The organism is Pedobacter sp. Leaf170 (assembly GCF_920984665.1).
Lineage (GTDB): Bacteria > Bacteroidota > Bacteroidia > Sphingobacteriales > Sphingobacteriaceae > Pedobacter.
In genome coordinates this window covers 57672-115342 of the sequence record NZ_CAKLBP010000008.1, presented here as the reverse complement: position 1 = coordinate 115342, position 57671 = coordinate 57672, and the positions used below count along the sequence as shown (strand labels likewise).

The window sequence follows — 57671 nt, the reverse complement described above, 5'->3', positions numbered from 1 at the left end:
CAACCAGCTAAGCCCAAGCAACAAATCTCCGTTCTACTTAAATCCGGCCTAACAAATTTTTGGGGATGCACTGACCGAGCCAATTCACAAACTTCAAAACAAAAATTTTCAGCCGGTGTTTTTTGTTTCTTTTTGACATCAAAAAGAAAAGAGCCTGTCTGGCTAAGACAAAAAAAAACAAAATTTTGAGAAATATAAAAACTTTGATTTAAAGCAACCTTACAACTAGGGGTTTGAATGACGAACGCTTTAAGATTGCTTCGTGCCTCGCAATGACGGAAAATTGCTAAAAAGCGGGGTTGCAAAAGCAAAAAGGGCAAAAACTTTCGTTTTCACCCTTTTAATAATTTCTATTATTGCTTAATAAGCTCTTTGATTGTTTCCTTCTTTCCAATTAATAAATGCTTTATTAACTACTTTATTCCCACCTGGCGTTGGATAGTTACCAGAAAAATACCAGTCGCCCTTGTTTTTCGGACAAGCCTCGTGTAAATTTTCTAAGCTTTGGTAAATTACCTCAACCTCGGCTACGGTTCCTTTAGGTGTAATTATCTGCGCAATTTTAGCAGAAATTTCTTCGGGTGTGAAAGGTTTATAAATCTCTTTAACGTGATTTATAATTTCCTCTTTAGGCAATAAAAGTGAGGCTTTACATTTTGCGTAAACATCTTCAATTACTTGCCACATGCCACGTTCGGTTAATAATTGTATTGCCGCATCAAAGGCAACAAACTGCCCCATCCTGCTCATATCGATACCATAACAATCAGGGTAACGAATTTGAGGTGCCGATGAAACAATAATTATTTTCTTAGGATGCAACCTATCAACGATTTTAATAATACTCTGCTTAAGCGTGGTTCCTCTAACGATAGAATCATCAAGTGCAACTAAGGTATCCTGGTGATTGTTTATAATGCCATAAGTGGTGTCATAAACATGCGCAACCATTTCGCTTCTATCAGCATCTTGTGTAATAAACGTACGAAGTTTTACATCTTTAACGGCAAGCTTTTCTACTCTTGGCGCCAATGATAATAATTCTTCCAGTTGTTCATCAGAAAGTTCTTCCTTTTTATGCAAAAGAATATCTTTTTGATGCCTGCGAACATATTGCTGAACACCATCAACCATGCCAAAGAAAGCAACTTCTGCGGTGTTTGGTATGAAAGAGAACACTGTATTTTTTAAATCGTAATTTACAGCTTGAAGAATTTTATCGCTCAATAAACGACCAAGTTGTTTACGTTCACGATAAATTTCTACATCGCTACCTTTTGAAAAGTAAATCCGCTCGAAAGAACAAGATAAACGTTCCGTAGGTTCACGGAATTGCTCCATGCTTACTTCACCGTTTTTCTTAATAATTAAAGCATGTCCCGGATCGATTTCCTTAACATCTTTAAACTGAATATTAAACGCAGTTTGTAAAGCTGGCCTTTCTGAAGCCGCTACAACAATCTCATCATCATAATAATAATAAGCCGGACGAATTCCTGCCGGATCTCTCATGATGAAAGAATCGCCGTTACCAACCATACCACAGATAGAATAGCCACCATCCCAGGTTTTTGCTGAGCGACGAAGGATATTCGCAACATCTAAATTATCAGAAATTTTATGTGTGATGGCTACATTATCGTGCCCTTCTTTTTTATATTTATCAAAAAGGTCCTGATTTTCATCATCTAAAAAGTGACCAATTTTCTCTAAAACGGTTACCGTATCTGCTTTTTCTTTTGGGTGTTGACCTAACTCGTACAATTGCTCTAGCAATTCATCAACATTCGTCATGTTAAAATTACCTGCAATAACAAGGTTACGTGTCATCCAGTTGTTTTGCCTTAAAAAAGGGTGGCAATTTTCGATGCTGTTTTTACCGTGTGTACCATAACGCAAATGGCCCAATAAAACCTCGCCAATAAAGCTAACGTTGTTTTTGAGCCACTCTGTATCCTGCATTAGTTCTGGTGTATTTTCCTGAATATCAACAAATTTGTTTTGTACATATTCAAAAATATCTGCAACCGCGTTCGAAGCCATACTCCGATATCGGCTGATGTACCTACTGCCTGGTTTCATATCCAATTTAATGGTTGCAATACCAGCGCCATCCTGGCCTCGGTTATGCTGTTTTTCCATTAAAAGGTATAATTTGTTAAGGCCGTAAAGTGCTGTACCGTACTTTTGCTGGTAGTAAGAAAGTGGTTTTAACAGGCGAATAAAAGCGATTCCGCATTCGTGTTTTATCTGATCACTCATTGTAAGGGTTTCAAGGCGCAAAGTTATCCTTTTAAATATTCACAACCTAAACAAAAATGTTTTCTTTTGTCACAATGGAGTTAATTTGGGATAAACCCGACGTTAACTTAATATAAATGGATTGTGTGAAATTAATGGAGAAGCCGTCCTTTTATTCAGCTTAACCGAGTATCTTAAAGCGAAAGGAAGGATTATCTACATTTTGGCAGACTTTAATTCATCTCCAAAAAATATTGAAGCATTTTTATCAAATACCTCACAATCGCCACTAGTATAAAATAGTTTTTGTTTGGTTTTTGCGAGCTTTTCTGCTATCTCAGGATGCCTGTCTAAATAATCTGCCAGGCTTTCTGCAACAATTTCGCCTTGCGTTAAAATATTGATGTAATCCGGAAAGGTAGTTCTCAACTTTGGCATTAATAAAGGATAATGTGTACAAGCCAATAATACACAGTCAATTTGTGGCGATTGAGCCATTAAGGCATCTTTATATTCTTTAATAAAAAAATCTGCTCCGGCTTGCAGGTGTTCATTATTCTCAATCAATGGCACCCACATTGGGCAAGCTTGCTGGTAAACTTTAACATCGGGGAAAAACTTATTAATCTCAAGCAGATAAGATTCTGAATTTATCGTTCCACGCGTACCCATAACACCAACATTTTTGCTTGTTGTAAATGTTCCAATAACTTCTGCTGTTGGGCGGATGACACCCAATACCCTCCTATCGGGATATCTTGAAGGTAAATCTTTTTGTTGAATGGTTCGCAATGCCTTCGCTGATGCGGTATTGCAGGCCAAGATAACAAGCTTACAGCCTTTCGCAAAGAGCCATTCAACACATTCTAATGTGTAACGATATATCGTATCAAAGGAATGGTCGCCGTATGGCGAACGGGCATTATCACCCAAATAAATATAGTCGTAATCCGGAAGCTTTTCTGCAATGGAACGAAAGACTGTTAATCCGCCATATCCTGAATCGAAAATACCTATTGGTGAGGATTGTTGCATGTATTGATTAATGTTGGAATGTTAAAGACATTGTAAAGTTGCAATATTTTTCTATCAAAGCAAATGTATGCTCAACCATTAATGCGAGATAAGAACCTATCTTTTTAGCATAAAGTAAATCTCTTATTGAGATTGCTTCGTACCTCGCAATGACGAAATCACAATTAATCTTGCATTACCGAACAAAAAAAAAAACGGAATTAAGTTAAACTTAATTCCGTTTTATAATTTACTTAGCAAGAGCATTAAACTCCCGGCTAATATTTTATTTTTTTGGTGCCGCTGGTTTTGCTGCAGTTGCAGAAATACCTAATTTAGTTTTCACAGCAGCAGTAATATCATCACCACCATCCCAGAAAATTAAATTGTTACCACCTTGTCCGTTTGCGGTATCAAAAACATAAGCTAAACCTTTTTCTTTAGCAACAGCATTTACTGCGCTAGCTACTTTAGTATTAATTGGCTGAATTAATTCAGCTTGTTTGTTACCTAAATCTTGTTGAGCTTTAGTTTGAGCATCGCCAATACGTTTTTGTAAATCTTGTAATTCAGTTGCAGCTGTTTGTAATTCTTTATCAACTGTTTCTTTATTTGCTTCGCTACGAGTTTTTTCTTTAGCTTGTGCTGCAGTTAATTTAGATTGATATTCTTTAATCATCACATCTATTTCAGCTTGCTTAGTTTTGCTTAAGTTTTCTAAAGTAGTTTGTGCTGTTTTAGATTCAGGTAAGTTTGCAAATACCTCTTCAGAATTTACGTGACCAATCTTTTGCTGTGCATTTGCCATATTCGCTGTAAACAATAAACCTGCTGCTACAAAGAATACGTTAATTAACTTTCTCATTTCTATTTTACTTTTTATTTTTTTAATTGTTTTTCCTAATTTTTCGAGGGCGAATATACTAATTTTTTGCAGCCCCTGGTTTGTAACCTAATTTTACAATAACATCATTACTAACATCATAACTGCTGCTGGCGTAAATCATCATGGTAGCTTCGCTGCTTTTATCAAAGATAAAATCTAAAAATTTCGCCTTTGCAATCTGCTTAATAGCATCAGCAACTTTATCCTGTACTGGTTTAATTAACTTAATTCTGCTCTGAAATAAATCTCCGTCTGGTCCAAATTTTTGGCGTTGAAATTCTTTTGCAGCTTTTTCCTTTTCGATAATTTCATTTTCACGGCGTTTGCGCATATCATCAGTTAATAAAACCTGATCAGCCTGATAAGCCTTATACATCTTATCAATTTCGCCGAAGTTTTGGTCAACTTGTTGTTGCCATTGTTTTGATGCCACTTCCAGTTGGCTCAAAGCCGATTTATATTCCGGCATGTGCTTAAGAATATACTCGGTATCTACATAAGCAAACTTTTGGGCAAAAGCGCCAAAAGTTGTGCAAAGTAAAAATGCGATTAAAAAATATTTTTTCATTTGTGTGTGGTGTTTTATTATTCTTTGCAAAAACTAGGCCATGTATAAACTCAACTTATAATGTTTTATTGCATAATTAATTATTTTTTTAATGATTATCAATTAAAATCCACCTAATTGTTGTGCGATACTAAAGTGGAACTGGCCTTTGTTTGATGAAGGTAAACCTGGGATATTATCAAAGCCATAACCATAATCAATACCTAACAAACCGAAAATAGGTAAGAATATACGAGCGCCAACACCAACTGACCTTCTGATGTTAAACGGATTAAAATCGCTAAATCTGTTCCAGGTATTACCACCTTCTGCAAATGCTAAAACAAAGGCTGTTGCTTGCTGGCTTTTAATTACCGGGTAACGTGCTTCTAATACATATTTAGTGTAAATCGGGCTACCAGACGATTGCGCAATACTTGGATTTGAACCTACCGGGATAACTGTATTATTTGCATAACCACGCATCGCGATTAATTCTGAACCTTGTAAAAAGTCGAAACCTTGCATACCATCGCCACCTAATTTGAAACGCTCAAATGCCGATTGACCAGTTGCCGCAGTATATTGACCTAAGAAACCAAATTGTGCCTGTGCTTTAATTACAAACTGACCACCTACACGCTGATACCATTGTGAATCAAACTTCCACTTATGGTATTCAGTAAATCTGTATTTTGTTTTATCAGATGCTGTAGCATAGTTAACGCCATTAAATAAAGAATATGGCGGTGTAGCCTGAACTGTAAAACGGATAAATGAACCAGACATGGGAAAGATTGGCGAATCTCTTGAATCTCGGCTTATCTCTTGCGATAAGTTTAAGTTGTAAGAAGTACCAGTGCTAAATAAAAATCCAGGATAATTTTGAAGAACGTATTGTTGCAAACTTACCGCATGACTTAACTGGAAATAGTTATCTGGCCAGTTTAATCTTCTACCCAAACTTACCGTAACACCATTTAAACGAATTTTAAAGTAGTTAGGATTACTCGAATCTCCGATACCGCTAGATTGCAATGAAGTAAATGCACTTACACCAAAACTAACAGGTTTCTCGCCACCGAACCATGGTTGAGAGAATGAGAAGCTGTACGATTGATAAAACTTACCATTGGTTTGTCCACGTAAACTTAATTTTTGGCCATCGCCCTTTGGTAGAGGTTTGTAAGCTTTTAAGTTAAATAAATTTCTTAATGAAAAGTTATTAAAGGTTAAACCTAAAGTACCAATGATACGGCCACCACCAAAACCACCTGATAACTCAATCTGATCTGAAGGTTTTTCTTCTACTGCATATTCAATATCTACTGTACCATCAGCAGGGTTAGGACGAGGTGTTGGAACTGTTTTTTGTTCATCAAAGTTTCCTAGCTGACCAATTTCACGTACGGTACGAATTAAATCACTTTTACTAAATTTTTGTCCGGGCTTGGTACGAATTTCACGTAAAACAACCTTATCATTAGTAATGGTATTTCCTTTTAAAGTTATACGATTGTTGGTGTACTGCGGACCTTCATAAATACGCATTTCAACATCAACAGTATCATTGTAAATTTTAGTTTGAACCGGGTCTATGTTGAAAGTTAAATAACCGTTATCGGTGTATAAGCTGTTAATATCTCCACCGTTTTCACCGCCACCATTAATTTTTTTATCTAATTTATCTTCGCTAAATACATCACCTTTGGTAATTGAAAGTACTCTGTTTAAAACATCGGTTGTGTAAATTGCATTACCAGCCCAGGTTACATTACCAAAATAGTATTTTTTACCTTCGTAAATATCCATTTTAATATTTACCTTTTTATTGTTGTACTGATAAATGCTATCCTTTAAAAGTTCAGCATCGCGATAGCCTTTTTCGTGCAATTTGGCTATCATTTTCACTTTATTCTCTTCGTATTTTTCTTTACTGAATTTACCCGAACCCCAAAAACGCCACCAGGCAAATTGCTTAGGGTTTTTCAAATATTTTCTAAGCTTAGCTGCTTTAAAATCTTTGTTGCCGGTAAAATCTATATGCTGCACTTTAACCCTGCTACCTTTATCAATATTGGCCACAAGTATTACGCTATTTTCAGTATTTGGGTCTTTACGTGTTGTATAATCTATTTTAGTAAAGAAATAACCCTTATCCAATAAATACTTTTTAGCAATTGCTGAGGTAGTATTGTATAAGTTATCGTTTACAATTTTACCCGTTTTATCATTTAATTTTTCCTGAATTGCAGTTTTTTCAGATTTACGAACACCTTTTAATTCAATAGAGCTTAAACGAGGGCGTTCTACTACTTCAATTTCGAAGAAAACAGAATCCTGAACAAACTTTTCGATATTTAATTTTACATCATCAAACAAACCTTGGGCCCAAAGCGTTTTAATTGCATCAGCCGTTGCCTCACCTGGTAAAACTATTTTATCACCTTTGGTTAATTTAGAAAGTGTAATTAGCACTTCTTTATCCAAATATTCGGTTCCGGTAATTTTTGTACCTCCAATAATAAACTCCTTTGGACTAAAGTAATCTAAATCCAGGTTACCAACTTTTAAAGTAGGGGTTACAGGAGCCTGGGTTTGCGGACGAATTTGGGCAAAGGCCGGAGCGGCTAAACATAACAGGAGTAAAACTTGAAATATTCTTTTCATTAAAATAATTTGTTCAGTAATGGCCACGAAGGTAACAATGTTTTGCTTAGCAAAATTGCTTTACTTTTTATGCCTTTTGCGTGGTTACATTTATCGTATAAAAGTGGGGCTAAGTTAGTTTAAACCCTTGTTAAAAAGTGTTAAAAGAAAAATTAGTTTAATTGTTCGCTAATTTTACCGAAACGACGTTCGCGTTTTTGATAGTCAACTATCGCCTCAAAAAGATTTTCTCTTCTGAAATCGGGCCATAAAACATCAGTGAAATAAAACTCTGTGTAGGCCATTTGCCAAAGCAGGTAATTGCTTATGCGATGTTCGCCGCTGGTTCTTATCATCAATTCCGGATCAGGGATAGATACAGTTGTTAATTGTGATGAGAAAAGATCTTCATTAATATCATTAATATCAAGCTCGCCATCTTTAACCGCTACAGCAATTTTCTTTGCCGCATTAACAATCTCCCATTTGGAGCTGTAACTTAATGCAAGCGTTAAAGTACATTTTTCGTTGTGAGCCGTTTTATCCATCGCCTCTTTCAAATCATTTATACATTCTTGCGGAAGTGATTCGATGTTACCGATGGCATTTAACTTTACGTTATTTTTGTTTAAGGTTTCGGTTTCCTTATTTATCGTAGAGATAAGAATTTGCATTAAAGCATCAACCTCCTCTTTCGGGCGGCTCCAGTTTTCTGTAGAAAAAGCATAAAGTGTTAAGTATTCGATACCAACTTCTACGCAACCTTCTACAATATCTTTTACAGATAATACACCTTGCTCGTGACCGAAAACCCGCATTTTACCCTGGCCTTTTGCCCAACGACCGTTACCATCCATGATTACGGCGATGTGTTTTGGCAGGCGATTATAATCTATTTGTTCTTTAAATCCCATTAATTATGTCAAAATCAGCTTAAAAGGAATAGCATTTTGAGGATACAAAGGTAAAAGATATGCCAACACTAACAAATAGATAAGTGTCCCTTTTTCTAAAATCTCCTCTTTGTGTACCCGGTGCACCTATTTGAGTGATTGATGGATCACTTAAATTGAGCGGTGGATTGCCTACATAAACCTGTTCAGATGGATAAACGCCGCTAACATCATCCAGATAATCGGTAAACGCAGTTCGATAACCAATCTCTGTAAATATGCTCCAGGTATCTTTATAATTGTATTTTATGCCGCCACCATAAGGAATAGTTAATACCGTGTTTCTATATCCGTTTGGCAGATTTTCTGTATTGATATAATCCAACCTATATTTTTCGCCGTTATATTTAACGCTTGGTTTAAAATTTACAAAACCGGCACCGGCAAATAAATAAGGCGTAAATCTCCTGTTTCCGCCATTTATAGCATAATCAAAGAAATTAAAATCGATTATTGCAGCGCCCTCGTTTAAAGTTGTATTAAATTTTAAATTACGTTCTACAAATTGTTGGTTGCTGGAATTAGCATCACTGGCGCCGATACGGCCATAAGTATACATCGCTCTAACACCTAAATATGCATTAAAATTACGTTTTACAAATAGCCCGCCATTGAAACCACTTAGCTGGAGCGGGTTGTTTTGATTCAGATCGCCCATGTAACCAGCGCCTCCTGCCTGCACGCCAACTTCCCAAGTGGCAAAATACTGTGCCTTTGCAAATTGAGTTATAATTGTGAATAGGATGATAAAGGGTAGTCGGTTCAGCGTCATACTTAATAGTTACGGGTATCAATGCCCCATAATAATTTATTCCTTAACGTGTTTAAATAAGTTTCATTGTTAAGTCGGATAAGATTAACGCAAAAATCAGCTTTTTTAATCGATATTTTTACCGAACGCTCAACAGTGACTGTCCTGCTATCACAAGAAACTAAAAATTTCGATTCTCTTGCTTCTACTTCAAATGATAAAGAACTACTATCAGGCAAAACCACAGGTCTTACATTAAGGTTATGCGGAGCAATCGGTGTAACCACAAAATTTCTTGAATCGGGATAAATAATGGGGCCACCGCAGCTTAGTGAATATGCCGTAGAACCAGTTGGCGTTGCTATGATTAATCCATCTGCCCAATATGAATTAATATATTCATTATTCATTTTTGCATGGATAATCATCATTGCCGAATTATCCCTACGGTGGATGGTGATGTCGTTTAAAGCAAAGTTCTCTTCACCAAATAAGCCATTCTCAGATTCTAAACGCAAAAGAGAACGCTCATCCAATGTGTATTCGCCGTTTATTAATGCCGTTAGCGCCGATTCTATTTCTGTTTTATTGATACTTGCTAAAAAACCCAACCTGCCAAAGTTGATACCAATAACCGGAATGCCTGAGTTGCGTATGAGCGAAAGCGTATCTAATAAGGTTCCATCTCCCCCCAAACTTAATAAAACATCTGCATGCTCTTTCAGTTCTTTATGGTTATGAAAAATGACGGTATTAGCTGGTAATTTAATTTTACCGTGAAGCGAGTTTTTGAATTTATGATGAAGAACCGGCTGAATATTATGACTTTTTAAATGGTTAAAAACCTCCTGAACATAAGGCAAAACGGTATCATTAAAGTCCCTGCCATAAATTGCAATTCTCATAAAATTAAACGTTTAAATAGTTCATGAAAGAATCATAACGTTCTTGAGAACCATCATCAACTTGTGTATTATTATAAACTTCTTTTACCTGGTAATCATATCTTTCGAAAGAAGCGACCAATGAAGTAATTTCTGTTTTGTTAACTTTTAAAGTAACTTCTAACCTTGTAGAATTTTCAAAGGAATTTACGTACGATGATAAAATCTGAGCATTATCGGCTTCCACAATTTGGGCAATGTGTGCCAGAGAGTTGTCTCTGTTGCTAATTTCGAGGACAATAATACCGCCAGGTTCAGCAACTGCATAAATCTCGGCAACTGCATCAACTATTTTTGTTATAGAAATTAAACCAATATAGTTTCTTTGAGCGTCTAAAACCGGGATAGATGTAAGTTTTAGTGTACTCAGTAGTTTAATTACATCGTACGTATGTGCATTCGTAGAAACGAAAGCATTTAATAAATCAAAAGATGCATCCTTTATTAAGGTTGAAGCATCTCTCAGTTCAAGCAAATCATCTTCTGCAAGCAAGCCTAAAAACTGATTATCGTTAACCACAGGCAAATGTTTAAGCTTAAACTCATTCATGCGGTTTAAAGCCTTCTGCACTGTATCTTCAGTTTTTAATGGAAGTATAGCATTCGATATGATTTCTTCGGCAAACATTACTTCAATAATATCCTATCTAAAAATTTTTGTAAATATGTATTAAATACTTCAGGATGCTCCATCATTGGGGCATGTCCGCATTTATCAACCCAATTTAATTCTGAGTTTGGTAATAGCTGATGAAATTCTTCTGCCACCTCTGGTGGAGTAACTTTATCATTTTTTCCCCAAATTAAAGATACCGGTATGGTTATTTTCGTTAATTCTTTAGCCATGTTGTGGCGTATCGCCGATTTAGCCATGGTTAATATCCTAATTACTCTCGACCTATCGTTAACAGTTTTGAAAACATCATCAACTAACTCCTTCGTAGCCGTTGCCGGATCGTAAAAAGTGAATTCTACTTTTTCTTTTATGTAATCGTAGCTTTCTCTTCTCGGGAAAGAACCTCCAAAAGCATTTTCGTAAAGGCCAGAACTACCTGTTAACACTAAAGCTTTCACAAACTCTTGATGAGCGGCAGTAAAAACTAAACCAACGTGACCGCCTAAAGAATTACCAATAAGCACTACCTGATTTAAATTTTTAAATTTTAAGAAACGGTGAAGATATCTTGATAAAGCTTTAACACCTAAAGTTAAAATTGGCAATTCATAAATCGGAAGAATAGGCACAACAACGTGGTATCTATCTTTAAAACGATCTAAAACAGGCTCCCAATTGCTTAATTCGCCCATCAAACCATGCAGCAACACCAATGTTTCACCCTTTCCGGCTTCTATGTATTTAAATCCTTCTTCTTCTATTACCTGGTAGTTCATATATTAATTTGATGGTATTGTGTTACTAAGTTAGTAGAGTAAATTCAAATTTTGGCATTTACACCGCATTTTTCTGAAATAAAATTAAAAACGGTATAAAAACAGTTCGCTTTATACCCATATCGTCGTTTTTAATTTAGTTTACTGCTTTCTGATGCTTGTTTGTTAGGTAATACATACAACTTTCTACTGCCTACAGTTAACATCCAGCTTTTTCACTAACGAATCTTAACTTTATGCGTTCAACTTCTCTTTAACCAATTCAGCAATTAATTTACCATCGGCTTTGCCGGCAAGTGCCTTGTTTGCTAAACCCATTACCTTGCCCATATCTTTAACTGATGTAGCACCAGATTGTTTGATAACATCTTCTATGATGGTTGCAACTTCTGCCCTATCCAATTGTTTTGGAAGAAATTGATTGATAACTTCTATCTCCTCTTCCTCTACTTTATATAAATCTTCTCTATTTTGCTGCTTATAAATATCTGCCGATTCACGACGTTGCTTAATCAGTTTCTGAAGTATTTTCAGTTCTGTTTCTTCTGTAATTTCTTCTGACGCACCTTTTTCGGTTTTAGCTAAAAGCAAAGCGGCTTTTATGGCTCTTAAACCTCTTAATTGTGCATCATTTTTAGCCAGCATGGCTTTTTTTATTTCTTGATCTATTGTATTTGATATCATATTATTGTTATCTGTTATAATTTACATGTTGTCGGGATTAAAAATTTAATGCCCAATCACATAACCATTAACCGGCAACCCGAAGCTGCAAATTTATTGTCTGTTTATTATCGTTCCGGTAGCTTGTGCGGTTGGCATTACCAGCATATCGTTAATGTTTACATGCTTTGGTCGGCTTACTGCATACCAAATGGCATCGGCAATGTCATCAGCAATTAAAGGCTCAAAGTTTTCGTAAACCTTTTTAGCTCTGTCTGCATCTCCCTTAAACCTAACTACAGAAAATTCTGTTTCAACTGCACCCGGATTTATTGATGTTACTTTAATTTTATGAGGCAATAAATCGATACGCATTGCCTTTGTTAAGGCATCTACAGCATGCTTACTGGCACAATAAACGTTTCCATTTGGATAAACTTCAAGTCCGGCGATGGAGCCTATATTAACGATATGACCCGATTGATTTGGTATCATCCAGTTAGAAACAACTCTGGTAACATATAATAAACCTTTAACATTGGTATCCATCATGGTATCCCAATCGTCAGTATTACCTTTATCAATGGGTTCTAACCCCTGACTTAAGCCTGCGTTATTTATTAAAACATCAACATTTTTCCAGTCTGCAGGTAATGCTTCAAACAAAGTTGTTATGTTGTTTTTATCGCGAACATCGGCAACAATTTGCTGAACGGTAATTGCATATTTATCTTCAAGATGATGTGCAATTTTCTTCAAACGCTCTTCACGACGAGCCACCAAAATTAGGTTGTAACCATTTTGCGCAAAAATATGTGCAGAAGCTTCGCCAATGCCAGAAGTTGCGCCCGTAATTAAAGCTATTTTAGACATTTTTTAATGAATTTTGAAAAAGCAACGTACTTAGTGTTACTTAAACTATGGCAACAAAGGTAAGTTTTTTTGGTTTGCCTAACTATTCAAAAAACAAGCTGAATGTAAAATGGCGTAACTTGGTTTTATCTAATGGATTTGCAAAAGCAGTGTTATCATGTTGTAGCAAATCGTTTATAGAATATGAAACTTTTATCTCGGGCGACATTTTGAAATATTCGAAATATAAGTCGAAGCCGATGCCAGTTTCATAAGATAAATAGTTCCTTTTATTTTTCAACAGCTTATTTAAAGGAATTTCACCTTCGTCAAAAGTTTTCTTTTTCGAGGCGATATCCATTGAATATTTTGCACCGCCTATCCAATATGCTCTAAAATTATTTAAACGGTTTGATTTAATTTTTAACGTTAAAGGAATTTCGAACATTGTAGCCTGAACCTTTTTTTCGATAACCGTTTGAAATGCCGGCGGTGTAATCGATGAGTTTACATCCTCAGCAACGGCTGGCCCAGGTTCGTATTCATATTTTATAATTCTATCGCTAAAAATTAATGAAGGTGTAGAACGCAAATCAAAGTTTTCGGAGATTCTTTTATTTACCACAAAGCCCAAACCAAATCCTACCTGAGGTGGACTGGAAATAGCTGTCATTGGTGTGGTTAGCTGTTTAGTATTATCTGCAGGATCATAATAAATATCACGCCAGTTTGCCTTTTTTAAAATTTTATATTCTGCAGAGATATATTGAAAGCTAAAGCCAAAATGTAAATCTTCATCATCCACACCTCCACCCCAATTTTGGGCAAAGGCAGTAAAGGTTATCAAAAAGAAGGAGATGATTAAACTTACTTTTTTTATCATTTAGTACCGGTGTAAATAGAACTTATTCCAAACGTTAAAATTGATTGTTTGGTACTTTTGAAACCTACTTTTTCCATTAAACCGGTAAAATCATTACCATCTGGAAATGCCGATACAGATTCTGGCAAATAGCTATAAGCACGATGATCTTTTGAAAACAGTTTTCCGAAGAAAGGTGTGATGTGTTTAAAATAAAAATTGTACAATTGCTTTACAGGGAAAACGCGTGGCTTTGAAAACTCTAAGACCACCATTTTGCCGCCAGGTTTTAAAACCCTAAACATATCAGATAATCCTTGCTCCAGGTTTTCAAAGTTACGTACACCATAGGCACAGGTAATGGCATCAAAAGTATCATCATTAAAATGCAAACCTTCCGAATCGCCAACCTGAACAGAAAACACCTCAGTTAAACTACGCTCATTAATTTTCTTTTTGGCAACACTTAACATACCTTCAGATATATCTACACCAATAACCTTTTCTGGCTGAAGTTTTTTAATTGCTTCAAAAGCAAAGTCGCCGGTTCCGGTTGCAACATCAAGCATAATTCTTGGATGCAAAGACACGAGTTCTTTAATTGCCTTTTTTCGCCATAAAACATCAATACCTAAGGATAGGAAATGATTTAAAAAATCGTAAGTACCTGAAATATTATTAAACATGGTTGCAACCTGTTCTTTTTTAGTTGCATCTGCTGCCTGATATGGAGTTATATTCTGATTCATGATATGTAGCAAAGATAGGGAAAAAGTCTGGAGTCAGAAGTCAGGAGTTGGAAGTCTAATCTCAAAATTTACATTCTTAAAGCATTAATAAGTTTGAACTACCGACTTGGGTCTTCCGACTTACGACTCAAAAGCCTACCTTTGCTATATGATTATTAAAACCGCAACTTTTGTTTGCAGCAATACCCAAATTTCGGCCTTGCCGGCTCCGCTAATGCCCGAATATGCTTTTATAGGGCGTTCGAATGTGGGTAAATCTTCATTAATTAATATGTTGGTTAACCATCATGGATTGGCAAAAACATCACAACGCCCAGGTAAAACACAGCTGATAAACCATTTCTTAATAAATGAAAACTGGTATATTGTAGATTTACCTGGCTATGGTTATGCTAAAGTTTCTAAAACAAGCCGAGAGAAATGGGAAAAATTTATCCGTGCTTACATTACCAAAAGAGAAAGCTTACAATGTGTTTTTGTATTAATTGACAGCAGATTGGAACCGCAACAAATTGATATTGAATTTTGTTATTGGTTGGGCGAAAAACAAATTCCATTCTCCCTAATTTTTACAAAGGCTGATAAACAAGGCATGACCATCACTCAAAAAAATGTTGCCGCCTTTAAGAAAAAGCTTGGTGATTTTTTTGAGGAAATTCCTGCAACATTTATTACATCAGCCGAAAAAGGAAATGGAAAAGATGATGTATTAAATTTCATCACGGAAGTAAATAAAGATTTTGTTGTACCAACTGATTATAAGCGGTTTTAATTAATTAATTCAATGGTTCATTAGGCATTGGTTCATTGGTTAGCGATTGTGTAATTAAACAATAACCAATTTAGCAATTATCAATTGAGCAATTAACCATTTTAACAACTTAATAATCTAAACAGTTAACCCTGTTCTTAATGAAAAAATACTTTTCACTCGTATTATTTGCACACTCAGTTTTTGCTTTGCCTTTCGCAATGATTGGTTTTTTTTTAGGCGTAACCACAACTGATAATCCATTTTCGTGGTACAAACTTATCTTAGTTTTACTATGTATGGTTTTTGCCCGTAATTCGGCAATGGCATTTAACCGATATCTGGATAGAAACATCGATGCTAAAAACCCACGTACCAAAATGCGTGATATTCCGGCAGGAAAGGTATCTGCCAGAGAGGCTTTGATTTTTGTAATCGCCAACTGTGTGTTATTTGCAGTAACAACTTATTTCATTAATCCCCTTTGCCTTTATTTGTCGCCGGTAGCACTGTTTGTGGTATTGTTTTACAGTTATACCAAAAGATTTACGGCACTTTGCCATTTGGTATTAGGCTTAGGTTTAGCACTCGCACCAATTGGCGCTTACATTGCTGTTACAGGTGAGTTTGCAATTGTACCCGTTTTGTATTCTTTTACCGTTCTTTTTTGGGTTAGTGGTTTTGATATTATTTATGCTTTACAGGATGAAGATTTCGACAGAGCTGAAAAGTTACATTCAATTCCGTCTGCTCTTGGCATAAAAAATGCGCTTAATGTATCAGTTCTACTGCATGTACTTTCTGCTGTTTGTGTAATTTTGCCGGTGTTTTTTACTTCATTTAGTTGGGTTTATTATGTAGGAATCGCATTTTTCTGTTCGATGCTTATTTACCAGCATCTATTGGTAAAACCTAACGACATTAGTAAGGTAAATCGTGCTTTTCAAACATTAAATGGTTATGCCTCGGTTGTATTTGCAATATGCTTTTTAATTGATGCCTACATAAGAACGAAGTAATAAGTAATGAAAGAATGAGTGAATTTTGAATGAATTAATAAATTTACGGCATCGTCATTGCGAGGCACGAAGCAATCTTAAAGCGATAGACAAATTCATTCAATCATTCATTCAAAATTTAATAATTCTCAATTCAATAATTAATACCGATGATTATAAATAAAAAACCTCGAAAATATATACCACAGGAACTAAACATCACTTGGGAAAGTTTAGAACCAATTTTCACCGAATTACAAAATCGTGAGCTAAATAGTGCTTCAGAATTAGAACAGTGGCTTAAAGACAGATCTGAAATTGAAGCAGCTTTAGAAGAAGATTTCGCATGGCGATATATAAAAATGAGTTGCGACACCGCCAACGAAGAACTGGTTAAGAATTTTCAATATTTCGCAACAGAGATTGAACCTAAAATTTCTCCATTATCTAACGAATTGAATAAAAAATTCAGCGATAGCCCTTATATGGATGAGCTGGATAAAGAGAAATACTACGTATATAGCAGAGCGATAAAAAAGGCTTTAGAATTATATCGTGATGAAAATATTGAACTTTTTACCGAATTACAGGTTAAGCAACAAAAATATCAGGGTATTACCGGTGCCATGAGTGTTGAAATTAACGGGCAGGAATACACGCTCGAACAGGCATCTATTTTTGTTAAAGATTTAAACCGTGAAGTACGTGAAAATGCATGGAAAACCATTCAGCAAAGAAGACTTGTAGATAAAGACGATTTAAATATTTTATTTGATGAGCTGATAAAACTTCGTAATCAGGTTGCGCTTAATGCAGGTTTTGAAAACTATCGCGATTACATGTTCCAGGCATTAGGTCGTTTTGATTATACCCCGCAGGATTGTTATGATTTCGCCAATGCAATTGAAAAAGAAATTGTTCCGATTTTAAAAGAACAAGCGGAAAAAAGACGCGAAGCTTTGGCTTTAGAAACTTTAAAACCGTGGGATTTAGAAGTAAGCATTAGTGGCAAACCGGCCTTAAAACCTTTCAATAATGGAAATGAGCTGATTGATAAAAGTATAGCTTGTTTTAATGCTATTGATGAAAAATTAGGCAATAAGCTTGCAACCATGAAAGCAAACAACCTTTTTGATGTAGAAAGCAGAAAAGGTAAAGCTCCGGGCGGCTACAATTATCCTTTGGCAGAAACTGGTGCTCCATTTATTTTTATGAATTCTGCTAATTCGCTTCGCGATTTAACCACAATGGTTCATGAAGGTGGGCACGCAATTCATACTTTCTTAACGGCTGATTTAGAACTAAATGATTTCAAGCATTGCCCTTCGGAGGTTGCAGAGCTAGCTTCTATGAGCATGGAATTAATTTCTATGGATAATTGGGATGTTTATTTTGATAATGCTGAAGATTTAAATCGTGCTAAAAAAGAACAGCTAGCCGATGTTTTAAAAACATTACCATGGGTTGCCGTTATCGATCAGTTTCAGCACTGGGTTTACACAAATCCAGATCATATTGCTGCTGATAGAGAAGAAACTTTTAAGCAAATCTATAACCGCTTTGGGGCAGGTTTTGCAGATTGGACAGATTTAGAAAAAGAATTTGGTAATGTTTGGCAAAAACAACTGCATTTATTCGAAGTTCCATTCTATTATATCGAATACGCGATTGCACAATTAGGCGCCATAGCAGTTTGGAAAAACTATAAAGAAAATCCACAGAAAGCTTTAGAACAATACCTTGCGGCGCTTTCGTTGGGTTATACCAAACCAATGAATGAAATTTACGAAACGGCAGGCATTAAGTTCGATTTTAGTGAAGATTATGTAAAAGAGCTTGCAGCTTTTGTAAAAGAAGAGCTAGAGAAATTAGGATAGTTTTAGGGTTTAGGGTTTAGGGTTTAGGGTTTAGGGTTTAGGGTTTAGGGTTTAGGGTTTAGGGTTTAGGGTTTAGGGTTTAGGGAAAATTCTAATAAACACAAACTTGTTTTAAATAAAAAAAAGTCGCAACAAAACGTTGCGACTTTTTGGTTTTACCCGTTTAAATTTAATCTAAAATCTGCGAGTATTCTTATAATCTGCGGGAGAAAATTCATACAGCAGCAATTAGTGAATTAGGTTAAACATTGTTAAAATACGCTTTATAATTATCCTAATGCCTTAGTTTAGTAATATTCTTCTTTAGATAAGGAAAATACAAATTATAAGGTTATCAAATTAAGATGAAACAAATCGCTCCATTGTTCATACTTCTATTTATTTCTTACATGCCTGAAATTATAGCTCAAGATAAAAACGGTAAAATTTCAGGTATTTTAATATCTGAAAAAACAAAACCTATTACAGCAAATATTGATCTTAAGAATTTAGCAGACGCAATGTTTACTAAAAGTATTTCCTTAGATAATCAAAGAAAATTTAGTTTTGAAAATTTACCTTATGGAAGTTATTTTATTTCTGTAAATGCAGCTGGCTTCAAACCAATTTCTGAAAAAGTAAACATATCCGCCAATGAGCCATATATTGAAAAAAATTTCAAAATAGAAGAAGTAACAAATGATTTGGGTAGCATTACTATTTTGGGCAAAAAACCCTTCATTGAAAGATTCGCAGATAAAATTATAATGAATGTTGAAAATAGTATTGTTGCAACTGGTAACACTGCACTCGAAGTTTTGTCGAAAATGCCAGGAGTTTTGGTTAATCAGGATGGTGCCATCAGTGTAAGAGGAAAATCTGGTGTTAATATTTTAATTGATGGAAAATCCACATTTCTTTCAAACGAACAGTTGGCAACACGACTGAAATCATTAAGCAGTAGTGAACTTAAATCTATTGAGTTAATTACAAATCCATCATCAAAATATGATGCAGAAGGAAATGCCGGAATAATTAATATCAAGCTTAAAAAGAATGCAGAATTTGGCACAAATGGCAATATAGAACTCGGTTTTGGTTATGGAAAAAATCCTAAAAGCAACTCAGGTATTTCAATCAATCACAGAAATAGAAACTTTAATGTATTTGGTAATTTCGCAAACAATAACAATAAATATCAGGAAGATTTAAGCATTAACCGAATTACAAATGATGGTATTATCAATACCTATTTCCATCAATACAATACTCAGATTCGCTCATCCCACAATAACAATTACAAATTAGGATTAGATTATTTTATCGATAAAAAAAACACAGTTGGTTTTATTTATTCGGGCTATTTTAATAGTGGCCACGAAAGTTCTAACGGTGTTATTGATATTGGTACGAGTCTCAATAAAATTGATTCATCTATCGTTGCCAACAATCCTACATCTAACAAATACCGAAACCAAGCATACAATATTAATTACAAATCTATTATTGATACACTTGGACAAGAGTTCTCTGCAGATTTAGACTATGCGGAATATCTTAGCGAGGAAAACACCGTTTATAATAATAATTTTTCAGATATTAACGGTAACCAATATAAAGCACCATTAACTTTTAGGAATTTAACACCATCGTTAATAAAAATTAAGGCAGCAAAAATTGATTATTCGCTACCAATAAATGCCAATACTAAATTTGAATTGGGGTTAAAAAGTAGTTGGGTAAGTACAGATAATGATTTTAGATTTGAAAATTTAATTGATGCAAAATGGCAAAATGATTTAGCAAGAAGCAATCATTTTATTTACGATGAAAATATAAACGCAGCTTACACTAATCTTAAGAAAAAATTTAAAACAACGAGCATTGAGGTTGGCTTAAGAGTTGAACAAACTAATTCGAAAGGTAATTCCATAAACGAACAAAAGATTGTAAAGAGAAGTTACTTCGACTTTTTCCCCAGTTTTTCGGTCAATCAAGATTTATCAGAAAATAATCAATTAGGTTTTTCTTACAGCAGACGTATAGACAGGCCTGATTATAAATCACTAAATCCGTTTATTTATTTTGTCGATCTATACACCTTTAGTCAGGGAAATCCATTTCTAAACCCACAATACACTAATGCTTTTCAGCTCTCGTATAACTACAAAAAAGAACTTAATGTTTCTTTTGGTTATAGTGTTACTAATAGTTTAATTCTGGATGTTTTACTTCCTAATGATGATCAAAAAACGCTTTATCAAACAGTTTTAAACTTAGATAAACAACTATCTTACGATTTAACAATTGGCTATCCAACACCTATAACCAAATTCTGGAATATGGATAATACGTTTACAACTACGTATAACCAAATTATATCCGCCAATTTAGGTGGAATTGACTATAATAGGAAAAAGATAAATTTAGCAATAAATACAAACCATAGCTTTACCATTACACCCTCAACTTCAGCAGAACTTTCCGGAGAATTTGTTTCAGCTCAAATCTATGGAACCTACGCAATTAAACCTTATTATGGAATCGACTTTGGTTTAAAAAAATCTTTAATCAATAAAAGATTGAATTTAAAATTTGCCATTAACGATGTTTTAAACAGTAGAATAGCAAGAATTAGCAGTGCACTATCAACTTTAAGTTACAATCTAAGCCAGAAACAAGAGAGCAGAATTTTTAGAATAAGCCTAAACTATAGTTTAGGAAGTAATGCTATTAAGGCATCAAGAGAAAGAAAAACAAGTGTGACTGATGAAGAAGGCAGAATAAAATAATTTTTCTCCTTTTAACTATGTTGACTCTTTTCAAATTACAGTCTATAAAACATGACAAAGAATTATCGTTAATAATTTTATACCTTGCTTTAAACGTTTTTAACTGATATTTTTTTAAGTTTGAAGAATACAACAACCAAAACAAATGTTCGAAAAGCTATTCAGAAAGAAATCCATTTCCAAGATATTACAAGATGCGGCAAAAGGCTATGGCGACCATGATAGTTCTTTACATAAAACCCTCGGTGTTCGCGATTTAACAGCTTTTGGTATTGCAGCCATCATTGGTGCGGGTATTTTCAGTACCATTGGTAAAGCCAGTGCTGATGGCGGTCCGGCGGTAATTTTCTTATTCATTTTTACGGCGGTTGCTTGTAGTTTTGCAGCTTTTGCTTATGCAGAATTTGCATCAATGGTTCCGGTTTCTGGTAGCGCATACACATACTCTTACGTTGCTTTTGGCGAATTAGTGGCCTGGATAATCGGTTGGTCGCTAATTATGGAATATTCCATTGGCAACATTACAGTGGCCATTTCCTGGTCTGATTATTTTACCGGATTACTCTCCACCATAAAAATTCCCGCCCTCGGTATAGAAGGCATCCACGTACCCGATTGGATGACAATGGATTACTTAAGTGCTTATAATGGCCACAAACAAGCAGAAGCACTATTAGCTGCAGGCAAAAACCTTGCTGATTTAGATACTGCAACTGCATTGGCCAACAACGCCTGGTTAACTGCACCTCAAATTGGTGGCTTTCATTTAGTGGCTGATATTCCGGCATTGGGTATTATTATCTTAATCACGGGATTAATTTACCGTGGCATGAAGGAAAGCAGAAATGCAAGCAATGCAATGGTTGTTGTTAAGCTTGCTGTTATCCTTTTAGTTCTGGCTGTTGGTATCTTCTACGTTGATACTAAAAACTGGAATCCTTTTGCCCCGAACGGTGTTAGCGGTGTTTTGAAAGGTGTATCGGCAGTGTTTTTTGCTTATATCGGTTTCGATGCAATTTCTACAACCGCAGAAGAATGTAAAAACCCTCAAAGAGATTTACCTCGTGGTATGATGTGGGCAATTATAATTTGTACAATTTTATATGTTGCAATTGCCCTTATCTTAACTGGAATTGTTAAATCTGATACCTTAGCTGTAGGCGACCCGCTAGCTTTCGTTTTCGACCAGATTGATTTGAAATTAATGAGTGGTATAATTGCCGTTAGTGCCGTTTTTGCAATGGCTAGCGTACTTTTAGTATTCCAAATGGGTCAACCTCGTATATGGATGAGCATGAGTCGCGATGGTTTATTGCCAAAATCCTTTTCTAAAATTCATCCAAAATATAAAACACCATCATTTGCAACCATTGTTGTAGGTTTCGTGGTGGCTGTGCCTTCGCTTTTCATGAATTTAACCATCGTTACCGACCTTTGTTCTATCGGAACTTTGTTCGCCTTTGTATTGGTTTGCGCAGGCGTTTTGGTATTACAAAACCGTCCGGATGTGCAACGTGGCAAATTCAAAATACCTTATGTAAACAGCAAATTTATAGTACCTGTTGCATTTGTGGCAGCAATGGTATTCGCTTTTGTACAATATGGCAAAGAAACGAAAGCATTCTTTTTAAATTCACCTAAAACTATCCAAACCGTAAATTTTGTTACTTCATTAAACGGCGATGAATTAAAAATAGTTAAAAGTGAAATTGTAAAAAATGCCGCTCCACAGATTATTTTAAGCGATAAAATTGATGCGGAATCTTACTTAAGCGGATTAACTCCCGATAGATACGAGCAGTTTATTGCCGCATCGAAAATAACCATCGATAAAAAATATGAAAGTGGCTGGAGCCTTTTCAAACACAAAATACCAATGTGGATTTTTCTAATCATCTGCGTGATGATTTGCTATTACTGCATAACTAAAAACCTATCATTAATACCTGTTTTAGGCTTAATTAGCTGCCTTTATATGATGTGTGAGCTTGGAATTTCGAACTGGATTGGTTTTGGCATTTGGCTGGTAATTGGCTTAATTGTGTATTTTGCCTATGGATTTAGAAATAGTAAACTGGCTAGAGAGGTAAATTAATTACCTCAAACTCATTTTCGTGATGGTTATTTATTTTATTCCTTCCTTATTACATTATAATTAGGCGAAATCAAATCAATATCTGCTGCTTTAAACTCTTCCTGTATGTGTTCTAAAAGGCTGCTGTAAATTAAAGCCTGCTTTCCGGCTTCATGCGTATATGCGTTAATTTGGTAAGAAACGTAAAAATCGTTTAGCTTGGTTTGCAGTACAAATGGTTTTGGAATATCCATAACAAATTCTGTTTTTAATGCAGCAGTTATTAGTATTTCATAAGCTTTTTGCCAAGGCACATCGTATCCTAAGGTTACTTCATAGTGAATAATTAATCCATTTTTTTTAGCCTGGCTAGAGTAATTTACGGTACTACTGGAAAGCACCATTGAATTTGGTACGGTTACATCCTCATTTTTAATCGTCCTAATCCGCGTGACTAACATAGTTTTCTCGATTACATCACCTGTTACTTCCCCAATCTTAACCCTATCGCCAATCCTGAAGGGCCTCATATAAGTGATAACCAAGCCTGCTACTATATTAGTTATGGCACTTGATGAACCTAAAGAGATTAATATACCCAAGAATACAGATACACCTTGAAATGCAGCCGACCCTGAACCCGGAAGATAAGGGAAGATGATAACGAGCATGAAGGCGTAAAGTATAAACCTTAATATATTAAACGTTGGAATCGCCCACTCGGCATGGAAACCATTAATTTGAATATTGCTGCGTTTAACTTCGTAAAAAAAGTATCTAATTGCTTTGAGCGTAAACTTGAAGATGAAATAGATGACTAAAATCGTAAAGAGATTAGGCATATAAGCGAAAATACTATTGAGGGCTATTCTTAAAGGTCCTAAAATCCAATTTAGTAAGGTACTCGTCCAGCTTTCAGTTTCTGGAAAAACGCTAAATAATAATGGCAATGATAGATAAATAAGAAGCAAGGTTACCAATAACCTAACAGCGCTGTTAATCTTTAAAAAGATAAGTTCAAGATCGCTTGCTGGTACAACTTTAACTGTACCAAGCTTTAAGCCAGCCTTAATTTTTTGTGTACGGTTGATGATGTATTTGCGGCTTTGCCTGAAAATCCAATTGATGAAAGCCACCATAATAATCAGTAAAGCAATTATTAGTACAACTAAACCTATTCTTTTTGCCCAATTTAACAAACTATGAGATTCTCTTTCCGCTTGTACAGTAGTTTTAATTTCCTTAAGATATTTTTCTGCCAATTTTGCATTTGTTGTTCCAAACCATAACCCATCAAGGTTGGAAACGGTCATAATAATTTCCTGGTTTTTGTAAACTATATCAAAATTATCTGTAGAGGATTTTATCTTCAAAGAGTCTTGCGAATAAAAAGCATCATGATAAAGCGTATTTATCTTTTTTGAGATTCCTGCTGCACGCTCCATTGCACTAAAAGAGCCTGTTCGGGTATATATGTTAAATAGTGTATCGGCATTTAGTATTACAGGATAACCTTTGGCATGCGCTTTTAATTTTTTGATTTCTTCTGCCTGCTCAATGCTCCTTATTGAATCGCTTACTGCAATGCTCCGAAGCTTATCTTCAAGCATTTTAGTTTTTGATTTATCGCCAACTGCACTTTTTAATTGTTCTTCTAATTGAATTTTAACTAAAGAATCGATTTGCTTTTGCTGCTGATCTTTAATCAACTTTACCTCATTTATAGCGAGAGTTTGTTTGCTAATCGTATCAGCATTTAATTGGGCAAATACATTTGAAGAATAACTAAAAATTAAAAGAAGAAAGACTAATTTTTTGGTGAGCATTTTTTAAATATCGATTAACTGAGTTGTTTGATTTTCAATGGGTTTTTCATATTGACTTAACGCATCAACTGTAATAATCAGTATTCCACTAAGCGCCAACAATATACCAATTCTTTGAAGCGCATTTTCCGATCTTTTAGAAAACGAGGTTCTATCAGTTGTTACAAATTTAGAAATTCCCTGAACCTGTCTTTTTAAAAGTTGACGCCTTAAAACTAAAGCAAACAGCATAAAGCCGAATAAAATCATTAAAATTCCAATAAACTGTATTTGAGTAAAATTACTAAGTGTTGTGTCATTTATCATATAATATCGACAAATAAATAGCTGTAATGTTTTATTAGATAAAGTTTAGATGATGGTGATACATACAAATTGTGATAAATCATTATTGTAACGTTACCATAAAGATTGCCTGCCTCCTGTAAGCAGTACTTACTTTATGCTTCAAATATTTTTTAATAAAAAAAGTCTCTTAATGATTGAACATTAAGAGACTTGCGATAAAGTATTTTTTTATTTCTTCTTCACAAATGCCATAATCGTAATGGTTGCCAAGCCAACAAATGATGCTATCATGTAAACATCAGAATTGTTCCATTTGAGGATTTTTGCGATAGGCCCCAAAATAAACAGACAAATTGCCCCGATTAACAAAAATTTCCGCATGCTAAACTGGTAGTCTGTGTAATTCGATATCGTCTGGCGTAACAAAAATTAAAGGAACTTTTTCTACATCAACATAACTGCTATCCAAACCAAAACTTCGCTCTTCTGATAAACTTAACTTTTTGAGAATGAAGTAGTAATCCATTATCTGACGTTCATAAAAACTCAATTTCGTAAACTTAGATAAGTGTTTTTCTAACAACACAAACCTGAAATCGCCCGTAATTTTATGTTTATTTAATGATGTATATTGACTGGTGATGTCAATTTCGCCATTTTTCACCAACTCTTCTACAACTTTACGATAAAGCAGGTTTACGCGTTGTTCTATGCGGAAGCCTAATCTAAAATCGATACGTATCAGTTTGCCTGGGATTAAAAACTCCACCTTGTAATCTAAAGTATAAGGTTCATCCATTACATCTACGTGAACCAGCCAATACACATCGGCACGTTTTGGTTCCTTTTGAATTATTGAATATATAATCTTCGATTCGATTTCCGTTTTGAAGTTTGCACTGGTTAAATAAACCAATTGCGACGAATATTTTGGAACAGATTCATCGCTGCTCAACTCGCTTAAAATTTGATAATAATCTTCAATTTCTACGTATTTAACAAAGCGGTTTTTGATTTTTCTTGCTATAAACCAACTCCACATAACGGTAAATAACAAAGAGCCAATAATTACTGTTACCCAACCGCCGTGTAAAAATTTAGTTAAATTACTGATTAAGAATGTACCTTCTATAATCACATAAGTGAAAAAGAATGTTGCTATTAAATACTTTGGAAAACGCCTGCTACGCAAATAAAAACTAACCAAAATGGTTGTCATTAACATTGCAATGGTAATTGATAAACCATAGGCAGCATCCATTTTTTCTGCTTTTTGAAAAAGAAAAACGATACCGCAGCAACCAATCCAAAGCATCCAGTTTATGGATGGAACATAAAGCTGGCCTTTAGAAACTGATGGATAAACGATTTTTATTTTTGGCCAAAGGTTTAAACGAACGGCTTCAGCAATAAGTGTAAATGAGCCGCTAATTAAGGCCTGACTTGCAATAACCGCAGCCATAGTTGCCAAAATAACCATTGGCACCTGAAATTGGTCGGGCACAATTTGAAAGAAAGGGTTCATTTTAGCACCTGGAATATAGGTTTGGCTGTTTTGCAAAATCCAAACGCCTTGACCTAAATAGTTTAATATTAAGGTAAGTTTTACAAAAATCCAGCTTATGCGAATGTTGTTCCTTCCGCAGTGACCTAAATCAGAATATAAGGCCTCTGCTCCTGTTGTACATAAAAACACACCACCAAGAATAAGAAAAGCGAGTTTGTTAGTTACAAGTAAATGAATAGCATAATAGGGATTAAAAGCTTTTAAAATGCTTAAATCTTTTACAATAAAAGAAAGTCCTAAAACACCTAAAACGGCAAACCAAACAAACATTACAGGGCCGAAAAGTTTACCTACCAAATTTGTTCCGAATTGCTGTATAATAAAAAGAATCGTTAAAATGGTTAAAACGATTGGAATTACAGGCACATCAAATTTATTTGTTAAGCCTTCAATGGCTGATGTTACGGTAATACTAGGTGTAATTATACCATCGGCAAGTAAAGCGCAGCCACCAACAACAGCAGGCACAACGAGCCATTTTGCCTTTTTTCTAACCAAAGAGAAGAGTGAAAATATTCCGCCCTCACCTTTGTTATCAGCCCTTAATGTTATAATAACATATTTAATAGTGGTTTGTAGCGTTAATGTCCAGATGATACAAGATAATACACCTAAAACATTGGTTGGATTAATATCCTGTTTACCGCCTAATATTGTCGTGAAAATCGCGTTTAGCGTATATAAGGGTGAAGTACCGATATCGCCAAAAACGATACCCAAACTAATTAAAACCCCACCGGCAGTTAGCGCATTTACATTTTTATGATTTGACACTTCGATATATTTTTAGTGCGGCAAAAGTAAACTAACTATAACAATTTAACAACCAATTTATTGTGTATTTTCAACACTAATAAAACTGATGGCATCAACAACAAGAAAAAAACGTTTAAGGCACCGCTAAAACGTTTTTGTTAAATTTTAGAATTATCTGATACGTAAAAAAACAAAATTTATTGTTAAATTGTGTTAAATTAATATGTTTAATTAAAATGTTTAATTTCTTTGTATTAAATTAATACATTTGCTATACAATTTGATGAAACTCTACCCAAAGATAATGCTTCTCTTAAATATTACATGCATAACATGTATGCTAATGTTTTGTGGCATTAATTCTTGGGCTCAACAATCAGATAGCACTCGTTTTAGTCTAAAAACAAGGCCAAAACCCTCAAGTAAAATCCCCGAAATAAAAGCCAATATTCAGCCGTATAAACCGCTTTACAATCATGTTACCAGCAGCACAAGTATGTTCGATGCCTACTCCGGCACTAATACTAAAACTGTAAGTGCATCTCCAAAAGATAAACTTTTAACCATTGTAAAAATTTACCCTAACCCGGTAGAAGACCAATTGAATATTATTTTATCGTTGAATAAAGACACCCAGGTTACCATTAAAATTATAGATTTATTAGGTAATGAAGTTGTAACCCTTGCAAACGAACGTTTTACCTCGGGCGAGCAAACTAAAAGTTTTATTGTACCAAGCAGGCTCAATGCCGGCATCTATTTTTTAAGGGTTGTAGCGGGTGCAGAATATCAGGTAAAACGAATCTCAGTTTTATAACACCAATATCTTTTCTATTTTTGAGTGATTCAGGAGGTTTATTCAGAACCTCAATTCTATTATCTCAAATTAATTAAGAATGAAAGTTATCGCCATTGGCCGAAATTATGCCGAACACGCAAAAGAATTAAATAATCCGGTTCCACTAACGCCAGTAATATTCTTAAAACCCGATACTGCTGTTTTAAAAGACAACAAACCCTTCTATCATCCGGATTTTTCTGATGATGTGCATTACGAATTAGAAATTGTTTTAAAAGTTTGTAAAGAAGGCAAGCATATCGCCGAGAAATTTGCATCAACCTATTACGATGAAATTGGCTTGGGTATTGATTTTACTGCAAGGGATATTCAAAGTAAACATAAAGAAAAAGGCCTGCCGTGGGAACTTGCTAAAGCTTTTGATAACTCTGCACCGGTAAGTATATTTCTACCAAAAACAGATTATGAGGATTTATACAATTTAAATTTCGAACTCCAGCTAAATGGTGTAACGAAACAAAAAGGATGTACTAAAGATCTTTTATTCTCGTTCGAAAAAATAATAAGCTTTGTATCGCAATACATTACTTTAAAAAAAGGCGACCTTATTTTTACAGGTACGCCGCAAGGTGTAGGCAAAGTTAATAAAGGCGATAAATTGGAAGCCTGGCTAGAAGGAAAACAACTTTTAAATTTTGAGGTTAAATAAAGAGATGTACATTATAAAGGCAATTAAAAACAAATCGATATCAGCCGCTCTAATTTTTACATTTTCAACATCAGGCAGTTCAGTTTACGCACAACAAATTTTTAGCAATAATAAATATCCCTTAACCTATTTCAGGCAGCCCTTAGATATTGTTCCACCAGCATTAGCGGGTTCTTTCGGCGAGATAAGGGGGAATCACTTTCATTCTGGCATCGATTTTAGAACCAACCAACGTGAAGGTTATCCGGTTTACGCAGTAGCTGATGGCTACGTATCCAGGTTACGCGTACAAAATAGTGGTTTCGGGCAAGCAATCTACATTAACCACCCAAATGGTTTCACCTCTGTTTATGGACATGTGCAACGCTTTGCTCCAAAAATTGCATCAATTGTAAAAAACTTAGAATACGAAAAGAAATCTTTCGAGCTGGATGAATTTCCAGATCAAATGCTCATTCCGGTACGTAAAGGTGAAGTTATTGCGTGGTCGGGTAACCGCGGCAGTTCTGGTGGCCCACACTTACACTTCGAAATTAGAGATAGCAAAACTGAGGAAACGATTAATCCGCAGTTTTTTGGAATTGATATTCCGGATAATATTCCGCCCGTAATTTACAGTTTATATGCCTATAAATTAAACGGAAAGCCATTTAGCGAAGCCACAGCGAAACAAGCTATTGCCATTAGTGGTAGCAATGGCGTTTACAAGGCTGCTGCCCCGGTGAGTTTAACTGGCGAGATTGGTTTCGGTGTGGTTACAACCGATAGGCACAATGGTTTATCAGGTTTGAACGGCGTTTATTCTATCCAGTTAGAGCTTGATGGAAAAATGATTTATACCTCTGCTTTGGAAAGGTTTGCCTTTGAAGACAGCAAGGCAATTAATTCCCACATCGACTATCCAGTTTTTCTGAATACCAAAAGAAGCATTCAAAAAAGCTTTGTAGAGCCTGGAAATCCATTAACCATCTACAGTAATTTGATAAACAGTGGTAAAATAAATTTTGTAGACGGAGAAATTCATCAACTTCGTTACATCATAACCGATTCTAAAGGAAATGCTTCAACGCTGGCATTTTCAGTTCAGGCAGGTTCCGCCGCTGCTATTGTCACAACTATTCCATCAGGTATCGTTTTTGGTTTTAATAAAATTAATGAGTTTAGTAATGATGAAATAAAAGCAGTTTTCCCGATAGGCACATTATATAGTGATTTAAATTTCATTTATAAAAAAACACCAAAACCTTCTGGTAATGCTTTTTCAAATATCCATCAAATTCATAACCGCTACACACCATTGCACACTGGCTTTGAGCTTTCTATAAAAGCTGATAATTTACCCGCTGATTTAAGAGAAAAAGCGCTTATAATTAGTACCGGTGGTTCATCGCAAGGAGGCACTTTTGTTAATGGATTTATAAAAGCTAACCCAAAAACTTTTGGCAGTTTTTACATTGCTGTTGATACCATTGCGCCACGCATTTTCCCTACTAACATTTCCGAAGGAAAGAACATGGCAGGTCTCTCAAAAATATTATTCAAAATCAGCGATAATCTATCCGGTTTAAAAAGCTTTAATGGCTACATAGATGGCAAATGGGTTTTAATGGAATTTGATGCAAAAACTGCAACCTTGTGGCATAGCTTTGATGATAGAACAACGGCGGGAAAGCATACGCTCGAACTAGTGGTAGATGATGTTAAAAACAACATCAAACGTTACTCTGTGTCATTTTTTAGGTAGCAATTATTATTTGCATCAACCTAATCCACTATTCGTTGTTATATTACTAAATTGCATTATCATACAATCAATGATTTAAAAAACATGGCAGAATTAAAAGAAGGTGATACCGCACCGGCAATCACTTCAAAAAATGAAAAAGGCGAACAGGTTTCTTTAAGTGATTTTAAAGGTAAAACTGTTGTTTTATATTTTTACCCAAAAGATGATACACCAGGTTGCACTGCAGAAGCCTGCGATTTTAGAGATAATTATCAAGGCTTGCTGGCAAAAGATATTGTTGTACTTGGCGTTAGTGTTGATGATGAAAAATCTCACCAGAAATTTATAACTAAACATAGTTTGCCTTTTACCTTACTTGCAGATACCGACCAGAAAATTGTAAATGATTATGGTGTTTGGGCAGAAAAAAATATGTACGGTAAGAAATATATGGGCACCGTTCGTACAACATTTATTATAGATGGAGAGGGGAAAATTTTGCACATTATTAAAAAGGTTGACACTAAAAATGCAACTCAACAAGTACTAGATTTAATCAATAACTAATTATAATATAGCAGGTAAAATATTACCTTTGTTATGTAACAACAACCTCATATTTAATGAAACATACAATTAAAGAGCTTGAAGATATTGCCTCGCAAATCAGACGAGATATCGTAAGAATGGTTCACGGATGTCAATCTGGCCACCCGGGTGCATCACTTGGATGTACAGATTTTTTTACTGCTTTATACTTCGAAGTTTTAAACCACAAAACAGATTTTACGATGGAAGGCCGCGGAGAAGATTTATTCTTCTTATCTAATGGCCACATCTCTCCGGTTTGGTATAGTACACTTGCACATGCAGGTTATTTTGATAAAAGTGAATTAGCAACTTTCCGTAAGCTAGATTCAAGGTTACAAGGCCATCCAACTACGCACGAGCATTTACCAGGTATCCGTATTGCTTCGGGCTCGTTAGGTCAGGGTTTATCAGTTGCCATTGGTGCTGCATTAGCCAAAAAATTAAATGGCGATAAAGGTTATATTTTTGCTTTGCTAGGTGATGGAGAATTACAAGAAGGCCAAAACTGGGAAGCTGCAATGTTTGCCCCATTTAATAAAGTAGATCATTTAATTGCTTCAGTTGATTATAATGGTCAGCAAATTGATGGACCAACAAGCAAAGTATTGGCTTTAGATGATTTACAGGCAAAATTTGAAGCTTTTGGATGGCATGTAATTAATACCGATGGTAACGATATGCAAGCTATTGTAGAAGGTTTACATTATGCAAAAACCTTAACAGGAAAAGGTAAACCAATCTTAAACCTAATGAGTACGCAAATGGGTGCTGGTGTAGATTATATGATGGGTACCCACAAATGGCATGGTACAGCGCCAAATGATGAGCAATTAGCCGCAGCCTTAGCGCAATTACCAGAAACATTGGGAGATTATTAAAGTTGAAAGTTTAGCGTTTAAAGTTTAAAGCTAAAAGGCAGAAGCTTAAAACGAAAAGCAGAAAACGACAAACAAAAAATTAAGAAATCGTGAAAAAATACACATATACAGAAAAAAAAGATACACGTTCGGGTTTTGGAGCTGGCTTACATGAAGCTGGAAAGAAAAACGAAAACGTAGTTGCGCTATGTGCCGATTTAGTAGGCTCATTAAAAATGGATGCTTTTATTAAAGATTTTCCTGAGCGTTTTACTCAGGTTGGTATTGCAGAAGCAAACATGATTGGTATTGCTGCCGGTATGACGATTGGTGGTAAAATTCCATTCACAGGTACATTTGCCAACTTTTCTACAGGTCGTGTGTACGATCAAATTCGCCAGTCTGTAGCTTATTCAAACAAAAACGTTAAAATTTGTGCATCACACGCCGGCCTAACTTTAGGCGAAGATGGTGCAACACACCAAATTTTAGAAGATATTGGCTTAATGAAAATGTTGCCAGGCATGGTGGTTATCAATCCTTGCGATTATAACCAGACTAAAGCCGCAACAATTGCAATTGCAGAATACGAAGGCCCGGTTTACTTACGTTTCGGTCGCCCGGTAATACCTGTGTTTACAGACCCTGACCAAAAATTTGAAATTGGCAAAGCCTGGATGGTTAATGAAGGTACTGATGTGACCATTATTGCCACCGGCCACATGGTTTGGAAAGCAATTGAGGCTGGCGAGAAACTGGCTGAGCTTGGCATTGATGCGGAGATTATAAACATCCATACGATTAAGCCTTTGGATGACGAAGCAATTCTAAAATCTGTTAAGAAAACGGGTTGCGTAGTTACCTGCGAAGAGCATAACAAATTTGGTGGTTTAGGCGAAAGTGTTGCCCGTTTGTTAACTACAGAGTTGCCAACTCCGCAAGAATTTGTAGCCACAAATGATACATTTGGCGAAAGTGGAACGCCAGACCAGTTAATGTCGAAATATGGCTTAGATGCAGTGAATATTGTAGAAGCTGTACAAAAAGTAATCAGCAGAAAGAAATAAATTAAAACCGACGCCCACTATTATAGTACCGGGCGTCGATTTTTTTTGAAACGGACATGCAGCACTGTTTGGCAACTTTAGTCCCGCCATTCGCTTTAGTCCCGATGAAAAATCGGGAGCTGCCGCTGCTGTCGGGTTTAGAAACAATAATTCTGCACAAAAGGAATTAGCGGGTGGCACTTTTGTTTTTCGTCTACAAAAAAGGTATTCGACAGGCTCAGACTGACAACGGTTTCCTTAAATCAGGGACATTAGAAGTAGGAATTTGAGAACCGAACCACAGTAAATAAACCTGATTGAAGTGAAAAGCCCGCAATCCCGATTTTTCTCGGGAGCGGACTTGTAACGTAAAGCAGGACTGCATTAACCGAAGAAATATAAACGTTCATTTTCTAAAATATTGAACAGTTATTTAATGGCATTTTAAAAAATCAGACCATCAAAATCTAATTAATGAAACAAGTTGAAGATTCGGAAATTCTTGCCATGTTTGCTGTTGAGCGGACTCGAAATGAAGCCTTCAACTTATTATTAAAGAAATATCAGCAAAAAATTTACTGGCACATCCGCAGGTTGGTACTCAATCATGATGATTGTGATGATTTAATTCAGGAAGTTTTTGTTAAGGTTTGGAAAAACCTGGATAAGTTTAGAAGCGACTCTCAGCTTTATACTTGGATTTATCGCATCGCCACAAATGAATCTATTACTTTTTTAAATAAGCAGAAGCTAAAAAACAATACACCGTTAGATGAAGTTTCATCAGAACTAGCGGACAATTTAGTGGCTTCATCGTATTTTAACGGCGATAAACTAGAATTAAAATTGCAAAAGGCAATTTTAACATTACCAGAAAAGCAGAGAATAATCTTTAATATGAAATACTTTGATGATATGAAATATGAAGAAATTTCTGAAGTGCTTGGAACATCAGTTGGGGCTTTGAAGGCATCATTTCATATCGCAGCAAAAAAAATTGAGGCTTTTATTACAAATGATGAGATTGACTATTAAACCTTTTCACATTTTTTGTATCATATAACAGTGATGAATGATAATTTAGAAAATAACGATTGGATTAAAGAAGCGCCTACCCTCGCCACTATGGTTAAGCGTAATCCTTTTGTAGTTCCTCAAGGATATTTCGACAATTGTGAACAAGATGTTTTGAACCAGGTTTTTTTAGATAAGCTTAAGCAACAAACGACTAGTAACGTTTTTGAAGTTCCGGCAAATTATTTCGAAGAGTTAACTGAAATGATTGAAACCAGAATTGCTTTAGATGAAATAAATTTACCAATTAAGGGTTTTGCAGTTCCGGAAAATTACTTTGATACGCTACAAAGTAGAATTAATAGTAAAATAATAGCAGAGGAAACAAAACCGAAGGAAGCGATGGTAATTCCTTTATGGAAAAAAGGATTTGTTAAGTATGCAAGCGCTGCCTGTTTTGTGCTGATGGCATCGTTTGGTGTATATTTTTATCAAAATCAAAATATAGAAACTGCAAACACTGCCCAATTACAATCTGCTGAGATGGCAAATGAAGCAATGCTTTATGATATTGATGAAAGCACCATTATTGAGCATGTTGAAGCGCAAAATACCGCACAAAAAACAAATGTTTCTGCCTCAGATACAGAAATGGAAAACTACATACTGAGCAATTATACTTCAACAGATTTAGCTCAGGAATTATAAAACTAATATAAAATGAAGAATTTATTTTTTGCAGCTTTAATGTTAATGTTACCCTCGATACTTTGGGCACAGAGACCTCGGGGTGAAGAAATAGAATCGTTAAAGATTGCCTTTTTTACTAAAAAGTTAGATTTATCGGCTGATGAGGCTAAAGTGTTTTGGCCAATTTATAACAACATGCAGGCAGAACAAAATACACTACGTAAAGAGCGTTTTCAAAAAATGATTTCTTTTAGAAAAGTGGATGAGATTGATAATTTAAGTGATGCACAGGTTCAAAGTTTAATTACCAGTGAATTCGATTTTCGCCAAAGGGATTTAAACTTAGAAAAAAAATATTATTACAAATTAAAATCGGCCTTGCCAATTAAAACAGTTGGTAAATACTACAGAGCTCAGGAAGCATTTAAACGAGAGTTGCTGAATAGATTTAGAGATAAACAGTAATAAAAAAGTCTTGCATGATTAAAATGCAAGACTTTTTTGTTATAAAGCGTTGATTTACTTTATAGACATAGCTACATTTAGCATTACGTATCTTCCCATTACAGTTGAAGCATAACTCGAAGAAGAGGTTTCACTAATGTTTGCATTAGTAAATGCTTTTATATTGGCTAAATTCTTCCCTTGCAAACTATATATAAAATTTCCCTTTTGTGGATTATATTGAACTTCGGTATCAACCACATTAAAACTTTGGTTGTTAATTTTGTACAAATTATAGGAAGATGTATTAAATATTCTTTGGCTAATTTTATATCTATATTCCAAAGCATATTTATACATGTTATTCGTCGCAATTAAATTGCCTTCCCTTTTTGTATTGCTAAGTACAAATTCTGTGCTTGCACCAAAGTTAATCGGCAAATTAAAACCAGTGTTAATTTTAAAACTTAGAGCTTGATTAAGCGAGGTACATTTGCTAACTCCACTACCAAGTTGAGCATAATAATTTGTGATTGATGGAGCATAAGTTGCGGTAACATTTAAACTGAGCAAGGGAACGAATTTTTTAGCGTTCAGATTTCCACCAAAAGTACTAATGCCGTTGTAGGGCTGTTTTTCTGAGTAATTTAGACTGTTGTTAAAAAAGTTAGTGTATAAAAATCCATACTTACTGTAACTTCCATTTATTGAAGCATTTAAATTAAAATAGCTATTTCCAAAATCGTTAAAGCCATAGTTTATCACCATAGAATGGGTGTTATAATTGTAAAAATTGCTCAAACCACTATTAAAATTCCTGATGCCCGTAAGAATATAATTTTCGTAATATTCTATAGGCTGAGGATTGGTATTTCTATATCCGTAAGAAAAAAATAAATTGTGAACTTGATTAAACTTATAAGCAAAAGACAGAACTGGTTCTAAAATTATATAGGTACTATCTTTACCCAGGTTGTTCAACAACTGTAAAGTAGATTTCAACTGTGCGGTAACTTTTATTGTTTGGTTATCATAAACATATTTTGATGTAAAATAGGTTTGATTGAGATTAAACAAACTGCTATTTACATAGTTACTGCCAACTGAATTACCATTTTCATTAAGCAGATTTGAATTTAGGTTTAACCTATTTAGCTCATTACCAATATTAAAATATAAAAAACTGCTATTGTATCTCTTAAGAGCCTCTGCATCTAATTTTAACTTGAAATTAATGTTTTTAACTTCTTGAAGCAGGCGGTTTGAATTATTAAAAATTGATATTGTATTGTATAAATTTGAGTTTACATAATAATTCTGATTTACATCATCGGCCAGAATTTTTGCAGAAAATAAATAGGCGCTGCGTTTGTTCTGCTTTACCGTATATTTTAAGAATCCATTAAAGGTTTTATTGGTATCGTATTGATATTGTAAAACGCTATCTCCAACAATTTTATTAAATGTTGAGAATGCGGTGCTGTTAAAGTATTTTGGTTCTTGCTTGTAAGAAAATTTTGAAGTTAAACGGGCATTACTTTTTACCAAATAATCTACATTAAAATCTGCCTTAAAAGTTTTATTCAAATTGCTTCTGCTATCATTAGCTGCTGTTGAAGCTATTGTAGGACCGAAATATAAATTTTGCTGGGCTGTTTCGCCAAATAATTTATTTCTCGCATAAAATAAAGCATAACTTATTTTAAATTTATCGCTCAGTCTGCTTATAGCATTTAAGCTTCCTTGTGAGGTATGCCCTATTGCGCTTAACTTGTCATCAAATGGGTTAATTGCATTAACCTCATTTCTTATTATCCTATTATTGCCGGTAAAAACTCGGTTTTCATCAACCAAATCTAAAAGGTTATTATTCGATTGATTACTTACGTTGTTATGGTTGCCAAATGCAAAAGCCTTGGTTTTGTTAATAAAAGAAATAAGATTGGTAGATATCTCTCTCCTATCTATTGTTCCAAGGCCTGCATCAATGCTGCCCAAAATCTTTTTGGCTTTCTTATCTTTAATTTTCAGATTTAATACAATATCATCACTATTGATAATTCCTTTGAGGAGGTCATCTTCTACGTAATGATCTAAAGCCTGTACTTCTTCAACCAATTCGGGCTTTAAGTTTTTGGTTATCGCTTTGTATCCTTCGCCTGTTAAATCATCACCTTCTAATAAAACCTTACTAATTTTTTTACCTTTAAAGAATATAGTGCCGTCTTTATTCACTTCCATTCCGGGCATCTTTTTAATCACACTTTCCAGGTTTCTATCATCAGGGCTTGTAAATTGTTTAACGTTGTATTTCGTGGTATCGTTATCAACCGTAACCGCCGGCGGTGCCTTTATATAAATTTCATCAAGCTGCTTTTTATCTTCCGATAAGTCAAAATTGTGCTTAAATTCCTTATTTAAATCACTTCTGTTTAAAACCAATGTATCTCGCTTATAACCTATGTGCGACACGATTACAATAAATTTGTTAGATTGACTCAAAGCCCCAATTAACTCATATTTGCCATCTTCATCAGAAAAACCATAAAACAATAGCTCTTCCTCCGGAAAAGTTTTTAATTGTACAGAAGCCGAAGAAAGCTGCTGACCACCAGATTTTACAGAACCGCTAATTTTGGTAGTTTGAGCAACGCTACTAAAAGCGAAAAGAACGATAAAACAAGAAATAATAATTCTAAGCATTAAAACTTCTCTTGTTTTTCGGGTAAGGTTATGGTACTTCTACCAGTTCCTCCCATAGCATCAGTTGTAACGATTTTGCTCATTACTTTATAATCAGCTACTTTTTTGTTGTAAATTTCAATAAATTCAGCATGGGTATATAACCTTTCCTTTTCATATTCTAAAGGAATGTTAAATAAATTTTTATCAAATGAAGATTTTAAATCAATGCCGGTAAGTTCATAAACAAATTTATTTTCACTGTCGCTAACCTGAAGAATTAAACCTGGCAACCCCCCAAATTTCCATGGACCAAACCGCAGTGGAATGCTTTCGGCAAACCAAGCCGTGTAAATTCTACCCCGAAAATTAACAGTTGCTTTGGTACAATTATAGTTAAGAATTTTTTTATGTTCTTTTGTTATATTCCATTTAAAATTATTTAGCGAATCATCAATCAAAAAATATTTAGGACCAATATTCTCTGCCAATTTTAAGGTGTTCAATTTTAAATTTTTAAGTACAAAATGCTGCCTTTTATATTGTGAAACTTTTACTTCCCTTATTTCTGTTTCAGAAATTTGCTCTGATGAAGAAAATATTTTTTTTGGAATATAATATTCCATCGATTTACTACCATCTATATAAATAATCTTGTTTAGTTCATTCATACCAATTTGCGATTGAACTGAATATTTATAAGTTAAAGTTGCTGTAGTTTGTGCAAATGAAACAGTAGGTATGATTAATATTGCTACAAATAAATAGATTGTTTTCATTAAAATTTTTCTTTTTGTTCTGACATTTCAATTTTGCTTGTGCTATTATTTGTCGTCTGAGATCTTGAATATTTTATTAGATGTTTTTTGGTCCTTTCATATGCATCTATATATTCCTTATGCGATATTAATTTGTTACTGGTTTCATTAAAATAGCTAGTTAGTGTTAATCGCTCATCATTTATTTCTGTTCCTAAAACTATACCTGTAAGTTCATAATGATAAATTAACCTATCATCATATACACAAATTATCAAACCTGGTAAGCCGCAAAATTTCCAAGGACCATTAGAAATTGGAATTTCATCTGCGAACCAAGCAATATAATTACGACCTCTAAAGTTTGTTATAGCTTTAGTACAATTATACTTTAGTATCATTTTTTTCTCATTTGTAATCTTCCAATTAAAATTATTCAAAGTATCTTCTATCAAATATTTTTTGATAAAAAATTGATCAGATAAAATTAATCTCTTTTGTGAAAAATTTTTGTAAAGAAATGGGCGCTTCCCCTTATCAGGAACAGTAATATTAATCTGACTGTGGCTGTCATCAATCTGTTTTAATTCGGTATTATGTTTTACCAGTGGAAGTATTTCTTCTAAAGATTTATTTTTATTGAATAATACCCTTAACTGAAGTTTGTTGATGGTTAAACTATCATAGTTAATTGTATAGCTATAATTTAATATCCCAGATTGAGCATTGCTAATGATAGGTGTAAATAAAAAAAACACATATACGATTGATTTAATCATATTATTATTTAATAGAAATGTTATAAAATTTAGAAGCGGTAGAGATTCTAATGATATTCTAGTCTTCCGCCACTTCTTGTTCCGTATAAAACAATTCTGGACCTTCAGCGGCTGATAAGAAAGCTTCAATTTTACTCCGGGCCGTCATAGCAGCCATTGTTCTGGCTAAACTACACAACATTGCTGGATTAGTACTGGTAGCCGTAAAAGTTTGAGTTTCACGAAGTACAACGCCATTAGGCAATGTATAAGTTACGGTTACGGTTTGCGTACACGAAGTTTGTCTTGAAATTCTGTAATTAGAGTTTACATCTTTAACTTCATTCCTGTTCGCTTTCGCAAACGCTCCAAAACTTGCAAAGCACATCAATCCAATAAATAATAATTTTTTCATTGTTCTTTGTTTAAGGTTTATATTTAAATAATTACCTCAAACCTCCTTTAATAAAAACTAAAATAAAAATTTTTGCACCAACAGCATCTCTCATGTCATGAACGACATATGCCATGTCATGAACGACATATTTTGATTTTTAAACTGCCTAATCGAAATATTTATTTTTGATTAAATAATTTTATTTCAATAGTTTTGTTACAATCATTCCTTAATAGTTTAATCCAAATTAATGCTCAATTAAGGAAAAATGTTTACCTGTTATGTTATAGATGATGAACCATCTGCACTCGAAATTTTAGAAGATTACATCAGTATAAAACCAAATTTAACATTACTTAAAACCTTTGCTAATCCGTTAACCGCACTTGGTTACATTAATAAAGCAGAAGCCGTAGATATAATATTTCTAGACATAGAAATGCTGGAAATGAGTGGATTAGAACTGGTAAAACTAATTGGGCATAAAGCAAAAAGAATTGTGTTTGTAACTGCCCATAAAAATTACGCTTATGATTCTATTGAATTAGAAGCCGCATTTTTATTAAAACCAGTATCCTACAAGAAATTCGATAATTTGGTGTCAAAAGTTTTAGAGCAAGCTTCTACCATACCAAAAACAGAGTCATTTTTAATTAAAAAACCAGGAAACAGAGCAAAGAAATTTAATATAAAATTTAACGAGGTTATTTTTATTGAAAGTCAGGTGCGCCATACAAAAATTCAAACTATAGATTATCAAATTATAAGCGACCAAAGTTTTGCCAAGCTGAGTAAACTATTTACCGAAGAAAACTTTATTAGAGTACACCGTTCTTTTATTGTATCGAAACCATTTATAAAAATTGTAGGAAATGCAGATATATTGATGGTTAATGACATTAAAATACCCATTGGTAGAAATTACAGAAATGGATTTGTTAAGGTAGCATCAAAAAACAACGGAGCTTAAACAGCTATTCACATCATTTGCGTATTTTTGTGCCATGCTTACACAACGCCAGTTGTTTTTACAACATAATGCACAAACCTCTCCAGAACCGTTAATGCTCGAATTTGTAAGGGCGAAAGGTGTTTACATTTACGATTCTGAAGATAAAAAACATTTGGATTTAATTGCCGGAATTGGTGTAAGTAATGTTGGCCATTGTCATCCGGCGGTGGTTAAGGCTATACAAGAACAAGCCGAAACCTATATGCATTTAATGGTTTATGGCGAGTATGTGCAAACGCCTCAGGTTAATTTTGCTAAAGCTTTAGCAGATATTTTACCAGAAAGTTTAAGTTGCACCTATTTTCTAAATTCAGGAACAGAGGCCGTTGAAGGCGCCATGAAATTAGCAAAACGATACACTGGCAGAAAAGGTTTCATTGCTTGTAAAAATGCGTACCACGGCAGTACACACGGTGCTGAAAGTTTGATGGAAAGCGATTTCTACTCATCTGGTTATGGTCCATTTTTACCAAACGTTAGTTTTATAGAGCATAATAAACTTAGCGATTTAGATAAAATTACGGAAGATATTGCCGCAGTTTTTATAGAACCCATTCAAGGTGAAGCCGGAATAAGGGTTGCCGATTTAGCGTACATGCAAGCGCTAAGAGCCAAATGTACGGCAACTAAAACGCTATTAGTTTTTGATGAAATACAATCTGGTTTTGGCAGAAGCGGAAAAATGTTTGCTTTTGAGCATTACAATGTAGTTCCGGATGTTTTGCTTTTAGCAAAAGGCATTGGCGGCGGCATGCCAATTGGGGCTTTTATCAGCTCATTAGAAATTATGTCGGTGCTTTCGCATTCACCAATTTTGGGCCACATGACAACCTTTGGCGGTCATCCGGTTTGTTGTGCAGCAGGCTTAGCCACTTTACGCACTCTGGTCGATAATTGTATTGTTGATGAAGTTGAAGAAAAAGGACAGTTATTCAAAAATTTGCTCATTCATCCGGCTATAAAAGAGATTAGAGGTAAAGGCTTAATGTTGGCTTTAGAGTTTCAAAACTTCGAAATAAACAAAAAAATTATAGATGCCTGTATTTTAGACGGCATTTTATCAGACTGGTTTTTGCATTGCAGTAATTCGATGCGTATTGCTCCGCCGTTAATTATTTCGAAAGAAGAAATTGAGGATGCTTGCCATATTATTTTAAGAAATATTAACTTAGTAGTGAGTGAAAGCGGAAAGCGAAAAGACTAAAGTTGAAAGCGAAAAGCGAAAACTGAAACCCACAACGAAAAACGATCAACGAAAAGCGAGCAGCAAATCTTTATACCTGATACAAAATACTTGATACTAAAATGAACGTACTAATTGTTGAAGATGAGAAAAGCCTGGCGCTTGAAATGAATGAATTTTTAAGCAAAGAAGGCTTTATTATTGAACATGCCTGGAAAAAAGCATCAGCAGAAGAAAAAATTTTTGTAAACAATTACGATTTTATTTTACTGGATTTAGGTTTACCGGATGGAGATGGTTTTGAAGTTTTAAAGCAACTAAAATTATTAAAGGATAGAGATGATGCTGTAATCGTTTTAACGGCCAGAAGTGCTGTAGATGATAGAATTAAAGGTTTGGATGAAGGTGCTGATGATTATTTACCAAAACCTTTTTCGCTAAACGAATTGCTGGCGAGAATGCATGCCATTATTAGAAGAAAGCATAAACTGGAAAAAAACGAGGTGAATATTCATGGCTTTGCCTTTAATATTCAAAACAGAACGGTTTCATTTGGTGAGGAAAGGTTAAATTTAACTAAAAAGGAATTTGAAATATTTAATTATCTGGTGCTAAACAAAAATCGTGTGGTTTCTAGGATGAGTTTAACCGAACATGTTTGGGGCGATATACTGGAAGTAAATTCAGATTCAAACTTTGTTGATGTTCATGTTAAAAATCTTCGTAAAAAATTAGCTGCAGTTAACCCTATTGATTGGTTTGAAACAGTGAGGAGTATTGGTTACAGGATAAATTGTTAGTGGGATTATAGTCATCAATTCTCAAATGTTAAATTTAACATCATCCATCATCCATTTTCCATCCTCCATTTTCCATCATCCATCATCCATTTAACACCTTACATCTCTTGTCGTAAATGAAGTTACAAGTCAAGTTTTCTCTGTATAATGCCATTACTAAAATTGCAATTATTTTAGTTTTAGGTGCTATTATATTGTTTTCGCTTGATAGAATTGCATACAACCAGCTTGATAATCGTTTATTAAAGAAAAAAGCGAGAATTATTGAACACCTAAGTAACAGGGAAATTGATAGTTTATTGAGTAACCAGGAAAGTTTTACCGATTATAACATCCTCAAAGAAGAGTTTATTATTTTAACAGATATTGATGATAAGCAAATTGACACGCCAACAAATATTATTACAGAAAAACGTGAAATTGAAGGCGATATTGAGTTTTACAGAATTTTGAATTACAAGTTTCAGTATCGTAAAAACTGGTATAAACTGGAGCTTGGCGAAAGTATGACCGCCCTTGAAGGCATTAAAAATTACATCCGTTTTTATATGCTTATCGTTTTAGTAATTTCTCTTTTGATAACCCTAATTACCGATTTTGCCTTCACAAACTTCCTGCTGAAACCTTTTTATTTAATTATTGATAAAAAAATAAATAAGGTTAACGACCCAACATTGTATAACTACGAAAATATACCTACAAATACAGATGATTTTAAAATATTAGATAATAGTGTTAACACATTAATGAAACGCATTAATACACTTTTTTTATTAGAAAAACAGTTTATTGCAAATGTATCTCACGAACTCCTAACTCCTATTTCAGTATTGAGTACACGTTTTGAAAATATGCTTAATACACCCCAAATTCCCGTTGAGCATGAAAATAAAATCTTTGCATCTTTAAAAACGCTTAATCGTTTAAAAGTTATCATCAACAGTTTGCTGCTTATCTCCAAAGTTGAAAATAACCAATATTTAAAAACTGAAGAGATAAGTTTGAAGGAAGAGCTTAATGATATTTATGAAGATCTTGATGATAGAATTGCCGATAAGGCTTTAATTTACGACCAAAACATTAATAACGATTTAAAATTTACTGGAAATAGGGCGCTAATTCACACATTGCTCATCAACATCATTAACAACGCAATAAAATACAATAAGCAAGGTGGAAAAATTGATATTTGGGGAGATTTTTATAACGAAAGTTACACAATTAAAATTAGCGATAATGGTATTGGTATGAGTAAAGAATTGTTGGAAGATGTTTTTGATAGATTTAAACGAGGCAATAGTGATGAAAACGGATTTGGCTTAGGCCTGGCTATCGTTCATAGTATTGCCAGATTTCACAAAATAGAAATCGAAATACTTTCAGAAATCGAAAAGGGAACTTCCGTTAAATTAATTTTCCCTAAAAACAACACGAATTCCTAAACGATGCACTGCATAAATATTATTCTGTTTATTGCATTTAATAATTAATTTAGAGCCAACAAATCCCTAACATCTACATCCATGAAAAAATTATTTTCTATAAGTATAGCACTTTCATTGTTTTTATTTTCTTGTAAAAGCGATAGCAAAAAATATACAACCGTTGATTCGAGCATAATGAGCGATAAAACAGATAATTACAGAAGTCCGGATGAATGCTTTACCTATGATAAAAATGGCGACAATGTTTCCCTTTTAATATATGGAACGGGTAACAATAAAGTTTTAGGCAAACTGAATTACAGCTTATCTGGTAAAGATAAAAACAGCGGACAATTTTATGGTCGCACGGTTGGAGACACAATTATAGTCGATTACAAGTTTCAATCAGAAGGTGTTTGGTCAATCAGGCAAGTTGCATGGATTAGGCAAGGCGATAAACTTTTGGAAGGCTTTGGAGAAACTTACCAGGATAATGACATAGTAAAATTTAAAAACTACAGGAAATTAAACTATGGCACTTCTATTGTTTTAGAAAAAACAATTTGTAAATAAGTCTATAAACTTTCGAATCTTTCCCAAAATCCATCTACAGGCAATTTGGCAAAAATATTTACAGGTTCTTTTTTAACGGGATGAAGAAACTGAAGTCTACGAGCATGTAAGCAGATACTTCCTTTTCTACTTCCACGTGGATAACCGTATTTATTATCGCCAACAATTGGGCATCCCATTGATGAAAGCTGAACCCTGATTTGGTGCGAACGGCCTGTTAATGGGTCTACCTCAATTAAGAAATAATCGCCAACTTGTGCTATTAAGCGATAAGATAACTCGGCACGCTGGCTTCCGGTTACTTCTGTTTTATAATAAGTAACCACATTTTTCTGCGGATTTTTAACCAGCCAATGCACTAAAGTTCCGGATGGATTTTCAGGCTTATTCTTTACAACTGCCCAGTATGTTTTTTTTACCTCCCGGTTTTTAAAAACGGCATTCATCCTTTCTAAAGCTTTGCTTGTTTTAGCAAAGAGAATAACACCACTAACGGGCCGATCTAAACGATGCACAACACCTAAAAAAGCGCCATTGGGTTTATTATATTTTTGGGCGATGTATTTTTTTACTTGCTCATCAAGCGGCTCATCGCCTGTTTCATCAACCTGCACAATATCTCCTGCCCTCTTGTTAATTGCAATCAGGTGGTTGTCTTCAAAAAGTATGTCTTTATCGGTTATTGGCACAGCGTGTTTAACTGTTTAAAATTATTAATTGTTTAATTGCTTCAGTAAGTTCAGACTTAGTATTGCTCCTTTTCGTTTGGAAAATCGTTGGCTTTAACATCACGAATGTAAGATTGAGCAGCACCTAAAATATCATCATACAAATTAATGTACTGACGTAAGAAACGCGGTTTAAATCCTTTAGTTAAACCAATCATGTCATTTACAACCAAAACCTGTCCATCGCATCCACTTCCTGCGCCAATGCCAATGGTTGGTATCTGTAAGCTTTCAGAAACCTCTTTTCCTAAAACAGCAGGTATTTTTTCTAAAACAATGGCAAAACAGCCTGCAGCTTGTAGAGCTAAAACATCGCTTTTTAGTTTATTTGCTTCTTCTTCTTCTTTTGCTCTTACAGTGTAAGTTCCGAACTTATAAATAGATTGTGGTGTTAAACCTAAATGACCCATAACCGGAATACCGGCGGTAATAATTCTTTGAACAGATTCGATAATTTCTTCGCCACCTTCTAACTTAACGCCATGCGCACCAGATTCTTTCATAATTCTGATTGCTGAATTTAAAGCCTCTTTAGAATTTCCCTGGTAAGAACCAAAAGGTAAATCAACAACTACAAAAGCACGTTTAACCGCTCTGATTACTGATGCAGCGTGATAAATCATTTGGTCTAAAGTAATTGGCAAGGTAGTTTCATGGCCTGCCATTACATTCGAAGCAGAATCTCCAACCAGCAAAACATCCAGGCCGGCATCATCTAAAATGGTAGCCATAGAATAATCGTAAGCGGTTAGCATCGATATTTTTTCACCACGTTGTTTCATCTCTTGTAAAATGTGCGTGGTTATGCGTTTAATTTCTTTATGTACCGACATGAGTTTGGTTTTGTAGAGCCAAAAGTATAAAGTTAAATTATAAATTATGCAGTTTACTTCGTCATAATATTTAATCATTAGGGATGTTACAAAAAACTGAATAAAAATTTAAACTTTTACAGCATAAAACCCTATCTTCGTACCCCGAAATGGAAGGGATTTATTCATCTTTTTTTGCACCCAGCAAAAACGGCTTTAATGCCGAAAGCCATCCTTTTTTATACTCTTTTTTAAATCAAAATTCTTATTGTATTAACCATGACTAACTACACCAAGTTACCTGCAATTTTATTACTAGCCGATGGCACGGTTTTTTACGGCAAAGCAGCCGGAAAAATCGGAACCACAACCGGTGAGATTTGTTTTAATACGGGTATGACAGGTTACCAGGAAATTTTTACTGACCCAAGTTACTTCGGCCAGATTATGGTTACCACCAATTCTCACATCGGGAATTATGGTATCCAAAAGGAAGAGATTGAATCTGATTCGATAAAAATTGCTGGTTTAGTTTGTAAAAATTACAACATAGTTTACAGCCGTAAACAAGCAACAGAATCTATTCAGGATTATTTCCAAAATGATAATTTAGTTGCCATTTCTGATATTGATACTCGTGCTTTGGTACGTCATATTAGAGATAAAGGTGCAATGAATGCAATTATCTCTTCAGAAATTACAGATCTGGATGAATTAAAGCAGAAACTTGCCGAAGTGCCATCAATGGAAGGTTTAGAGCTTTCATCTAAAGTAAGTACAACCGAGCCCTATTTTTATGGCAATCCTGAAGCAAGTTTAAAAGTTGCGGCTTTAGATCTTGGTATTAAGAAAAATATTCTACGCAGTTTTGAAAACAGAGACATTTATGTTAAGGTTTTCCCGGCAAAAACACCATTTACTGAAATGGAGAAATTTAATCCAGATGGCTATTTCATTTCTAACGGCCCGGGCGATCCATCGGTAATGCCTTATGCTGTAGAAACCATAAAAGAAATTTTAGCTGTTGATAAACCATTGTTTGGCATTTGTTTAGGTCACCAGTTATTGGCAGAGGCAAATGGCATTGGCACAATGAAAATGTTTAACGGTCACCGTGGTTTAAATCACCCGGTAAAAAATATTATTAAAAACCATTGCGAAGTTACTTCTCAAAACCATGGTTTTGGTGTAGTTCCTGATGAGGTTAGAAACTCTGATAAGGTAGAAATTACCCACGTAAATTTAAACGATAAATCTATCGAAGGCATCCGTGTTAAAGGTAAAAAAGCATTCTCAGTACAATACCACCCAGAATCGTCACCTGGCCCACACGATTCTCGTTACCTTTTTGATGATTTTGTTGAGGTAATGAAAGGCGAATTAGTTTGGTAACATCCAACTAAAATCAATTTAATTTAATCTGCGAATCTACGGCTTTATTAAAAGCTAAAGGTTCGCAGATTTTGTTTACGGTAATCTCACCTGCTTAAAACATCATTTTACCGATATTTTAGTTTATTGTAACTAAATTCATTTTCTATTCATTCAAAGCTTCTTACATTAGTATATGCAAACCAACCAAGCCATTATCCGTGTTAAAAACCTGGTAAAAAAATACGATGATTTTATTGCCGTACAAGATTTAAGCTTTGATGTTTATGAAAATGAAATCTTTGGCCTTTTAGGTCCGAACGGGGCCGGCAAAACAACCACGCTAGAAATCATCGAAACTTTAAGAGATAAAACCTCGGGCGAAATAATTGTTGATGGTTTTTCTGTAGATACGCATGCGCAAGATATTAAGCAAATTATAGGCGTTCAATTACAAGCGGCAGGTTACTATCCAAACTTAAATTTAATCGAGCTGATAGAACTTTTTGCAGGTTTATACGGCGCTGATATTAAGCCAATGGAAATGTTGGAGAAGGTTAATCTTCAGGATAAGGCAAAAGCAAAATACAAAGCGCTTTCTGGGGGGCAAAAACAGCGTTTTTCTATCACAACAACTTTAATTAATCAACCTAAAATTATCTTTTTAGATGAACCTACAACCGGTTTAGATCCTCAGGCAAGGCGTAATCTTTGGGATTTGATTACTGAGATTAGAGCAAATGGAACCACAGTAGTAATAACCACTCATTATATGGATGAGGCTGAACAACTTTGTGATAGGGTGGCTTTTGTAGAACGCGGTCAAATTATAGCACTTGATACACCAGATAATTTAATCGATAATTTGGTTAACAGCGGTTTCGAAAGAAAAAAAGAAGTTAAAAAAGCCAATCTGGAAGATGTTTTCATCAACCTAACAGGCAAAGAGTGGAGAGAATAACCTCCCGATCCCTAAAGGGGATGTACAGACATCAAAAAAAACTTCATTAACTTGATACAGATATTAAATAGATTTATATGCATAATAATATAAACAATAAAAATTCAAGCTCACCATCAGGGGTTGCGGGTTACAGCAATACAACTGCTACCTTAGCTTTGGCGAAAGCCAGTTTCCGCTCCATAATGAGAAGTCCTTCGGCAGTGGTTTTTACACTAGCATTTCCATTAATATTTATTTTAGTATTTGGATTTTTAGGAGGTGGCGGCACCAGACTGGATGTTGGTATAACTCCCGGTTCTGACGTAAATAATCCGGTTATCTACTCTATGGAAAAAACCGGAATGATTCGCTTGGTAAAAGATAAATCGAAAGCTGAATTTGATAAATTATTAGAAAAGGGAAATGTTGATGCAATGATTGATGTACACAGAAAAGTTAATTCTGCAGCATATTCGGTTAATGTGGTATACACCTCGGCATCAATGGATAAAGGAAATATATTAAAATCTGTTTTTAACAACTTGTTTTACGATCAAAAATTAAAACCATCAGTTGCTGAAATTAAAGAAAGCACCATACACGGTAGAGAATATAAAACAATAGATTTCATTTTACCCGGACAATTGGGCTTTTCTTTATTAAGTACTGGTGTATTTGGAACAGCCTTCGTTTTTTTAAGTTTGCGGCAAACATTGGTTATTAAACGGTTTTTTGCTACGCCGGTAAAACGCTCCAGTATTGTAATTGGCGAAGGTATTGCCAGAATTGGTTTCGCATTAATAGGCGCATTATTTATAATATTGTTGGGTCACTTCTTTTTCGGCTTCACGCTAGTACATGGGGCGCTCACCGTACTTAATATGATTATACTGGCAACCCTTGGTGTAATTGTTTTTATGGGCTTTGGCTTCATTATTTCGGGGGTTGCCAAAAATGAAAGTATGGTTCCGCCAATATCAAATATTGTAACTTTGCCACAGTTTTTATTATCAGGCACATTTTTCTCTATAGAAGCATTCCCAAGCTGGCTACAACCCATTAGCAGAGCTTTACCACTCACCTATTTAAACGATGCTATGCGTAAAGTTGCATTTGAAGGCGCAGGTTTGTGGGATGTTAAATTCCAGATAATGATATTGCTGATTTGGGGAATTGGTATATACGCAGTTGCGGTAAAAGTTTTTAAGTGGGAATAGTATTCTCATCAACATACAAAGAGAGAAAATTAAAAGTTTTCTCTCTTTTTTTTGAATGTAAAATTATCGGATAGATTATATTTCACTATTATCCGATTTTTTTTACCTTTGATTATGTGGAAGTTTGATATAACAGATTTGGAGGAGCTGGCGCCTCAGATAGAAAGGCTCTATAAAAAGAAAGCAGAGCTTGATGATTCACGCCCTATCCCACCGAGTGCTTTAAATCGGATACGTGAAGATTTAACTTTAGAATGGACATATAACTCTAATAGTATAGAAGGCAATACTTTAACGCTTCAGGAAACACAAATGATTTTAAAAGAAGGGATAACCGTTAAAGGAAAATCTCTGCGTGAACATTTTGAAGCCTATAATCACGAAAAAGCTATCGATTATTTATATCAATTAATAAATAAAAACTACACATTAAGAAGCATAGATATATTATCGCTACATGGTTTAGTACTCAGAAGTATTGAAGATGATTATGCAGGCCGGATTAGAAATGGTGGTGTTAGAATAGTAGGCGCAAATTTTACGCCTCCAAATGCCAGGAAAGTTCCTGATTTTATCGATGAATTGGTTTCGTTTGTGAATGAAAATCCTTTAGCTTTAAACGATGTGGTTCTTTCTACAATATTCCATCATAAGTTTGTTTGGATTCATCCTTTTTTCGATGGCAATGGTCGAACGGTTAGGCTTGCCATGAATTTACTTCTCATGAGGAATGGTTTTCCTCCTGCAATAATTTTAAAAAACGACAGAAAAAAATACTATGAAGCTTTAAATCAGGCAAATAATGGTAAATATTATAAGCTTTGCTTGTTAATGATTCAGGCTTTGGAGCGCTCATTAAATATTTATTTAAACGCCTTACCAAATAGTAGCTACGGCGAATTTGATCTCATATCAAACATCGTAAGCGAACCTGATATTCCCTATGGGCAAGAATATGTTAGTTTGCTAGCACGCCAAGGTAAAATAGATGCCTACAAAGAAGGAAGAGATTGGCTAACCACTAAAGAGGCAGTTAAGGAATACATAAACAGAAAACGGTAATCTATCCGTTTTCTGTTTACAATGCTGCCTTAACTAAAAATGGCAAAATTTCTTTTTGAAAACTCACAAAATTTTTGCGGACGTCAGAATCACTTACTGAGGTAAAAGCGAAAGAAAATACAATGCTTTTGCTTGCCTTTAATAAAAAAGCTAGTCCTTCTCTCCTTGCTGGGTTATTCTTAAAGTTATCCAATTTTAGATAGGCAGCTAACAATAGTGCTTCCAATTGATCGGAAAGATGTTTTAAGAACTCTTGCGAATTTGCATTTTCACGAACGAAATCCCAGCCAATAAATTCGTTACAGGCCGTAAATGATAGTCGGCTGGTTCTCATTACCAAAGCTTTTAAATGTTCCTCTTCCGAAGCATAACTCACTTTATTCTGTAAAATCTCATGCAAGTTTTGGTCAAGATAATCCATTACAATACTATCTAGAACTTGCTCTTTACTTTCAAAATACTTGTAAATGGTAGCTTTAGCTATTCGTGCTTTTTTAGCAATCTCGTTTACACTCGTTTTATGATATCCGTATTTTCTAAAAAGCTCTTTTGCTGCTTTCTTTACGGTTTCTTTAATTTTTTCGGCTTCCATTCTAATTAGTTACGTGTAAATTAGCACCAGAGATGGCTACTGTATATTGTTTTAAAGCCCTAACAGCAGGAGCTTTTACCGGACTACCATCTTCAAGCAAAAATTTTGCACCAGAACATGGGTCGGTTACGGTTAAAGATGGATCATCCAAAGTAACGGCACATTTCTGCTCTGGGTTCACGGTACTGCAACGATCAAAAGCAACATAGCCATTATCAGTTCGGCGATAAAGTACTAAACCTGCTACGCCGTAACCATTTAGTATAACGGCACCTCCCGGACTGCTTAACCTACTTAATCTTGGATCGGCTAATGGCAAACTGAAATTTAGAGATACTTCCGGAATATAAGTTACACCTTTTCCGCAACCCGTAAGTAATACGAATGCAAGTAAGATGCTATATAAAAATCTATTCATTAAATTAAAGCAGATTTATATTGCTTTAAGAAGCGAGCATCATTCTCAGAAAACAACCTTAAATCTTTAATTACATATTTTAAGTTTGCAATACGCTCAATCCCCATTCCAAAGGCAAAACCGCTGTATTTCTTTGAATCTATACCACAATTTTCCAATACATTTGGGTCTACCATTCCGCAACCTAAAATTTCTACCCAACCGCTGTATTTACAAAGCTGGCAGCCGTCACCTTTACAAATGGTACAAGAAATATCCATTTCTGCAGATGGTTCAGTAAAAGGAAAATATGACGGACGGAAACGTACTTTAGTCCCTTCGCCGTATAACTCCTGTACGAAATAAAATAATGTTTGTTTCAAATCTGCGAATGATACATTTTCATCAACATACAAACCTTCTATTTGATGAAAGAAACAATGTGCACGGGCTGAAATAGCTTCGTTACGGTAAACACGACCAGGCATAATTGCCCTAAACGGCGGCTGACCTTGTTCCATCATTCTTACTTGCACAGATGAGGTATGTGTACGCAAAGCGATATCACCTTTTTCGCCTCCTTTTTTAATGAAGAAAGTATCTTGCATATCTCTTGCCGGATGCTCTTCCGGAAAATTCAAGGCAGAAAAATTATGCCAGTCATCTTCAATCTCAGGACCTTCAGCAACTGTAAAACCAAGTTTTGCAAAAATTTCTACAATCTCTCTTCTTACCAATGCTAATGGATGGCGAGAACCTATTTCAAAACCCTCACCTGGTAAAGTTAAATCTTGCTCGTTTACAGCAGCATGTACCTGAGAAGCTTCAGTAGAATCTTTTAAGCTTTGATATTTAGATTCTGCAAGTTGTTTAAACTCATTTAAAACCTTACCTAAAGTTCTTTTCTCTTCGGTAGAAACGGTTTTAAATTCTTCAAAAATATCTTTTATAATTCCTTTACTACCTAAATATTTAATTCGGAATTGCTCTAATTCATCTGCTTTTTCAGTTACGAAAGCATTAATTTCTGCTGAGTATTGTGTTATTTTGTCCTGTAACATGGCTTCAAATATACGCCAAAATATCTTTATATCTTATAGCTAACGAGTTCAAAAATTCTCCTTAAAGCTATTAATTACAAGAAAATGAACCCGAAACGACAAAAGCCACATCGCTGTGGCTTTCAATTTATATAATAAACTTAATAATTAAATCACACCTAATTCTTTACCAACTTTAGTAAAGGCTGCAATCGCTTTATCTAAATGGTGTTGCTCATGCCCCGCAGAGAGTTGAACACGAATACGAGCTTTACCTTGTGGTACAACAGGATAGAAAAATCCAATAACGTAAATACCTTCTTCTAACATTTTCGCAGCAAAGTTTTGTGCAATCTTTGCATCGTACAACATTACTGGTACAATTGGGTGGAAACCTGGCTTAATATCAAAACCGGCTTCAGTCATTTTTTCGCGAAAATATTTCGTATTGCTTTCTAATTTATCTCTTAGCGCTGTGGTTTCGCTCAACATATCCAAAACCGCAATTGATGCACCAGCAATAGCCGGAGCCAAAGTGTTTGAAAATAAGTATGGGCGAGAACGTTGACGAAGCATATCAATAATTTCTTTTTTACCAGAAGTAAATCCGCCAGATGCGCCACCTAAAGCTTTACCTAAAGTTCCGGTGATGATATCAATTCTATCCATCACATTAAAATGCTCATGAGTTCCTCTACCATTTTTACCGATAAAACCAGTACAGTGCGATTCATCAATCATGATTAATGCCTCATATTTATCGGCCAAATCTGCAATTTTATCAAGCGGAGCAACTGAGCCATCCATAGAAAAAGCACCATCAGTTACAATGATTCTATGTCTGCAATCTTTTGCTGCAATTAACTGCTGCTCCAAATCTTCCAAATCTGCATTTTTATAGCGGAAGCGTTGCGCCTTACATAAACGCACACCATCAATAATCGATGCGTGGTTTAATTCGTCAGATATAATCGCATCTTCTGCATTAAACAAAGGTTCGAAAACACCACCATTTGCATCAAATGCTGCTGCGTATAAAATTGTATCTTCCGTACCTAAGAATTTAGAAATTTTGGCTTCAAGTTCTTTATGAACATCTTGTGTACCGCAAATAAAACGAACTGAAGACATGCCATAACCGTGGTCATCTATGGCTTTTTTAGCTGCTTCAATTACTTTTGGGTGAGATGAAAGGCCTAAATAATTGTTAGCGCAGAAATTTATAACTTCTGCCCCGCCGCTTACTTTAATATCAGCGCCTTGTGGCGTTACTATGATGCGTTCGCGTTTAAATAATCCAGCGTTTTCTATCTCTTCTAGCTCTTTCTGAAGAACTGGTTGTAGTGTTTTATACATGGTTTTTTACCGGTTGATTTTGCCTTCAAAGTTATAAAAAAAAAGCGCTCAGACTTAAAATAAGCTATATTATACTATTATTTCAAAAACAAACGTTTGATGTTTCTGTTGAATAACATTTTATGAGTGGTCATCTTATAAAATGACCCTTAGAAAAATTAATTTATAATCAACTTAACAAACTTTAACACCTCAATTTGTGTATAGTGTTAAAACTTATTCGATATTTATAGCCTAACTAGTATAATTTTATGTTCAAACTGTGCGCACTCACTGCATTTTTATTTCTAACACAAACCGTAACTGCACAACAATTTACAGTTTCGGGAACAATAAAAGATGTTGATGGCCAACCTATACCCTTTGCATCAGTTTATATAAAAAACACAACTAAAGGCACATCGGCAAATGTTGATGGAATTTATGAGTTAAAATTAGCGAAAGCACAGCACACCTTGACCTTTAGAGCCATTGGTTTTAAACAACAAGAACAAATTTTAAATGTTACCAGTAATTCTATCTTAAATATAACACTAAGTTCAGAGAATTACACCTTAAATAATGTTACCATCAGGGCTAATGCCGAAGATCCGGCTTACGCAATTATGCGTAAAGCTATTGCAGAGCGCAAAAAACATTTAAATGAGGTTAGCGCTTTTACAAGTGATGTTTACATAAAAGGCGTTCAACGCTTAAAAGGTGCACCCAAAAAGTTTTTTGGGCAGGATATTAGAAAAGTGATGGAACTTGATACTAATCGTCAAGGTATAATCTATCTGTCAGAATCTCAAAGTAAGTTTAGTTTCCGCAGGCCAAATGATGTTCATGAAGAAATGATCTCATCAAAAGTTGCCGGTAGGAATAATGCCTTCAGCTTTAATAAAGCATCCGATTTAATTATAAACTTTTACGACAATTATTTACTCGAAAATAAACTAAGCTCTAGGGGTTTTGTTTCGCCAATTGCGGATAATGCAATGTTTTATTATCAATACAAATACTTAGGTGAAACCAAAGAAAACGGCGAAACAATTAATAAAATTGAAGTAATACCACGAAGACCGAACGACCCGGTTTTTAGGGGAATTATTTATATTATAGATGGTAGCTGGCGAGTTTACAATACCGATTTATATTTGACTAAAAAAGCCGGAATCAATTTCATTGATACATTAAACATTAACCAACAATTTACAAAAGTGAAAGATGTTTATATGCCTACAAGCATTAATTTTCAGTTTAATGGTAATGTTTTGGGGTTTAAATTTGCAGGTTATTATGTTGGCATTTATAGTAATTATGACATAGCGCCTGTGTTCCCGAAAAATTTCTTTAGTGGAGAAATTTTGAAAGTAACGGAAATGGTGAACAAAAAGGATTCCCTATATTGGAATAATAATCGTCCAATTCCATTAACACCTGATGAAAAAGTTAATTATGTAGTTAAGGATAGCATCGCAAAGCGAAAAGAATCTAAAGTGTACCTCGATTCCCTTGAAAAAGACAATAATAAGTTTAGCTTAGGAAAACTGATTTTGAACGGTTACAGCATTAATGATCGTTTCCACAAGGAGTATTATTCTTTCGACCCGATATTAAAATCAGTTTTTTACAACACGGTAGAAGGCTTCGCCATAAAATATGGTGTTACCTACAGAAAGAATTTTGAAAACCGCCGGACATATAGTATCAGACCAGAATTACGATATGGCTTCGCCAATAAAAAATTAACAGGGAGTTTATCAGGAAATTACTTTTACGACCCAATTAAAAGAGCAAGCATAGGTGCATCTTTCGGTAACGGTATCTTCGATTTGAATAATCTAGGCTCCATGTCGCAACTTGGTAATACCATAAACTCGTTGCTTTACGAAAAGAATTTCCCTAAACTTTATGAAAAAAGTTTTGTAAATATTAATACCACCAGGGAGTTGGCTAGTGGTTTGCAAGGCTCGTTAAGTTTGGATTACGCAAGAAACCATACGCTTACAAATAATTCGACTTTTAAATTTTTCGACAATAAGAATTTAGAATTTACCTCGAATAACCCGTTTACGCCATTAACCGAAACACCACTATTTCCAACCTATACATCAGTTAGCGGAACAGCAAGTGTTACGTACACCTTCGACCAAAAATACATAACCCGTCCGGATGGTAAATTTTACACCGAATCTAAGTTTCCAAGGGTTACATTGCTTTATAAAAAAGGCTTTAAAGGGTTATTAAATAGCGATATTGATTACGATTTTATAAAAGCAGAAGTTTATCAGGATAGAATAAGCTTAGGTTTATGGGGTTACACGTCATTTTTGGTTGGTGCCGGTAAATTTGTGAATAATAGTATGATGTATTATCCAGATTTCAAACATTTCTCCGGTAACATCTCAACCATTTTCCCTCCGAATTTAAGGAAGTTCCAGTATTTAGATTTTTACCAGTTTAGCACTAATCAGCAATATTTTGAGGCACACCTGGAGCATAATTTCGCAGGCTTTTTCATCAATAAAGTTCCGCTATTGCGCAAGGCCAAATTAGAAGAATTTATAGGCGGAGGTTATCTTTCATCACCAGAAAAAAGAAATTATAAAGAATTTTATTTTGGTTTACAACGATTAGTTTTGCGGGCTAGTTATGGCTTTGCATACGATGGAGGCAAAAAATTAACGCAAGGATTTAGAATTGCTTACGGTTTTTAGTGGTTTTAAGTTATAGGTTTTACGTTGTAAGTCCTAGGTCTAAAAACTTATAACGTAGAATATAAAACTTATAACTCAATACGTTATAAATAGTACACACAAAAACTTATAACTTATAACTTAGAACGTAAAACTTACAATGCAAATTATTATCTTTGCCCCGCTTTAAACGCCGTTTGCAACGGTATCAACAGCGTTATGAAAAAATATCAAACACTACTTTACTATTGCTATAGTTACATAGCAGATGCAGAACAATTTGCTGCCGATCACCTTAAATTTTGTAAATCTTTAAATTTAGTCGGACGAATTATTGTAGCCGACGAAGGTTTAAATGGCACCGTTTCCGGAACGCCGGAAGCTTGTGAAGCTTACATGAAAGCGATTCACGCTGATGAACGCTTCGCAAAAACAGAATTCAAAATTGATGAAGTTGAAGAACTTTCTTTTTTAAAAATGCATTGCCGTTACAAATCAGAGATTGTTCATTCGGGCTTACGCGATACATCCATCATAAATCCAAACGAAAAAACAGGTAAACATTTGGAGCCTGTTGATTTTATGAAAATGAAGGATGATG

The 57671-nt window shown here is 34.8% G+C and carries 52 protein-coding genes (1 of these 52 only partly in view); 25 read left to right on the top strand and 27 right to left on the bottom strand.

What is annotated here, in order from left to right:
* Positions 1-360: 360 nt before the first annotated feature.
* From LUA90_RS17655 to ubiE, 14 genes are all read right to left on the bottom strand, one after another.
* Entirely contained in the window at positions 361-2262 is a 1902-nt protein-coding gene (locus LUA90_RS17655) for a class II glutamine amidotransferase (protein WP_231463203.1), read from the bottom strand.
* 195 nt (positions 2263-2457) lie between these two features.
* Positions 2458-3276, bottom strand: a complete 819-nt coding sequence (murI, locus tag LUA90_RS17650) for a glutamate racemase (RefSeq protein WP_231463205.1) — start codon at positions 3274-3276, stop codon at positions 2458-2460.
* A 265-nt stretch (positions 3277-3541) separates the two neighbouring features.
* Positions 3542-4120 carry an OmpH family outer membrane protein gene (locus LUA90_RS17645; protein ID WP_231463207.1) on the bottom strand — a complete coding sequence of 193 codons (579 nt, stop codon included), beginning with the start codon at positions 4118-4120 and terminating at the stop codon, positions 3542-3544.
* Positions 4121-4178: 58 nt separating this feature from the next.
* Positions 4179-4709, bottom strand: a complete 531-nt coding sequence (locus LUA90_RS17640; protein ID WP_231463209.1) for an OmpH family outer membrane protein — start codon at positions 4707-4709, stop codon at positions 4179-4181.
* A 102-nt stretch (positions 4710-4811) separates the two neighbouring features.
* Positions 4812-7358 carry an outer membrane protein assembly factor BamA gene (gene bamA, locus LUA90_RS17635; protein ID WP_231463211.1) on the bottom strand — a complete coding sequence of 849 codons (2547 nt, stop codon included), beginning with the start codon at positions 7356-7358 and terminating at the stop codon, positions 4812-4814.
* A gap of 152 nt (positions 7359-7510) precedes the next feature.
* On the bottom strand, positions 7511-8251 hold the full coding sequence (locus LUA90_RS17630) for an isoprenyl transferase (RefSeq protein ID WP_231463213.1): 741 nt from the start codon (positions 8249-8251) through the stop codon (positions 7511-7513).
* Between the two features lie 19 nt (positions 8252-8270).
* A complete protein-coding gene (locus LUA90_RS17625) occupies positions 8271-9062 on the bottom strand; it encodes a DUF6089 family protein (RefSeq protein WP_231491914.1) in 792 nt (263 codons plus the stop codon).
* A 2-nt stretch (positions 9063-9064) separates the two neighbouring features.
* Complete coding sequence (locus LUA90_RS17620) at positions 9065-9946, bottom strand: NAD kinase (RefSeq protein WP_231463217.1); 882 nt, start codon at positions 9944-9946, stop codon at positions 9065-9067.
* Between the two features lie 4 nt (positions 9947-9950).
* Positions 9951-10613, bottom strand: coding sequence for a CBS domain-containing protein (locus LUA90_RS17615; protein WP_231463220.1), 663 nt, complete (start codon positions 10611-10613; stop codon positions 9951-9953).
* Positions 10613-11377 carry an alpha/beta fold hydrolase gene (locus tag LUA90_RS17610; protein WP_231463222.1) on the bottom strand — a complete coding sequence of 255 codons (765 nt, stop codon included), beginning with the start codon at positions 11375-11377 and terminating at the stop codon, positions 10613-10615. Before LUA90_RS17610 ends, LUA90_RS17615 begins: the two co-directional genes overlap by 1 nt.
* Positions 11378-11611: 234 nt before the next feature.
* Positions 11612-12061, bottom strand: a complete 450-nt coding sequence (locus LUA90_RS17605) for a GatB/YqeY domain-containing protein (RefSeq protein WP_231463224.1) — start codon at positions 12059-12061, stop codon at positions 11612-11614.
* Positions 12062-12154: 93 nt separating this feature from the next.
* On the bottom strand, positions 12155-12913 hold the full coding sequence (locus LUA90_RS17600) for an SDR family NAD(P)-dependent oxidoreductase (RefSeq protein ID WP_231463226.1): 759 nt from the start codon (positions 12911-12913) through the stop codon (positions 12155-12157).
* An 82-nt stretch (positions 12914-12995) separates the two neighbouring features.
* Entirely contained in the window at positions 12996-13775 is a 780-nt protein-coding gene (locus LUA90_RS17595) for an outer membrane beta-barrel protein (RefSeq protein WP_231463228.1), read from the bottom strand.
* Entirely contained in the window at positions 13772-14503 is a 732-nt protein-coding gene (gene ubiE, locus LUA90_RS17590) for a bifunctional demethylmenaquinone methyltransferase/2-methoxy-6-polyprenyl-1,4-benzoquinol methylase UbiE (protein ID WP_231491912.1), read from the bottom strand. Before ubiE ends, LUA90_RS17595 begins: the two co-directional genes overlap by 4 nt.
* A 148-nt stretch (positions 14504-14651) precedes the next feature.
* On the opposite strand from ubiE, the gene yihA reads away from it, so the two are divergent.
* The 5 genes from yihA to LUA90_RS17565 all read left to right on the top strand — a co-directional run bounded on the left by yihA (position 14652) and on the right by LUA90_RS17565 (position 22995).
* The gene (yihA, locus tag LUA90_RS17585) at positions 14652-15275 is read left to right on the top strand and encodes a ribosome biogenesis GTP-binding protein YihA/YsxC (RefSeq protein WP_231463232.1); all 624 of its coding nucleotides are present in this window, start codon (positions 14652-14654) and stop codon (positions 15273-15275) included.
* A gap of 140 nt (positions 15276-15415) precedes the next feature.
* Entirely contained in the window at positions 15416-16273 is an 858-nt protein-coding gene (locus LUA90_RS17580) for a UbiA-like polyprenyltransferase (RefSeq protein WP_231463234.1), read from the top strand.
* Between the two features lie 149 nt (positions 16274-16422).
* Positions 16423-18129 carry a M3 family oligoendopeptidase gene (locus LUA90_RS17575; RefSeq protein WP_231491911.1) on the top strand — a complete coding sequence of 569 codons (1707 nt, stop codon included), beginning with the start codon at positions 16423-16425 and terminating at the stop codon, positions 18127-18129.
* 344 nt (positions 18130-18473) lie between these two features.
* Positions 18474-20900 (top strand): outer membrane beta-barrel family protein, encoded by a 2427-nt coding sequence (locus LUA90_RS17570; RefSeq protein ID WP_231491909.1) that lies wholly within the window; start codon positions 18474-18476, stop codon positions 20898-20900.
* A 145-nt stretch (positions 20901-21045) separates the two neighbouring features.
* Positions 21046-22995 carry an amino acid permease gene (locus LUA90_RS17565; RefSeq protein WP_231491907.1) on the top strand — a complete coding sequence of 650 codons (1950 nt, stop codon included), beginning with the start codon at positions 21046-21048 and terminating at the stop codon, positions 22993-22995.
* Positions 22996-23030: 35 nt separating this feature from the next.
* On the opposite strand, the gene LUA90_RS17560 is transcribed toward LUA90_RS17565, so the two are convergent.
* From LUA90_RS17560 to LUA90_RS17550, 3 genes are all read right to left on the bottom strand, one after another.
* Positions 23031-24800 carry a mechanosensitive ion channel family protein gene (locus LUA90_RS17560; protein WP_231491905.1) on the bottom strand — a complete coding sequence of 590 codons (1770 nt, stop codon included), beginning with the start codon at positions 24798-24800 and terminating at the stop codon, positions 23031-23033.
* Between the two features lie 3 nt (positions 24801-24803).
* On the bottom strand, positions 24804-25106 hold the full coding sequence (locus LUA90_RS17555; RefSeq protein WP_231463244.1) for a hypothetical protein: 303 nt from the start codon (positions 25104-25106) through the stop codon (positions 24804-24806).
* Between the two features lie 364 nt (positions 25107-25470).
* Entirely contained in the window at positions 25471-27429 is a 1959-nt protein-coding gene (locus tag LUA90_RS17550) for a KUP/HAK/KT family potassium transporter (RefSeq protein WP_231463245.1), read from the bottom strand.
* Positions 27430-27754: 325 nt separating this feature from the next.
* Here LUA90_RS17550 and LUA90_RS17545 point away from each other — a divergent pair, with 325 nt between their 5' ends.
* The 9 genes from LUA90_RS17545 (at position 27755) to LUA90_RS17505 (ending at position 35308) form a co-directional block, all read left to right on the top strand.
* A complete protein-coding gene (locus LUA90_RS17545) occupies positions 27755-28228 on the top strand; it encodes a T9SS type A sorting domain-containing protein (RefSeq protein ID WP_231463247.1) in 474 nt (157 codons plus the stop codon).
* 79 nt (positions 28229-28307) lie between these two features.
* The gene (locus LUA90_RS17540) at positions 28308-28919 is read left to right on the top strand and encodes a fumarylacetoacetate hydrolase family protein (protein ID WP_231491903.1); all 612 of its coding nucleotides are present in this window, start codon (positions 28308-28310) and stop codon (positions 28917-28919) included.
* A 4-nt stretch (positions 28920-28923) separates the two neighbouring features.
* The gene (locus LUA90_RS17535) at positions 28924-30663 is read left to right on the top strand and encodes a M23 family metallopeptidase (RefSeq protein WP_231491901.1); all 1740 of its coding nucleotides are present in this window, start codon (positions 28924-28926) and stop codon (positions 30661-30663) included.
* Between the two features lie 84 nt (positions 30664-30747).
* On the top strand, positions 30748-31212 hold the full coding sequence (gene bcp, locus LUA90_RS17530) for a thioredoxin-dependent thiol peroxidase (RefSeq protein ID WP_231491900.1): 465 nt from the start codon (positions 30748-30750) through the stop codon (positions 31210-31212).
* A 56-nt stretch (positions 31213-31268) separates the two neighbouring features.
* On the top strand, positions 31269-32114 hold the full coding sequence (locus LUA90_RS17525) for a transketolase (protein ID WP_231463255.1): 846 nt from the start codon (positions 31269-31271) through the stop codon (positions 32112-32114).
* An 89-nt stretch (positions 32115-32203) separates the two neighbouring features.
* Complete coding sequence (locus LUA90_RS17520; protein ID WP_231491899.1) at positions 32204-33160, top strand: transketolase family protein; 957 nt, start codon at positions 32204-32206, stop codon at positions 33158-33160.
* A gap of 453 nt (positions 33161-33613) precedes the next feature.
* On the top strand, positions 33614-34174 hold the full coding sequence (locus LUA90_RS17515) for an RNA polymerase sigma factor (protein WP_231463259.1): 561 nt from the start codon (positions 33614-33616) through the stop codon (positions 34172-34174).
* A 33-nt stretch (positions 34175-34207) separates the two neighbouring features.
* On the top strand, positions 34208-34861 hold the full coding sequence (locus tag LUA90_RS17510; protein ID WP_231463261.1) for a hypothetical protein: 654 nt from the start codon (positions 34208-34210) through the stop codon (positions 34859-34861).
* A gap of 12 nt (positions 34862-34873) precedes the next feature.
* Positions 34874-35308: a hypothetical protein gene (locus tag LUA90_RS17505; RefSeq protein ID WP_231463263.1), complete on the top strand. Its 435-nt coding sequence runs from the start codon at positions 34874-34876 to the stop codon at positions 35306-35308.
* Between the two features lie 54 nt (positions 35309-35362).
* On the opposite strand, the gene LUA90_RS17500 is transcribed toward LUA90_RS17505, so the two are convergent.
* From LUA90_RS17500 to LUA90_RS17485, 4 genes are read right to left on the bottom strand one after another with little or no spacing between them, the layout of a single operon-like run.
* Positions 35363-37990: a hypothetical protein gene (locus LUA90_RS17500; RefSeq protein ID WP_231463265.1), complete on the bottom strand. Its 2628-nt coding sequence runs from the start codon at positions 37988-37990 to the stop codon at positions 35363-35365.
* A complete protein-coding gene (locus LUA90_RS17495; protein ID WP_231463266.1) occupies positions 37990-38748 on the bottom strand; it encodes a GLPGLI family protein in 759 nt (252 codons plus the stop codon). Before LUA90_RS17495 ends, LUA90_RS17500 begins: the two co-directional genes overlap by 1 nt.
* Entirely contained in the window at positions 38748-39506 is a 759-nt protein-coding gene (locus tag LUA90_RS17490) for a GLPGLI family protein (RefSeq protein ID WP_231491898.1), read from the bottom strand. The genes LUA90_RS17495 and LUA90_RS17490 overlap by 1 nt, the downstream gene beginning before the upstream one ends.
* Positions 39507-39564: 58 nt before the next feature.
* The gene (locus tag LUA90_RS17485) at positions 39565-39900 is read right to left on the bottom strand and encodes a hypothetical protein (protein ID WP_231463270.1); all 336 of its coding nucleotides are present in this window, start codon (positions 39898-39900) and stop codon (positions 39565-39567) included.
* A 250-nt stretch (positions 39901-40150) separates the two neighbouring features.
* Here LUA90_RS17485 and LUA90_RS17480 point away from each other — a divergent pair, with 250 nt between their 5' ends.
* The 5 genes from LUA90_RS17480 (at position 40151) to LUA90_RS17460 (ending at position 44874) form a co-directional block, all read left to right on the top strand.
* Positions 40151-40852 carry a LytTR family DNA-binding domain-containing protein gene (locus tag LUA90_RS17480; RefSeq protein ID WP_231463272.1) on the top strand — a complete coding sequence of 234 codons (702 nt, stop codon included), beginning with the start codon at positions 40151-40153 and terminating at the stop codon, positions 40850-40852.
* A 34-nt stretch (positions 40853-40886) separates the two neighbouring features.
* On the top strand, positions 40887-42098 hold the full coding sequence (locus LUA90_RS17475; protein WP_231463274.1) for an aspartate aminotransferase family protein: 1212 nt from the start codon (positions 40887-40889) through the stop codon (positions 42096-42098).
* Between the two features lie 101 nt (positions 42099-42199).
* Positions 42200-42877 (top strand): response regulator transcription factor, encoded by a 678-nt coding sequence (locus LUA90_RS17470; RefSeq protein WP_231463276.1) that lies wholly within the window; start codon positions 42200-42202, stop codon positions 42875-42877.
* A gap of 116 nt (positions 42878-42993) precedes the next feature.
* Positions 42994-44319 carry a HAMP domain-containing sensor histidine kinase gene (locus LUA90_RS17465; RefSeq protein ID WP_231491897.1) on the top strand — a complete coding sequence of 442 codons (1326 nt, stop codon included), beginning with the start codon at positions 42994-42996 and terminating at the stop codon, positions 44317-44319.
* Between the two features lie 81 nt (positions 44320-44400).
* Entirely contained in the window at positions 44401-44874 is a 474-nt protein-coding gene (locus tag LUA90_RS17460) for a hypothetical protein (RefSeq protein ID WP_231463279.1), read from the top strand.
* A gap of 2 nt (positions 44875-44876) precedes the next feature.
* On the opposite strand, the gene LUA90_RS17455 is transcribed toward LUA90_RS17460, so the two are convergent.
* Together LUA90_RS17455 and panB are read right to left on the bottom strand one after the other, a co-directional pair.
* A complete protein-coding gene (locus LUA90_RS17455) occupies positions 44877-45563 on the bottom strand; it encodes an RluA family pseudouridine synthase (RefSeq protein ID WP_231463281.1) in 687 nt (228 codons plus the stop codon).
* A 56-nt stretch (positions 45564-45619) separates the two neighbouring features.
* The gene (panB, locus tag LUA90_RS17450; protein WP_231463282.1) at positions 45620-46435 is read right to left on the bottom strand and encodes a 3-methyl-2-oxobutanoate hydroxymethyltransferase; all 816 of its coding nucleotides are present in this window, start codon (positions 46433-46435) and stop codon (positions 45620-45622) included.
* 258 nt (positions 46436-46693) lie between these two features.
* Here panB and carA point away from each other — a divergent pair, with 258 nt between their 5' ends.
* The 4 genes from carA (at position 46694) to LUA90_RS17430 (ending at position 51007) form a co-directional block, all read left to right on the top strand.
* Complete coding sequence (gene carA, locus LUA90_RS17445; protein ID WP_231463284.1) at positions 46694-47806, top strand: glutamine-hydrolyzing carbamoyl-phosphate synthase small subunit; 1113 nt, start codon at positions 46694-46696, stop codon at positions 47804-47806.
* A 175-nt stretch (positions 47807-47981) separates the two neighbouring features.
* Positions 47982-48746, top strand: coding sequence for an ABC transporter ATP-binding protein (locus LUA90_RS17440; RefSeq protein ID WP_231463286.1), 765 nt, complete (start codon positions 47982-47984; stop codon positions 48744-48746).
* 77 nt (positions 48747-48823) lie between these two features.
* Entirely contained in the window at positions 48824-49945 is a 1122-nt protein-coding gene (locus tag LUA90_RS17435) for an ABC transporter permease (protein ID WP_231463288.1), read from the top strand.
* A 114-nt stretch (positions 49946-50059) separates the two neighbouring features.
* Positions 50060-51007 (top strand): Fic family protein, encoded by a 948-nt coding sequence (locus tag LUA90_RS17430; RefSeq protein ID WP_231463290.1) that lies wholly within the window; start codon positions 50060-50062, stop codon positions 51005-51007.
* 16 nt (positions 51008-51023) lie between these two features.
* Here the strand turns inward: LUA90_RS17430 and LUA90_RS17425 are convergent, their stop codons facing one another.
* The 4 genes from LUA90_RS17425 to kbl all read right to left on the bottom strand — a co-directional run bounded on the left by LUA90_RS17425 (position 51024) and on the right by kbl (position 54392).
* Entirely contained in the window at positions 51024-51599 is a 576-nt protein-coding gene (locus LUA90_RS17425) for a TetR/AcrR family transcriptional regulator (protein ID WP_231463291.1), read from the bottom strand.
* Between the two features lies 1 nt (position 51600).
* Positions 51601-52017 carry a hypothetical protein gene (locus LUA90_RS17420; protein ID WP_231463293.1) on the bottom strand — a complete coding sequence of 139 codons (417 nt, stop codon included), beginning with the start codon at positions 52015-52017 and terminating at the stop codon, positions 51601-51603.
* Positions 52017-53057 (bottom strand): phenylalanine--tRNA ligase subunit alpha, encoded by a 1041-nt coding sequence (pheS, locus tag LUA90_RS17415; protein ID WP_231463295.1) that lies wholly within the window; start codon positions 53055-53057, stop codon positions 52017-52019. Before pheS ends, LUA90_RS17420 begins: the two co-directional genes overlap by 1 nt.
* 147 nt (positions 53058-53204) lie before the next feature.
* Positions 53205-54392: a glycine C-acetyltransferase gene (gene kbl / locus LUA90_RS17410; RefSeq protein WP_231463297.1), complete on the bottom strand. Its 1188-nt coding sequence runs from the start codon at positions 54390-54392 to the stop codon at positions 53205-53207.
* A gap of 251 nt (positions 54393-54643) precedes the next feature.
* Between kbl and LUA90_RS17405 the strand changes: the two genes are divergently transcribed.
* Both LUA90_RS17405 and LUA90_RS17400 read left to right on the top strand, forming a co-directional pair.
* Positions 54644-57091 carry a DUF5686 and carboxypeptidase regulatory-like domain-containing protein gene (locus LUA90_RS17405; RefSeq protein WP_231463299.1) on the top strand — a complete coding sequence of 816 codons (2448 nt, stop codon included), beginning with the start codon at positions 54644-54646 and terminating at the stop codon, positions 57089-57091.
* A gap of 198 nt (positions 57092-57289) precedes the next feature.
* A protein-coding gene (locus LUA90_RS17400) for a rhodanese-related sulfurtransferase (protein WP_231463301.1) crosses the window boundary here: on the top strand, positions 57290-57671 show its 5' end (the start). Its footprint extends 554 nt past the window's final position; 382 of the gene's 936 nt are visible here — the first part of the coding sequence; it begins with the start codon at positions 57290-57292; its stop codon lies off the right edge, out of view.

Coding starts and splice junctions, on each gene's coding strand:
- LUA90_RS17655 (WP_231463203.1), bottom strand. CDS start 2,262: ATGAGTGATCAGATAAAACACGAATGCGGAATCGCTTTTATTCGCCTG.
- murI (WP_231463205.1), bottom strand. CDS start 3,276: ATGCAACAATCCTCACCAATAGGTATTTTCGATTCAGGATATGGCGGA.
- LUA90_RS17645 (WP_231463207.1), bottom strand. CDS start 4,120: ATGAGAAAGTTAATTAACGTATTCTTTGTAGCAGCAGGTTTATTGTTT.
- LUA90_RS17640 (WP_231463209.1), bottom strand. CDS start 4,709: ATGAAAAAATATTTTTTAATCGCATTTTTACTTTGCACAACTTTTGGC.
- bamA (WP_231463211.1), bottom strand. CDS start 7,358: ATGAAAAGAATATTTCAAGTTTTACTCCTGTTATGTTTAGCCGCTCCG.
- LUA90_RS17630 (WP_231463213.1), bottom strand. CDS start 8,251: ATGGGATTTAAAGAACAAATAGATTATAATCGCCTGCCAAAACACATC.
- LUA90_RS17625 (WP_231491914.1), bottom strand. CDS start 9,062: ATGACGCTGAACCGACTACCCTTTATCATCCTATTCACAATTATAACT.
- LUA90_RS17620 (WP_231463217.1), bottom strand. CDS start 9,946: ATGAGAATTGCAATTTATGGCAGGGACTTTAATGATACCGTTTTGCCT.
- LUA90_RS17615 (WP_231463220.1), bottom strand. CDS start 10,613: ATGTTTGCCGAAGAAATCATATCGAATGCTATACTTCCATTAAAAACT.
- LUA90_RS17610 (WP_231463222.1), bottom strand. CDS start 11,377: ATGAACTACCAGGTAATAGAAGAAGAAGGATTTAAATACATAGAAGCC.
- LUA90_RS17605 (WP_231463224.1), bottom strand. CDS start 12,061: ATGATATCAAATACAATAGATCAAGAAATAAAAAAAGCCATGCTGGCT.
- LUA90_RS17600 (WP_231463226.1), bottom strand. CDS start 12,913: ATGTCTAAAATAGCTTTAATTACGGGCGCAACTTCTGGCATTGGCGAA.
- LUA90_RS17595 (WP_231463228.1), bottom strand. CDS start 13,775: ATGATAAAAAAAGTAAGTTTAATCATCTCCTTCTTTTTGATAACCTTT.
- ubiE (WP_231491912.1), bottom strand. CDS start 14,503: ATGAATCAGAATATAACTCCATATCAGGCAGCAGATGCAACTAAAAAA.
- yihA (WP_231463232.1), top strand. CDS start 14,652: ATGATTATTAAAACCGCAACTTTTGTTTGCAGCAATACCCAAATTTCG.
- LUA90_RS17580 (WP_231463234.1), top strand. CDS start 15,416: ATGAAAAAATACTTTTCACTCGTATTATTTGCACACTCAGTTTTTGCT.
- LUA90_RS17575 (WP_231491911.1), top strand. CDS start 16,423: ATGATTATAAATAAAAAACCTCGAAAATATATACCACAGGAACTAAAC.
- LUA90_RS17570 (WP_231491909.1), top strand. CDS start 18,474: ATGAAACAAATCGCTCCATTGTTCATACTTCTATTTATTTCTTACATG.
- LUA90_RS17565 (WP_231491907.1), top strand. CDS start 21,046: ATGTTCGAAAAGCTATTCAGAAAGAAATCCATTTCCAAGATATTACAA.
- LUA90_RS17560 (WP_231491905.1), bottom strand. CDS start 24,800: ATGCTCACCAAAAAATTAGTCTTTCTTCTTTTAATTTTTAGTTATTCT.
- LUA90_RS17555 (WP_231463244.1), bottom strand. CDS start 25,106: ATGATAAATGACACAACACTTAGTAATTTTACTCAAATACAGTTTATT.
- LUA90_RS17545 (WP_231463247.1), top strand. CDS start 27,755: ATGTTTTGTGGCATTAATTCTTGGGCTCAACAATCAGATAGCACTCGT.
- LUA90_RS17540 (WP_231491903.1), top strand. CDS start 28,308: ATGAAAGTTATCGCCATTGGCCGAAATTATGCCGAACACGCAAAAGAA.
- LUA90_RS17535 (WP_231491901.1), top strand. CDS start 28,924: ATGTACATTATAAAGGCAATTAAAAACAAATCGATATCAGCCGCTCTA.
- bcp (WP_231491900.1), top strand. CDS start 30,748: ATGGCAGAATTAAAAGAAGGTGATACCGCACCGGCAATCACTTCAAAA.
- LUA90_RS17525 (WP_231463255.1), top strand. CDS start 31,269: ATGAAACATACAATTAAAGAGCTTGAAGATATTGCCTCGCAAATCAGA.
- LUA90_RS17515 (WP_231463259.1), top strand. CDS start 33,614: ATGAAACAAGTTGAAGATTCGGAAATTCTTGCCATGTTTGCTGTTGAG.
- LUA90_RS17510 (WP_231463261.1), top strand. CDS start 34,208: ATGAATGATAATTTAGAAAATAACGATTGGATTAAAGAAGCGCCTACC.
- LUA90_RS17505 (WP_231463263.1), top strand. CDS start 34,874: ATGAAGAATTTATTTTTTGCAGCTTTAATGTTAATGTTACCCTCGATA.
- LUA90_RS17500 (WP_231463265.1), bottom strand. CDS start 37,990: ATGCTTAGAATTATTATTTCTTGTTTTATCGTTCTTTTCGCTTTTAGT.
- LUA90_RS17495 (WP_231463266.1), bottom strand. CDS start 38,748: ATGAAAACAATCTATTTATTTGTAGCAATATTAATCATACCTACTGTT.
- LUA90_RS17490 (WP_231491898.1), bottom strand. CDS start 39,506: ATGATTAAATCAATCGTATATGTGTTTTTTTTATTTACACCTATCATT.
- LUA90_RS17485 (WP_231463270.1), bottom strand. CDS start 39,900: ATGAAAAAATTATTATTTATTGGATTGATGTGCTTTGCAAGTTTTGGA.
- LUA90_RS17480 (WP_231463272.1), top strand. CDS start 40,151: ATGTTTACCTGTTATGTTATAGATGATGAACCATCTGCACTCGAAATT.
- LUA90_RS17475 (WP_231463274.1), top strand. CDS start 40,887: ATGCTTACACAACGCCAGTTGTTTTTACAACATAATGCACAAACCTCT.
- LUA90_RS17470 (WP_231463276.1), top strand. CDS start 42,200: ATGAACGTACTAATTGTTGAAGATGAGAAAAGCCTGGCGCTTGAAATG.
- LUA90_RS17465 (WP_231491897.1), top strand. CDS start 42,994: ATGAAGTTACAAGTCAAGTTTTCTCTGTATAATGCCATTACTAAAATT.
- LUA90_RS17460 (WP_231463279.1), top strand. CDS start 44,401: ATGAAAAAATTATTTTCTATAAGTATAGCACTTTCATTGTTTTTATTT.
- panB (WP_231463282.1), bottom strand. CDS start 46,435: ATGTCGGTACATAAAGAAATTAAACGCATAACCACGCACATTTTACAA.
- carA (WP_231463284.1), top strand. CDS start 46,694: ATGACTAACTACACCAAGTTACCTGCAATTTTATTACTAGCCGATGGC.
- LUA90_RS17440 (WP_231463286.1), top strand. CDS start 47,982: ATGCAAACCAACCAAGCCATTATCCGTGTTAAAAACCTGGTAAAAAAA.
- LUA90_RS17435 (WP_231463288.1), top strand. CDS start 48,824: ATGCATAATAATATAAACAATAAAAATTCAAGCTCACCATCAGGGGTT.
- LUA90_RS17430 (WP_231463290.1), top strand. CDS start 50,060: ATGTGGAAGTTTGATATAACAGATTTGGAGGAGCTGGCGCCTCAGATA.
- LUA90_RS17425 (WP_231463291.1), bottom strand. CDS start 51,599: ATGGAAGCCGAAAAAATTAAAGAAACCGTAAAGAAAGCAGCAAAAGAG.
- LUA90_RS17420 (WP_231463293.1), bottom strand. CDS start 52,017: ATGAATAGATTTTTATATAGCATCTTACTTGCATTCGTATTACTTACG.
- pheS (WP_231463295.1), bottom strand. CDS start 53,057: ATGTTACAGGACAAAATAACACAATACTCAGCAGAAATTAATGCTTTC.
- kbl (WP_231463297.1), bottom strand. CDS start 54,392: ATGTATAAAACACTACAACCAGTTCTTCAGAAAGAGCTAGAAGAGATA.
- LUA90_RS17405 (WP_231463299.1), top strand. CDS start 54,644: ATGTTCAAACTGTGCGCACTCACTGCATTTTTATTTCTAACACAAACC.